This is a genomic window from Streptococcus infantis (assembly GCF_047465525.1).
Lineage (GTDB): Bacteria > Bacillota > Bacilli > Lactobacillales > Streptococcaceae > Streptococcus > Streptococcus infantis_R.
The window spans coordinates 57,672-100,695 of sequence record NZ_JASGZS010000006.1 but is presented as its reverse complement, the minus strand read 5'-3'; the positions used below and the strand labels follow the sequence as shown (position 1 = coordinate 100,695).

The window sequence follows — 43,024 nt, the reverse complement described above, 5'->3', positions numbered from 1 at the left end:
CAATTTTCATGCCAAAAAGAAGGAAGGGATTCTCCAAGAAATCTTTGCCCGATTTACAAATTTTAACTTTTGTCGTTGGTTAACCTCGCAAGTTGCCATCGACAGTAGTCACAAAAAACAAAGATATAAAGTGTGTTTCTCAGATGCGACTTATGCCTGCCGTTTGTTTTTTAACGGTTCCCTTTCTTCTCTCCAGTTGAAAAACTACCTCAAGAAACAGTTATCTATTATTCGACCGAATCGAAAATATCCAAGAAAAATAAAGGCCCAATCGGTAGTTGATTTCATCTATAGAGTAACATAAATCTCAAAAAATAGGGTGAAAAAACCTTTATTTGTTATGCAAAAAAATAGAAGATAGGATAGAGAATCACTTTGATGATCTCAATCCTATCTCCTATTCAAATAGTTAGATTACTAACTTAATGACATTGACCCTCTACCTGATACTTTTTATCTTTAACTTGAATTTGTGTGATTTTCATCGGAATTGGAATTCTATTTAACTCCAACCAAAAATAGCCTAGAGGAGTTTTGATTGCATGGTAAATTTGTTTAGACTCTATTTTTACTTTTTTCGAGCAAGCATTTAGAATTCTTCCATGCTCAAGTATATTTTTACAAACTATTTTTGAAGTCTCGGGATCAAAAATAGAATACCTACGGATAACCCTTTTTAACTTTTCAGCGGGAAAAGTGATATCCTTTGGTAGGGCATGATACTTCTGGACAACTAAAGCAGTTTTTTCAGTATTTTCCTTCCCGGTTGGAACAATCACACCATGCCCGACATGAATAGTTGGGTCGTCACAGATATAAGTATAACCATTTCCACCTTCTTGAAACTCAACAACTACAATATTTAACTCCTGATCAGGATCGAAAAGTGGTTCTGCTTTTGCACTGGTCTGGCGCTCATAAAAAGTGAAACAATCTTTATTATCCTCTTCACCAAAGACCATAAAACTACCACAATTTGGGCACTTCCACATATAAAAGGAAGCCTCCGAAATGTCTTCATAGGAAATTGTATCATTACCATCTTTTTTATTCATGATTTCTACTAATAACTCATCCGAATAAACCGAATAAGCATTTGGATCAGGTGCTTGGTGGTTGTTCATTGCTTGACCATATCTACAAGTCCATTTTCCCATAATTAACCTCAGTCACGACTTAATTCTTCAAGGAAAAATTGATTGAGAGCTTTCCAGTCTTTCTTTTCCTCTGTAACACTTTGGACGTAGTCATCCAGCTCTTGGATATTTTTGATGATAAAGTCCTGAATTGGCTCTATCGGCTCAATTTCCATACCTTCAGGTCTCTTTACCTTTATATCAAGCAATCTAGACACATGCTCTTTCATTTCATCAGGGAGGAGTTCTTTGACCAAATCATCAAACAAAATCGGTGGAACAGAATGATATTTTTCAATCCAACGACAAGCTAAAATGGGACGAAGTGCATAGAAATACTTTTTAGGTTTGACCTTATCTCCTGAAAGATACTTATTCATTTGAGTTCTAGCAGTATTCAAGTAATGGTGGAGCATCTTTTTCTCGGAAAAATACTGACTGACAAGCGGACGGATACGGTTAATAAAATCTGCATCTTGCTGGTAAACGATTGGCGACTGTAACCACTCAAAGAGGGTTGGATTTGACTTATAAAGCAACTTTAAAGCCTTGTCCAAATCCCAGCCACTCACATCCCAAGTATCGTCAATTGGTAGTTCGATGACATCGCGATGATCGTTCAAGCTTAGATAAAAATCTTGCTTGTGCTTGTATACAAAACGCACATCAAAATCACTATCCGGTGACTCAAAGCCCCAAGCGCGACTACCAGACTCAATTGCCCACAAAACAGTAATATCATAATCACGTTCAATTTCTGCTAGTTTTTTAGGTACCAGAATATTCATTTCTTCTTGTGTTTGCATGGTGCTTCTCTTTCTTATTAATTTCTTATACCCCATTTTATCAGAATCCTAGGACATTATCAAAAATTACTATAGTATCTACAGAAAAAAGCCTACGATAGGCTTTTCTCATCTCACAATATCTTTATACATATCTGGTCTTCTATCTCTAAACAAGCCCCAGTTTAGGCGCTCATTTGCTCCTTTGTCGAGGTCATAGGTAGTCAACAAAATTGCTTCGCCTTGTCTATCTGCTTGAGTCAAGATAGCTCCTGTTTCATCGGTCATAAAGGATGAACCGTAGAAATTCAGACTGGAACTTTGTCCACCATTTTCCTCGCAAGGTTGGACTTCTTCCAAACCATAACGATTGGCTGCGATAACTGGGACAATATTTGCTGCTGCGTGTCCTTGCATGGTACGTTGCCAGTGACCACAACTATCTGTATCCAAAATCGGCTCCGAACCAATGGCTGTTGGATAAAAGAGTAATTCTGCGCCATTTAAGGCAAGGCAACGGGCTGTTTCTGGGAACCACTGGTCCCAACAGATCCCAATGCCAATCTTGGCATAGCGAGTATCCCAAACTTTGAAGCCTGTGTTTCCAGGAGTAAAGAAGAATTTCTCTTGATAATAATGGTCATCTGGTATGTGTGTTTTTCGATAAACTCCTAGCACTTCTCCATCAGCATCAATAACGGCGATAGAGTTGTACAAGACATTACCATCCTTTTCGTAGAAACTGATTGGTAAAACGACTTTTAGCTCCTTAGCAATCATCTTAAAATGCTGAATAGCAGTATTTTCTGTCACCGACTGGGCATACTGGTAGTAGTCATACTGACGTTCCTGACAGAAATAGGGACGTTCAAACAACTCAGGCAAGAGAATAATTTGCGCACCTTGCTTAGCAGCTTGACGGACTAAACGTTCAGCTGTTTGGATATTCGTTTCCACATCCTTAGCGCATTGCAACTGAATAGCTGCAACCGTTACATTTCTCATCTTTTTCTCCTATTCTGGAATTTGTTGGGTAATGCAGTGGATATTTCCACCACCTAAAAGAATATCTCTAGCTGGGATTCCTACGACTTCACGGTCTGGGAAACACTGGCTCAGAATATCCAAGGCCACTTGGTCATTAGCGTCCTGAAATTGCGGCACTAATACAGACTTATTAGCAATGTAAAAATTTACATAGGAAGCTGCTAGACGTTCACCAGCATAGCGTTCCTCTTCGCCTTCTTCATAAGTATAGCCCAGCAAATCCTCCTCTGTAACTACTTGATGAATAGCTGGGATTGGAAGTTTATGAATAGTGAAACTCCGGCCTTTTGCATCCGTTTCCGCCTCTAAAAGAGCTAAATCAGCTGCAGACATGGCATACTGAGGATCTTCTTGGTCGTCCGTCCAAGCTAAAACAAGCTCTGCAGGACCAACAAAAGCTGCAACATTGTCGACGTGTTCATTTGTCTCGTCTTGATAAATACCGTAAGGCGACCAAATGACTTTTTCGGCACCAAGGCTCTCTAGTAAAGTCTCTTCAATCTCCTCTTTAGTCAGGTGAGGATTACGACCAGGACTGAGCAAACAACTTTCAGTCACAAGTATCGTTCCTTGACCGTCACTGTGAATAGCTCCACCTTCTAGTACAAAAGGTTTGGCATCGTAAACAGGTATCTCTAAAACTTCTGCAAAGCGACTGGCCACTTGGTCATCTGCTTCATAGTCTTGATAAAGACCGTCATATGAGCCACCCCAAGCATTGAAAGACCAATCTACCGCCAACTTTTCCTTTTTATCGTTGACGAGAATAGTCGGACCCGTATCACGCGCCCAGGCATCATTGGTAGGAATATCTAGATAAACAACACTATTGCCTAGGTAGGATTGGGCTTCAGACAAATAATTCTGGTCTACTAAAAGGTAGACTGTTTCCCCTTGGGCAATGGTTTTGATAATCTGGCTAAATGCTTTTTTGGCAGCCTTACCTTGAAATGGCCAAGACCCTGGTCGAGTCGGCCATATCATGAGAGTTCCATGATGGGGTTCATACTCTGCAGGCATACGATAACCTAATTTCTTTGGACTGTCCATCATGATAATCTCCCTTTAAAGTCTTGATAGCCGAAAGCTTTGACTAAATTGCAGTCACCCTGCTCGTCCAAGAGATAGAGACTTGGCAAGCCAATACCGTTAAAGGTATTATTTTTGACAAAAGAGTAAATAGCCATATCTTCAAAATAAAGCCTATCACCTATTTGGACTGGATTTTCAAAGCTATAATCTCCAATCACATCACCCGTCAGGCAGGTATTAGAAGAAAGTCTATAAGTATAGGCTTTTTCTTGCGCTTCAAAACCATCTCTCAATGGAGGACGATAAGGCATCTCAAGGACATCCGGCATATGGCAGCTTGCTGAAGCGTCTAGCACTAAGGTCTCAATCCCATTTTCAACGATGTCTAAGACTTCAGTAGCTAAATAACCAGCATTAAGAGCAATCGCTTCTCCTGGTTCGATATAGACGTCAAGATTATAGGTTTCTCGAATTCGCTTAATCTCAGAAATCAGCAAGTCCACATCATAGTCGGCTCTCGTAATGTGATGTCCACCACCCATATTGAGCCATTTAACTTGATGCAAATAGAAACCAAACTGCGCTTCTACTGCTTTCAAAGTTGTCTGTAAATCATCTGCCCCTTGCTCACAAAGAGTATGAAAATGAAGACCATCCACCAAATCCAACAAATCACTAGGAATTTTATCTAGTGTCACGCCAAAGCGAGAACCTGGTGAACAAGGATCATAGAGCGCGTGATCACCCTGAGTTGAACATTGGGGATTGATACGGAGACCTATACTGATACCAGCCTCCCGACAACGAGCCCCATGCTTACGCAATTGTCTCTCTGAGTTAAAGACTATATGGTCCGTTATCTCAAGCAATTCCTCCAAGTCAGATTCCTTGAAAGCTGGCGCAAAGACATGGACTTCCCCTAGAAATTCTTCTCGCCCTAACTTAGCTTCGTATAATCCACTAGCCGTCGTACCAGAGAGATACTGGCTAATCAAGGGATAGGTTTTATAGAGGGAATAAGCCTTCTGAGCCAGTAAAATCTTACAGCCTGCCTTTTCTTGAACGTCTTGTAGGATGCGACAATTCTCTTCTAATTTTCCTAAGTCAATGATATAAGAAGGTGTTGGTACTTGTTCTAACTTCATTAGTCCACCATTTGTGGATTTTCAACCACAACCCATGGCAAACCGTATTTATTCAAGGCTTCCATGAATGGATCTGGATCCAATTCTTCCAGATTATAAACTCCTGGTTGTTTCCAAGTACCATCCATCACTAATTTTGTTCCAATCATGGCAGGAACACCTGTTGTGTAAGAAATTGCCTGTGAACCAACTTCTGCGTAGCATTCCTGGTGGTCGCAAACATTGTAGATGTAGATAGTCTTTTCAACACCATCTTTGACACCTGTAAAGATACAACCGATATTGGTTTTTCCAACTGTACGTGGGCCAAGGCTTGCAGGATCGGGAAGCAAGGCTTTCAAGAATTGGATAGGAACAATTTCTTGTCCGTTAAAGTTAATAGCATCTGTACGAAGAAGCCCAACGTTTTCCAAGCATTTCATATGCGTTAGATAAGATTGACCGAAAGTCATAAAGAAACGGATACGTTTAACTCCTGGGATGTTTTTAGCCAGTGATTCAATTTCTTCATGGTGAAGAAGATACATGTCTTTTTGTCCAACCTGAGGGAAATCATACTCACGTTTGATAGACATTGCTTCAACTTCTACCCATTTTCCATCTTCCCAGTAAGAACCTGGTGCAGAAACCTCACGGAGGTTGATTTCTGGATTAAAGTTGGTCGCAAATGGATAACCGTGGTCACCACCATTACAGTCTAAAATGTCGATATAATGGATTTCATCAAAGTAGTGTTTGAGAGCGTATGCTGAAAAGACGCTAGTTACACCTGGGTCAAAACCAGAACCAAGAAGAGCTGTCAATCCTGCTTCTTTGAATTTTTCTTGGTAAGCCCATTGCCATGAGTAGTCAAAGTAAGCAGTAAAACCAAGTTCCTTACAACGTTTCTCATAAATAGCACGCCATTCAGGGTCTTCTGTGTCTTCTGCTTCGTAGTTGGCTGTATCGATATAGTGAACACCTGTTGCCAAACAAGCGTCCATAATGGTTAAATCTTGATATGGTAGCGCTACGTTCAAAACAGCTTCTGGCTTGTAGCTTTCAATCAAGGCAATCACTTCTTCCACCTTGTCAGCATCAAGAGCAGCTGTTTCAATCTTGGTATTTGTTTTACCTTCTAATTTAGCCTTCAAGTCATCACATTTTGACTTGGTACGGCTGGCAATCATAATTTCTTTAAAAGTTTCGCTATCTTGGCAAATCTTTGAAATAGCAACTTGGGCAACTCCCCCACATCCGATAACTAATAAACGACTCATTTTTTTCCTTCCTCTTCTTCTAAAATGTCTTCCACATACTTAGGCAACATAAAGGCACCAATATGTAGGTTTGCAGTGTAGTATTCTGTGAAAAGCTGGCGTTTTTTCCAGCCTTCCTTGTCAAAATCTTTGATAGGATGATATTTTTTTGATGCAAAACCAAATAACCAATAGCCAGCAGGACTGGTTGGAATATGCGCCTGATAAACTCGGCTGATTGGAAAGGCTTGATTGACCTTGCGGTGCATGCTTCGGCAAGCTGACTCATCTTCGTCAAAGAAAGGACTACCATGCTGGTAAATCATGATACCGTCCTCTTTCAAGGCTCTGTAACTATTGCCATAAAATTCCTTGGTAAAAAGACCTTCTGTATGTCCAAATGGATCTGTCGCATCATTGATGATAATGTCGTAGTCATCTTCACAGTTTCTCAAAAAACGCAGACCATTTTGATAATAAATGGTGACGCGAGGGTCATCAAGTCCTGCAGCAAAGTCTGGGAAATACTCACGACAAACCTCAACCAACATCTCATCAGGTTCTACGATATCGATTTGTTCCAATTCTGGATAGAGAGTTAATACCTGGGCAACACCACCGTCACCACCCCCTATAACCAATACTTTCTTTGGATTGGGATGGACAGCCATAGGAACGTGAACAGTCATTTCGTTGTAGACAAAATCATCTGCATCTGAGAATAAGACATGCCCATTTAAAATCAATATCTTTCCAAAAGCTGGAGTATCTAATACTTCAATATCCTGCCACTCACTTTTTCCAGCATAGAGTTGTTTAGCAGTTCTAAGCGACAATTTCACATCTGGAGTATGAACTTCAGAAAACCATAAATCCATTTAGTTCTCCTTTCTCTCAATAACATTGATGTGATTGACCTCTGGATCTTCCGTTCCTTGGAGGGAACAACCACGTTCTTTGGCAAATTGGATATAATCAACAATTTCTCGTGTAATCCGTTCACCTGGCGCTAGGATTGGAATACCTGGAGGGTAGCACATGACGAATTCCCCGCAGACTTGCCCCACAGACTCGTCCAAGGTTAAACTTCTTCTCTCTGAATAGAAGGCTTCCTGAGGAGACAACACCAACTCAGGCTGAATATATTCTCCAGCTATCAAGTCCTTCCCATCTCGTGAATAGAGTCTCTTGATATCAGCTAGCGCACCGACCAAGCGCTCGATATCTTGGATGCGATCCCCAATGGAAATGTAGGCCAAGATATTCCCAATATCGCCAAATTCAATCTGAATGTCATATTCATCCCGTAAGAGGTCATAAACTTCAATCCCTGTTAGACCAATCCCCTGAGTGTAGACTGACAACTTAGTAACGTCAAAATCACAGACAGACACACCGTCTACTAGCTCTTTTGAGTAGGCATAGTAGCCACCGATGGCATTGATTTCTCGTCTAGCATATTCGGACAACTCAATGACCTTCTCAAAGGACTCTTTACCACGAAGGGCCAGATTGCGGCGTGAAATATCCAAACTAGACATTAGTAAGTAAGATGCTGATGTTGATTGGGTCAGGTTAATGATTTGACGCACGTACTCAGGATTCATCTGATCCCCAACTAAAAGAAGTGAACTTTGTGTCAAGCTACCACCAGACTTATGCATGGATACAGCTGACATATCTGCTCCTGTATCCATAGCAGATAGAGGAAGTTTATCTGTAAAATGCAGATGGGCACCGTGCGCTTCATCTACCAACACTTTCATTCCTGCAGCGTGAGCCATCTCTGTCAGCCCCTTAAGGTCTGAACAAATTCCATAGTAGGTAGGATTGTTGATTAGGATAGCCTTAGCATCTGGATGATCCTTTATAGCTTGTGCTACACGCTCATTTTCAAGCCCCAAAGCAATACCGATTTTTGGATCCACACTCATCTCAATATAGATGGGAATAGCGCCACATAAAACGAGAGCATTGATGGCTGATTTATGGACATTTCGAGGAAGGATAATTTTATCTCCCGCTTTACAGGTGGAGAGAATCATAGTTTGAACAGATGAGGTTGTGCCTCCAATCATTAAAAATGCATGAGCAGCACCAAAAGACTCTGCTGCCAACTCCTCTGCTTCTCGGATAATCGAGATAGGATGCCCTAGGTTGTCCAAGGGCTTCATAGAATTGACATCTATGCCTACACATTTTTCCCCTAAAAGTTCAACTAACTCTGGATTTCCACGGCCACGCTTGTGACCAGGTACGTCAAACGGTACAATTCTTTTCTTTCGTAATTTGACCAACCCCTCATAGATGGGAGCTTGGTTTTGATTTAACATTATAAAGACATACTCCTTTATCATAGTTTTTTCACCTTGACAATGCAAGGCTCTAAAGGATACTTATGAAAAAAGAGCAGGTTGGCACCTGCTCTACAATCTACTGACGTGTTTATGTTTGTTTCTTTTGAGTATGTCTGTTCCTGATGTTTCCTAACTCTCTAGTAGCAAATATTACGTACTTTATTGATCGTTTCACAAGATGACGTGTGCTTTCACCACACTAACAAATCTATACGAATTAGGACAAATGTCCTAACATCAACTTATAAAAGTAGGCTTTTAACCCTATCAATAATGTGGCTTTTCAACCACGCTTCGGCATTCAACCCTGCCTGTCCGTAGGCATTTTTTACTCGGGTTTATATTTACTAGAAAACATCATCTCATTTTCTAAGCTTCATTACTATATCATGTTTTCAGATACTTGTAAAGTATTTTTAGAAACTTTTTTTAAATAATTTAATATTTTGTTCGTGAAATTGCTTTAGTTGCAAAACAGAAATCGTTTTAAATTTAAATCAAAAAACAAAAAAAGGAACTAAATCGATTAATTCCTTTAATGAATCGTAAGCATAATCAACTATTCAAAATCCTATTTACTCATCTTTCGCTATTTGGCAAGCTAGCTCAAAATCAGTCATCAAGTAATTTTCATCCAGGCGGATGAGACTATAATACTCATTCCAAAATAGAGAGTCACTGTTGCTGGACCACTTTAATCCATACCACAATTGGGTAACATCGTTTGTACTTGATGGGGGGATTGACCATAGATGCTTTTTAAAAGTTTCTTGAACAAGAGAAACATCCAGTCGAGTAGTCAAGTCGAGTTCATCCAATTTCAAAGTGATAGAATGTTCCTTAGCTACCTCAATACTTTCCTTGTTAAATCGAACCTGAATAATCTTAGAATCTTCTAAAGCCACATTCTGGTCCTCAGCACCGTAAAAGGAAATACTGCCCAGTACTATGCCATCTTTTGCCAGGAGATAGGGAGCGTAAGGAACAGCATTGCTATCAAGTCTGAAGCCTTTTTCGATAGTAACTGATTTATCGCCTGGATACTTTTGGAAACTTCCCTCTGTCAAGAGCTCTTCGTAGTCGCTAGCACCATCGCCCTGTCTTATATAGATGTCAAATCCAGCATTCATCAGCTCACTGGCTTTAGTTTCTGCTAAAATGATTTTACTTTCATTAATTTGCAAAATTGGTGCTTGAGGTGGCAAACCAATCGTGAGATTAAACATGACTCCTACCAGAAAGACCATAAAGGTTATAAGGAGGGCAAGTAAAGACTTTCCAGTCCTTTTTCTTGCATTGAAAAGGGCCATTAGAGCAGGTAGAAGGATCATTTTGGCTAAAATAGAATTCCCAACACCACCTCTATTTAAGGTCTGAAAAGCAAAGATCCCGGCGATTGCAATCAGGGACAGGTAGACTAAAATCTCACCTAGACCCAGTTTTTCTGTTCGAGTTTGTTGGTTTACAGGCGTTTCGTACAATGACTGCCCATTCTCTTTCCTCTTTTTTAGAAAGAGATAAAACCCCAGACCAAGTAGCAGATTAAAGATTGCAAAAACTATTAAAGTACCTATTATCGCCGTTCTACCCATGGCTCTCTACTCCTTTATGTTCTCTCTCAAATCTTATCTTTCTCTTTAGCACCCAATTCCCAATCAATAAGACTAGCAAGAAGAAGGGGCAACCTTCTATGACCACAATGGGCAAAGCCAGTAGAGCAATCATCAAAAAACTAGCTTTCTTTTGACGCCAACTACCGCCCCATTCTCCGTTTATCAGTCCACCTAAATAGTCGACGTAATCAGTAAACCAAGTCAATAAGGGATTTTGAAAATCACTAGCCCTAAGGTAAATGAACAAAGCCGAATTTAGCAAAACATAAAGAATTCCAAGGACTAGAATAATCTTTTGACTAGTTCGAGTAGCCTCTAGAAGGATTTTTTCTCTCTTCTCTGACTCTATTTCCTTGAGACTTGGGTCCTTACAAGAGAGTTTTTCAAATCTATAGACCAGAAATCGGTAGAGATAATACTTTTTTATATTACGCTTCATAAAAACCTCAATCTAGGAAGGACACTCAAATATAAATCATGGTCTAAACCTCTAATTTCAAGGAATTGCCTTCCAAATAGACAGCTTTTGACTCAGTGATTTTGATTTTTTGATCTTCTGAAAAGCCAATGGTTTCACCGTCCTTTAAGGTGACATCACTGCCTAAAACATACTGAAGAATAGACAAGAGGAAATAATATAAGTCATCGCTATCCATGACAGAATCAATGATTTCGATCTCAGTTTTTCCAAACTCTTTCAAACCATAAGTGTAAATACTAGTTTTATCTCCCTGGTTGATAATTCCCATATAAATCCAGAGTTGAAGAGGAAGCAGTTCTTCTTTCAAAAGATCAGCTAAGTCCAGATAAAGATCTTTGGGCAAGAGCAAGGTGGTAGAACCCTGATAAATACCAATAGCTGATTGACTAGTTTTTAGGATAGAGGCATTGACTTTAGTTAATAAGGAATAAGTTTCTACTGGCGAAAGATTGTCAGACAAAATAGAAACAATGGCGTGTTGTGTGTGCTCCTGTGTTTCCTTCTCAACATCCTGCCAGAGGTAAGAATAGGCATACAATTCTTCAAATTCTTGACTTGGGATAGGAAGATCCATCAATGCCAAAGCAACGAGAGCACCATCAATCACAAAGGTTGCACTAGAATCATCCCCAGAAACTTCAGAAATTTCAAGCCCCCAATGAGATTTCAATTCCTGAACAACTTGGTCTAAAGAATAGGCTTGATTGCCTTTGAAGAGGGGCATGGACAAGATCAGTTGTTTTTTCTTCTCTGATTTTTCTTTCTTACTAGTAAATAGATTTTTAAAAAAATTCATAAAACTCCTCCTTTTTCTCATACCAGTTGGGAAGCAAAGCTATCTTGCTCAAAGTGAGTCGAGATACCAAGTTTCCTCGTCCTCAAAACCGTAAAATTTCTCATCAAGTAGCCAATTTCCATCCACCAATCTAAGAATAAACTGATGCTTCATTTCTAATGCTTCTTGAAAATGGGTGATAATTCTTGCTTCTTCAGCTTTTGTCATGATAAAATCTACAGAAAAATCATTCCTTTTAACATAGTTATACTCACTTGGGGAGCCATAAGTATTTCGAACTCCTCCTTCCAAGCATTTTTGAGTCACTCGTCCAGTTAGAAGTTGCATTTGCCTCTGAAAATAGTCATCCATAAGTTCATTCCACTTGGGATGAACTTGATTGGCTGGGATGCCAAGGGCTTCTTTTTCCTTATCCAGTGCTCTGTTACGCTCAAAAATTTCCTCTTCTAACAAGGTTAAACTTTTGAGTAAATCAAGCAATGGTGTGATAATTATTTCTGCTACAGTTTGATATTTTTCAGGGGTATTTTTATAGTTCACTCTCATGATTACTCTCTTAACTCTCCTGGATTAATTGCTTTAATTCTAAGTCTGAAAGTTGTCCTTCCATGTAGAGTTTCCTAAGTAAATCTTTATCAACTGTAATTTCATAATAGTCTGTCACAAACTCATGAAATCTCTCAAAGCTATCAAAGAGGTAAGAAAGCAACCATTCTCCACCATCCTGATCTTGGTAAGTCTGTTGATGCGCGTGACCATCATACCAGATAAAGAAGGTTGTTTCATCTTTTTGGTCTTCTGAATAAAGTGAGACATACTTTTCATCCAGTCCTTTATAAAAACTATCGATGATATCTTGATTCCACTCGTCAGCAGCAAACTGGCTTAAACTACTTTCATGATCAAAGCCTTTTATAAGAATCATTTTATCAGTCAAAATCACATCTAAAGAATCACCAGATCCATTATCAATAAGGTAGCGGAGTCCATAGACTTCCTCAGTCTTAATCACGAGTCTGAGCCAATCCTCACTCGGATCTGTCAAATATTCGTCAATGACTAGCAAGGCATCTAAGCGAGTCTTTATCTTGTCCCAATCAATCTTTCTCATCTCTAAAAACCTTCCATCTTATTCTTGCAATTTATCAAGATCACAAGCCCTATAACGAGCTGTTAGATAGCCTGAAAAGCTAATCTGAGGGATATTCCACTCATTAGGCAAATAAATCGAACAATCTACCTGATCACCTAGAGGGGAACTTGCTGAGAAGACATATCTTCCCAAATCCTCATTATTAGGATTTCTTTCAACTTGACCCAATCTGCTAGTATTGAACCAGTCTTTAAACAGTAACCAGATTTGCTCGGCATCTTCGTTTAATAGGGAGACTTTCAAGTTGTAGCTGATTCCGACCCTACATCTTTTTTTGAATCCTGACTCATCAGCCTTACAAACTTTTATCGATCCCTTATCATACTGCCAGTTATCACTATCTAATAGGGGAAATTGAACAGATAGATTGTCTTTAAATCCCTGCATAGTATCTAATAAATCTTTGGAGGCGGCTTCGAATAATTCTAGTTCCTCCATAGTCTTCTCTTTAATTTTCATAGCTAATCACATTTCGATTTAATCTGCATCAACCCAGATCTGGTATTTTTGACAATGTAGGCATCTAAACAAATAACCACAGATAGGCCCGTCTTTGACCAAGTAGTCTTCTACCTCTTGATATTCTTCACGCGCTTCATAGTCTGCCAAGACTTGCTCAGCGATTCCCATATCATTCAATTCTCGAGTTCCAACTGTACCCAAGTAAGCACAATAATCTTGGCAACAAGAAAGCCAATATTCTCCCTGCCAACTAGAGTAGCCTGGGGTCTGACAAAAAAGCAGCTGATTCTTTTCTGGATCCAATTCACCCTGCCACTCGGCATCTTGGATAAATTCCGCATCGAATTTCTGAGCTGCCATCCCATTTGCAATGCAAGTTGGGCAGAGATGTTCTATCTCTTCAATACTATAGGGCCTAAGAGCATAATAAACATTGCTTTCTTTCCCACAAGATGGACAAAGCTTGGCTTCTCCTTCAACAAATGAACCTGTAGCCAACGGATCTGGATGATAGATAAAATGTGGCAAAGACTGTAATAGCTTCTGTCTTTGCTTCTTCTCTTCTTTTCTTAGAGGACGAGGAAGGGCAAAACGATCGCCATGACTCTGACTCATTTCTTGTAAATGGCTCAGTTTCTTTATCTGTTTTCGATCAGGTTTGTCTAAGATTTCGGTAAATAAGCTATAGGCACTAGTGTAGAGACCCAATTGTTCATAGAGGTCAACTAAGACTTTTTTAGCTTCTAAATCCTCAGACTTAGCTAATTCATCAGCCAAATCATAGAGTGCCGCAACACTGGAAGAATTTCCATCTTGTTCCAGGTATTGCTTTTTTAAAGTAATATACTTTTCTAGAAATGGATTCATGGGACTACCTTTCTAATGGAATATAAAAACCTTAACAAATAGTCACTAAGACATTCCCCTTGTGATTTAAGATTTCCTTGTAAAAGTCTTTCATTTTGACAAAGCAGGTTAAAATATCATCCTTGATTTCTTCCTCTTCCTCAAGATAATCCCAAATATCAGGATACAAGTCGGCTTTCTTGCAGGCTTCCATACTAAAGTCTTCCAAGGCTCTGTGCATGTCAAAACTTTCTAGAGCTTCTACGATCTCGGCTATCTTGTTTTTTTCAGTATAGGCGATATATTCAGATACATCCTCTAGAGGAGTCACCCCTAAAACAGCTTCTCTCAAGGGATTGTCATCCAAAAATTCTGAACTACTAAATCCTGTCATGACAAAAACCAAGGCATCCCACATTTTGTCAATATCTAGTAAGATATCATGACTATCAGCGGAATCCTCTGCAAAATCTAACAAATCATCTTCTTGATTGGAAAGACTTTTTATTTGTTCTAATTCATCGTCTGGTAAATATTGATAATTGGCAATCATTCCCATGATTTTACTCCTTTGAATCTTGTAGGATAATACTGATGTTTCTAGCTCTATTTCTATAGAAAATGCTATAATGGAGCTAAGAAATTGTTTTATTGAATGTTAAATAGGGGGAAGTAGTAATGTTCACTAGTATTGTTTTGGGGTTTTATGCTCTTTTCTTTCTATCCTTGTCCTTTACTATCTATCTCTATATCAGACTTCTAGTTGCGGTCAGACAAGGGAAAGATGTCCCAAAATGGATTTATAAACTTGGCCATGCTGTTCAAGGAAGAATTCACGTTGACTATGAAGAAATCACTGATGCTAATGCCCTCAAAGAGATTCATTGGTTCTTGCTAATCTATTTAATCGTAAATCTACTCGTATTGGCTGTCTTCTACTATCATGATAATAGCTTTCCTCAAGCCATTTATGAATGTTTGAAAAAACAATTTTTTATCGTACTTGTTAGTATGGTTTTAAAAAGTATTGGCAAATTTATCGTATTAGCTATAAGAAAAAACTTTCAAAACAGTCATGTCTATGCATCAACCAACGCTTTTATAGGAACAGCTTTTTTAACGAGCTATGTTTTTATGTTTTGCATGATGATGAGTGGCCTTCCAGCTCAACCTGTTCCAGTAACCATTCAAGATACTACTGTCATTATCGGTGAGAGCAAGGCTTCCGAGCTTTTGGAACAAGGCTATGCCTTTGTAGATAAAGGCGCAGAGAGCTTCATCACCAATCTCAAAAACGACCACTTCTACTACGGTCAGCTTCTCGAAGTCAAGCGGGATGATCAGTCCTTTGGCTTTATGAGCCTCACTCCCACAGGTAAAGATACTGATCAGCTCAAAAACTGCTTCATCACCTATTACAGAACACCTAAGGATAGCAAGCAATTAGAAAAAATTTCCATCAATCATGTCAAGCTAGCAAATCTCAAACTCCAAGATTTTCAAACACGAAAGTTAATCGATATCTTTGAAGTCAATCCTGCTGATTATAATGTCTCTGATAAGGATAACAACTTTATCCTAACCATCCAAACAGCAGATTACGACCTCTGGAAAAGGTACAGGATTGAAGCCAAGTTCAATTCAGATGGTTCCCTAGATAGTTATGGTGTCAGAGCCCAGCACAGCATGTGGGAATAATTGACCATTTTCCCCTTTATCACATAAGCATTAAACTGGAAAAATATCGTCGACAAGTTTGTAGGTTTCGATGAATCGAAGGCCAGAAGAGCCTTTATCTCTAGTGATTTCTTCATAAATATCTTCTAAATTTTGGGCAGGTGCCAGCATCCAAAGACTAAAAGGTCTAAGTTTCACCTGTCCAATTTTTTCAATATTTTCTAATAATTGCCCTAAATCTTTGTGATTGAACCAGCAATCTGTAACCAGAGCAAACTTTGTATTGTCCATCTTACAGGAGATATGACTGGTCAAAAAATCATCGATAGTGGGCTTTTTTGTTTGTAAGAGGCGCGTGCAAGCCAGATGGTACTCAAGCTTTCTAGGACTCTGCTCAACCAGAGATACAAAGACAAGACCATACTCATCTTGGAACTTAACTGCAAGGATATCCCCTTCTTCAAAATAAGGTTTGCGTTTAGTTTTGGCTTTAGGGACCTTTAGAGGCCTAGGATTTTCAGTTAGCAACTGGATAGCAAGTTTATCCAAGACCTTTTGCCTTTGCTTCAAAGCCTTTGGATCTATTTCCAACCAAAATGGATCAGCCCCTTTTTTGATAAGCTCCAAGGTTTTGTCTCTGATGTCGTCTGTCAGATGGCCAATCTTCCACAGTGAGTAGGCAAGAGCTGTCCAATAAATTTCTGTAAAAAAGTCTGTTTGACAGTAATCTTTTTCCGCATCAAGGATATCCTTGATGATATTCGCTACATGTTCACCGTCTCTATAGCGACCAACTACCTCATTGTAAATGTCATAACCTTGATCACTGTCAATGATTTTAACGCCATCAATAGCCATTCTCAACTCCTAATGTTCAATCGACATCTTATTTCTAAATCTCAAAACTTATTTAATCTTATGCTTGTTCATTTTCTCTTGGAAAATATCTGTAAGAATTTGTCGCAATTCTTGAGCTTCCTTTTCAGGAAGTTGGCCTTCTTGTTCAGCTACAGCATACAACTCTGGATACTCGAGCGAGATTCTCTTAACAGTACGTGTAATGGCATGTTTTCTAACAAAAAATGGAATCCGTTTAATCATATCCTGAGGAATTAATGCGATAATCTTATCAGCAGTTTCCTTATCATTCAGCTTAGAGAAAGTTAGGCCCTTTTTAATCATCTCTTGTTCTTTTTCTGTAAAATCTTTGATATCCATTGTGTCTCCTTATAACTATTTTATTTACTACTATTATACTATTTTTTTAATTGGTCGAATGTAAAATCTCTATAAATCACTTCTTTACCAAGAACGGAATCGGTTGTAACAGGTAGTTTTTTCAGCAACTCTTGAATATCAATATCTTTGGGAAGAGGATTCAATTCTCCCAGACTATTTTCCTGAAGATGTGCTGCAAAGATAAACTCTCCCTTTTCCCAATCCATAGCACAATCATTGATAAGATCTACTGGCGACAGGTCCAGCAGTTCTTGCTCTTGCGCTATAAACGTTTCGTAAATCAATTCAAAAATAGCTTCCTTATCAATTTTTACAACTCTTAATATCTTTTCATCCATGCTTGCAGTCCTCTAATCATATCAATTTAGCTATCATTCGATTGGTAACTTCTTATCCCACTCTTTAAGCAAATCATCCTTTTAGAGTTGAACCCACTTATCATTATCCATAATAAAGGGGTTTGCTAGACCTTCACCTGTATAGTTTTCGTATTTTGTATCTAAATATTTGTAACAATCTTCCTTGGTCGCAAATTTAATGGCTTGATAAGGTTCCTCAAAGGTTAACTTTTCGACAAAGAGATAGCCATCCTCACTTGGTACAAGAATACCAACATGGCCGATAAAGAGGGATTGCCCATCCAGATCATCATGAACGACTACGGAGAGCATTCTTGCATTTTCATTAAACTTGAATTGAGAAAGGAACTGTTCCATCTTTGCAGCATGAACCTTGACATCAGTTGTTGCTTCAGTTTTAACTCTTGAAAATAGAATATCAAAGGCATCCTTGTCTTCTGCACCAAAGACTTTTCCCTTATCAATAGCATCATTATCGACAAACAAGAGGGAATCATCTTTCTCTAACTGAGGAATTTCGATGGAATTTTTCAATAAACAATAACTGTTAATACGACAGTTGGTACCTACAAAATCACCTTTTTTCGGTGTCCAAAGATTGCTAATCTTTTCTACGTCATATTCTGTCTTTGTAAATGAAGAAAAATCTCCAGTTAATCCAACTGAACCGACAGTATTGTTATAATCGTTGACAAGATTGAAAAATACCTCCACACTGTCCTTATCCAAATGCGCAGCCAAGGCTTTTCGAACTTCTTCTGCACTGGGTTTACTGTTCATATTGCTATAAGTAGCTTTCCAGGAAACTTGACCAGACTGTGTTTGAGTTACTGAAGTATCACTAGTTCCATCAGTTGTATTTTGAGTTTGACTGCAAGCTACTAAGGTCAAAAGAAGCGTTGAGCAAAGGACAATTTTTATCAGTCGATTGTTTTTTTTCATCAATTCATCTTTCTAAATATGTTTGGAGTTGCAAGCACTTTGGGCGAGCAACTATTTTAGCAGATTTTAGATAAAGTTAAGGTCATACAGGATCTTGTATCAATCTATTTTCACTCATTTCTATGGTCTTCCATATAGTTCTTTTTTGTGGGTTCTAGGTTCTAATACTGTAGCATTAGTTAACATTTCATCTCGCAGGATCTTAGAGTAAACTACCGGATTTTCTGTGATCTTGCGACAGTGAACATATCCTTGCCAAATATGAAATGTGGTATGAGGATACTTTTTAGGGAGAACTTTTTTAGCAGCTATCAAGTCGAATTCTTTTGATCCATAAAAGAAAACACAACTTTTTTGTTCCTCTGGCGTAAGGTTGGGCAAAGCTACAAAGGCACAATCATGGGAAATATGTTTGATGCTTTCTTCATCCATAGCAATGAAAGAATCCGCCATCATCACTCCTTTTTCTCCATAAAGTGATACCATCTTACGAACAGCTATATCTCTATTTCGCAAAGCTTTTCTATGCTTTGTTAACAATAAATACCTAGTAAATACATCTAGCAAAGGCGCATTTGTCCATAAACTAACCCCTTCAAAAACAAGTTTCCCAAACTTGATATCCTTATGATTCAATAATTGCAGTAACACAACTCCACCCAAGGACGCTCCAAAGGCTAAACTCAAGTCTTTTATCTGGTGTTCCTTTAGATAATCATAGATCATCTTACTTTCCTTAAGAGCTGACTCGTAAGTATCCGAAGCTGATCGCCCATGCGCGGACAAATCCGGAATAATATATCTAAACTCTTGCCCCATCTGATCTGCAATGAGGGACTTCATCCCTTGAGCCGATGATAACATCGGGTGGATTAACAATATCGTATCTTTCTGATTAGAATTAAGATCAAGAATGTTCATTATCTATCACCAGATTTCTTTCCTTTTTAGCCCTTATCCTTAAAGAACTTATACCATCCATTTATGATTTATTCAGATAAATGCTTCAATTATAATACCTTCACTTGAACCCCTTGCTTGTCGAATATTTCTTTGACATGTTCAAAATTACTGCTTATGATAGTCGCTTGCTTCAGATTTGGAAACTGTTGTAGTTCTTTAAGACTAACTTCATTTAGGTCAAAACAATCATCTTCTCCATCCCACTGAGGAATCAAATTCAGATAAATTTCATTTCCGCCATCCATATAGATTTCTTGGACTTGTTCGGCATATTTTTTGGGTATCGGAAGATCTATCATATATTCAAGTGCTGGCTGAATAATCTCCATACTTTCTGTATCGATTTCCAGTTCACTAAATTCATCCGCAAAATCATAGATGTCAAAGAAGGGTTTCAGTACTCGTAAATCGTACATCAAGACCTGGATAATAGCTAATTTAAAATTTATATTATCAAAGCGTAACACTTCTTCGTCAGTTTCTTTTAATTTGTAGCTTTCCTGCTCATGTTGGACTTCTGGGAAGTAGGAAATTGATAGTGTGTCTGTGATGGTCTCTGGAATTCCATTAAAATTTCTTCCATAAGGAGTCCATAAAATCAGGTTAAAATCCCCTACTCTCTGTCTATCAGAAATAAAATAAGGGCTTTTTCCATTACAAGTTATCAGGCATTTGCAAGGATTGAGAGGTAGTTCTCCCTCGTTCCACATGGGGCTAACCTTCTCTCCAAAATATAAATAAAGCGAAGTAATTAAATGTTCCTCATCAATATAGACCTCACAACTCTTTAAGTGTTGTTTAACTTCAAAGGAATACACAAATATGAAACCAAGTTCATCATAAATATATTTGATAAACTGCCCTTCTTTTTTGAAAAATCGGTCAGGTTTTCCAAAAACAGTTTCTATATCCTTTAATGATAAAGGGAAATGCAAGCGTGTTTCTAGAACATCGACAGAATTCCCGTGGAAATTCATAGAAAGGACCTTAGCTTTTTTCTTTCTAAAAAAATGAAACATTTAACTCACCTTCTTAAGTTTCCTCTAGATAAATTTTAACTGCTAAATATTCCTCTTCTTTAGCATAGGCAAATACTTCTGAATTTCTAATGTAGTCAAAAATATTTTCCTCTAAATCTTCATCCCAGGTTGATTCACTAAAGATTTGATTGTCTTGACTAGCTTCATAAAGAATATCCAGGTGAACTTGATAAAATTCTTCGTCTTCATTCGGGGCTTGCCTTACTAAGGATATTTGAAACAAGGGTTTATCAGATATACTGGTAAATGTCCCTGTTTCAAACAAAATCATCTCATCCTCAATAGGATCACGACACAAGTCTTCAAAGATAGCTACCATATCCTCCAAGGACATTCTATCAGTGATTCTTTCTTTTAAAAATTTAAGTGATTGTTTCATGCTTCTCCTCTTTCTAGATGGTTTTCGTTCTTAGAATAATCCTATTAAAAAATTGAATTCTTTCACCTTTTATTATACTACATAAACAGAAAAAAAGACTGAAGCAGATGGCATTCACGGATCTATACTATTGTAATCGGTCAATTCTCTAAAATGATTACCTAGTCCATTTTATTGTATACAGATGAGGTGTTATTTGAGCGTGTCCTTTTATAACTCAATTAGTATTAAAAATAAGATAGAAACTTCAGGATGTCTACTGTCTTGTAGCATTTTTTTAACCTTGATAAGTTTAACAAATCGTATAAAATAGTTAAAAAGTCTTTAAAATTAAAAAAATGTATAATATCAAGACTTCAATGAACTGATACGATACATTTTATAATGAAAAGATTTACTCAATTTTATCTTCAATTTTGGTTTTTCTCACTCGAATCCTTCTTCTGTCTTTGAATATAGACTATCGATACCAACGAAAGAAAAATAACTCCAAGACCGATAATTAAAAAGGAAGCTAAATGAACGCTCGGTAGAAAGGTCATTAACCCTTTCGCAATCGGCATAAAGAGAATTGCCAGTGTAAAAATGGTGCTCAATACCCTCCCCAGATATTCTCCGTCAACCTTGGTCTGTACCTGTGTAAAGAAGTGAATATTAAAAATTGTCATAAATAATTCACAAACTAGGTTTCCTGAAAAAGTGAGATAATTAGGCAGTGGTAAGCCCATCATGAAAACTCCTACTCCTGTGAGGATCAATAAGAACAAAAGTGTATTCATAGTTGATTTAAATTTATTTGCAATCAATGCTCCGATGATTGAGCCAATTGCACCCATGGTTAAGATAGTTGCATAGGCTCCGTCTACACCATAGAGTTTATTTGAGAAAGGGAGCAAAAACTCAAAAGCTGCAAAAAAGAAATTCACACTGGAAGCCACTAACAAGAGAAAGAAAATTTCTTTTTGATGCCAGATATAGTGCAAGCCATCTTTGATATCTGCAAAAATATCTTTCCCTGTAAAACTCTCCTGCTCTTGAACCTTTGGTTCTTCTTTGGGAAGTAAAGCCACTAGGGCAAAAGAGATGAAAAAGGTCAAAGCATCTAATAAGAGCGTCAGATGGAGACTAGCAAATTGTAAAACAAGGAAAGAAAGCACCGGAGAACTGACTCCTACAACCTGTAAAACTAACTCCAAGCGAGAGTTATAGGTCACTATCTCGTCCTTTGCTACGACTTCCGTTATAATAGCTTTATTGGCAGGCCGAGAAAAAGCAAAGGCAATGGCCTGGACAATATTAGCAAAGATCAAAGCTCCAATCATCCAGTTATCATTTCTGATAAAAGAAATGGCCAGACAGAGAATCCCACAAACCAAGTCTGTTGTCATCAAAATCTTGCGACGCGAAAAACGGTCTGAAATCACACCTCCAAAGGGATTAACTAGTATGGATGTAACGAGTTCAGAGATCTGATAAATCCCTAAAACGGTTTGCCCAATCGTTCCCATCGATGCCAACCAAACACTATTTCCATAATCATAGAGCATATTTCCTATCTTGTTTATAGCTCCACGACTAATTAACTGTACTGCGTATCGATTCATAAAAACTCCTCTCAAATTTTGAAACTATTGTATCAAAACTTGGAGGAGTTTCTCATTTTTCCCATATTTGGGAAAATTAATCTTTTACAAATTTATCATAATGTTCCTGATAGTAGGCTACCTGCTCTGGAAGACCTAGTAGGACAAAAATACGCATGGCCTCTTGCATTTGGCTACAGCCTTCTTCTTTTTGGCCCTTCTGATAAAGGGAAAAGCCTTTAAGAAAGTGGAAAACATTACGCTCATAGAGTTTGATGCTCTTACCTATGATCTTCACTATATACGCTTCAAAGTAGCTGGCATTTTCAAAAGCAAGATGTTCTAAACAATGCTGGTAACAATTAAGGGCTAAAATCAAGACCAGTTTTCGATGGCGTCCAATTTCTTTGTAGAAATCCTCCCTCTCCATCACTTCTCTACCAAGTCGAGCAACATAGTCCACATCATAAAAGCTATAGAGATTGCCAAAGAGGATCAACTCATACATGGTCCATTCATCTGTTTGGAAAAGATAATCTGCCACCTTATCCAGATCACCTTGCTTCATAGTGAAGCTAGCATCTCTTTGACAAATCAGACCTTGTAACAAAATCCAGTTCAGCTCAAAATAGAGGGGTTTTGTTGAACTCTTAGCCTTTTCAAGTTGTTCTTCTTGAAGTTTTTGAAAACCTTCAATATCATTTGAGTAGTAAAGTGGAATAATCTGAGCCATCAAGCCGACATGCTCATGATGTTGAAAATTTCTAGTCTTATCCATAAAATTCTCAATCGTCACGTGAATATTATCTAATATTTCAAAGAAACGAGATGCAGCCAGATCCGACTCCCCCAATTCAAAGCGGGATAATTGGGAGGTCGAACAGGCCTCTCCTGCAGCTTCTTTTAGAGAGTAATTTTTACTGATTCGAAATTCACGAAAAACTTTTCCAAGATTTTCCATCTTACACCTGCTCCGATAATTCTTCCCACTCTAGCATTGCTTCTTCTTGACGCTGGCTAATTTTATCCAGTTCTGCTTGTAATTGCATGAGTTCATCTGCATCATTGGTGGTATGCATTTGTTCAGAGATAGCTTGGGCTTGAGTTTCCAGTTCTTCGATTTCTGTCTCAAGACTTTCAATTTGTCTCATTAACTTACGAAGTTCTTTTTGACTTTCCTTTTGAGCTTGGTAGTCATTAACTGGAGAAACCTCATTTTCTTGGCTAACAGCTGCCGCTTCTTCCGCTTGGCTAGCTGCTAGCTCTGCTTTTTTATCAACATAATAGTCATAATCACCTAGATAAAGGGTTGACCCGTTCTCAGATAATTCCAACACATGAGTGGCCACACGATTGATAAAGTAACGGTCGTGGCTGACGAATAGAAGAGTTCCATCGAAGTCAATCAAGGCATTTTCTAGCACTTCCTTGCTATCAATATCCAAGTGGTTGGTCGGCTCGTCAAGGATCAGAAAGTTGTTGTTTTCCATAGACAATTTAGCCAAAAGCAAACGAGCTTTCTCTCCACCTGAAAGCATGCCAACTGATTTTTTAACATCATCACCTGAGAATAGGAAGGCACCTAGACGATTACGAATTTCTAGTTCAGGAGTCAGCTTGAAATCATTCCAGAGTTCGTCTAAGACTGTATTGCTCGGTGTCAGTTTACTCTGAGTCTGGTCATAGTAACCAACCTCAACATTAGCACCAAAGCGCTTCTCACCCTTGATAAAGGGAATCTGGTCCACAATGGATTTTATAAAGGTTGATTTTCCAATACCGTTAGGACCAACTATAGCAATGGCATTCATCTTACGAAGATCAAGGTTGATTGGCTCTGATAAGATTTCACCATCATAGCCAATAGCAGCATTTTCAACTGTCAAAACGACATTACCAGATACCCTATCAGAATGGAAGGTCATATTAGCTGACTTTTTCCCAGCTTCAGGCTTGTCCAAACGCTCCATTTTTTCTAATTGTTTGCGTCGAGATTGGGCTCGTTTGGTTGTCGATGCTCGAACAAGATTTCGGTTAACAAAGTCTTCTAAGGCAGCAATTTCCTTCTGCTGCTTTTCGTAGTTTTTGGCTTCAGTTGCGAGCTTCTGTTCCTTCTGCTCCACAAAACTTGAGTAGTTTCCTACATATCTATCTAAAGAATGTTTGGTTAAGTCGAGTGTTATGGTCGCAACCTTATCGAGGAAATAACGGTCATGGCTGACGATAATCAAGGCACCACTGTAGTTGACCAAATAGTTTTCTAACCAGGCAATAGTTTCAATATCTAGGTGGTTAGTCGGCTCGTCCAAGACCAAGAGATTAGGCTTTTCAAGAAGCATTTTGGCTAGCGCTAGACGGGTATTTTGACCACCGGAAAGCTCAGCGATTCGCATCTGCCACATAGATTCGTCAAACTTGAAACCATTTAAGATAGAGCGAATATCGGCTTCATAGGTAAATCCTCCAACCTGACGGAAATTTTCTGATAGGCGATCATAGTCAGACATAAGTTTGTCTAATTCTGCACCAGTCTTTTCCCCCATTTCCAACTCCATCTGTCGAAGTTGTCTTTCAGTACGACGCAAGTCATCAAATACATGTAGCATTTCATCGTAAATAGTGTTTTCAGACTCAAAGCGACTATCCTGTGCGAGATAAGAGAGGGAAATATCTTTTTTCTTATTGATTTCACCAGTGGTTGGCTCCTCTTCTCCAACCAATATCTTGAGTAATGTAGACTTTCCTGCACCATTTTTTCCAACGAGGGCAATTCGGTCTCTTTCATCCACTTGTAGGTTTATATTATCAAAAAGAACCTCTCCTGCAAAAGAACGTTCAATTTTATTAGCTTGTAAAATAATCATACAAGTAGTATAGCATGTTTCCCTAAGGCATTCAAGACTCGATAAACAGGCATATGTCACTACTTTTCTGAAAATTATGCTACCGTTTTACTAAAACGCTAAAAAGTGCTATAATGTGAACGGTTAGAACAATTTATAAAAAGGAGAATTTTAATGTCTTACCAAGAGAATTACCAGAAATGGGTTGATTTTGCGGAGCTTCCAGACTACCTTCGTCAAGATTTGGAAAATATGGACGAAAAAACTAAGGAAGATGCCTTCTATACAAATCTTGAATTTGGTACTGCAGGTATGCGTGGCTTGATTGGCGCTGGTACAAATCGCATCAACATCTATGTTGTTCGTCAAGCTACTGAGGGATTGGCTCGTTTGATTGAGTCAAAAGGTGGAAACGAAAAAGAACGCGGTGTAGCAATTGCCTACGATAGCCGTCACTTCTCACCTGAGTTTGCCTTTGAATCTGCGGCAGTTCTTGCTAAACACGGCATCAAATCTTACGTATTTGAAAGCCTTCGTCCAACTCCAGAACTTTCATTTGCCGTTCGTCACCTCAACTGTTTCGCAGGTATCATGATCACAGCTAGCCATAACCCTGCTCCATTTAACGGTTACAAGGTTTACGGTGAAGACGGTGGACAAATGCCTCCACACGACGCGGACGCTTTGACTACTTATATCCGTGCAATCGAAAATCCATTTGCAGTTGAGGTTGCTGATGTGGAAGCTGAAAAAGCTTCTGGCTTGATTGAAGTTATCGGCGAAGCTGTCGATGTAGAATACCTCAAAGAAGTCAAAGACGTAAACATCAACCCAGCCTTGATTGAAGAATTTGGTAAAGACATGAAGATTGTCTACACACCACTTCATGGTACTGGTGAAATGTTGGCTCGTCGTGCTCTTGCCCAAGCAGGATTTGACTCTGTTCAAGTCGTAGAAGCTCAAGCAACTCCAGACCCAGACTTCTCAACTGTTAAATCTCCAAACCCAGAAAGTCAAGCAGCCTTTGCTCTTGCAGAAGAACTTGGTCGCCAAGTTGGTGCAGATGTTCTTGTGGCAACTGACCCAGACGCTGACCGTGTTGGTGTTGAAGTTCTTCAAAAAGATGGTAGCTACCTTAACCTTTCAGGGAACCAAATCGGTGCCATCATGGCAAAATACATCTTGGAAGCCCACAAAAACGCTAGAACTCTTCCTGAAAATGCAGCCCTATGTAAATCTATCGTATCAACTGACTTGGTAACGAAGATTGCTGAAAGCTACGGCGCAACTATGTTCAACGTCTTGACTGGTTTCAAATTTATCGCTGAAAAAATCCAAGAATTCGAAGAAAAACACAATCACACATACATGATGGGATTTGAAGAAAGCTTCGGTTACTTGATTAAACCATTCGTACGTGATAAAGACGCTATCCAAGCCGTTCTTGTCGTTGCTGAACTTGCTGCCTACTACCGTTCACGTGGTTTGACACTTGCAGATGGTATCGAAGAAATCTACAAAGAGTACGGCTACTATGCTGAAAAGACAATCTCTGTTACCCTCTCTGGTGTTGACGGTGCTGAACAAATCAAAGCAATTATGGCTAAATTCCGCAACAATGCACCAAAAGAATGGAATGCAACAACTATCACTGTCGTTGAAGACTTTAAAGCACAAACATCTACTGCCGCTGATGGAACAGTTACAGCTTTAACTACTCCTCCAAGTGATGTATTGAAATACACACTTGCTGATGGATCATGGATTGCAGTTCGCCCTTCAGGTACTGAACCAAAAATCAAGTTCTACATTGCAGTTGTTGGTGAAAGCAACGAAGATTCACAAGCTAAGATTGCTAACATCGAAGCTGAAATCAATGCCTTTGTAAAATAAAAAACTATTTAAAGGTCGGGAAAAATCCTGACCTTTATTTTTGCTAGTAAAGATGAAATGATATCTGACTGAAATTTTTATCTCATTTAACTGGAACGCTCAATCCTTACAGCACAAGGATTAGTAAATCGACACTTGGTCTACTGGTTTCTGTCCAACAATCTAATTTCGTATCAAATCTAAGCAATTTTAGAAACTTTATGGCATACTAGACATATCAATGAAAGCGAGGTAATCTCATGGAACAATTTTTAGAAAACATCAAAGATCTTGAAGTTACAACTGTAGCGCGTGCTCAAGAAGCACTTGACAAGCAAGAAACTGCAACTTTCTTTATCGGACGCAAAACTTGTCCTTACTGCCGTAAATTTGCTGGTACATTGGCTGGTGTAGTAGCTGAAACCAAAGCGCACATCTACTTCATCAATAGCGAAGAACCAAGTCAACTTGAAGCTTTACAAGACTTCCGCTCACGCTATGAAATCCCTACTGTACCAGGATTCGTCCATGTTGCAAATGGACAAATCAATGTCCGTTGCGACTCTTCAATGTCAGCTCAAGAAATCAAAGAATTTGCTGGGTTGTAAGAAACTTAGTTTAAATTGAATTTTAGGAGATAATCCAATAATTTTTTTCATGTTAAAACGCATAATATCAAGGTTTATGAACACCTGATATTATGCGTTTTTTGATTTTATAGACTGTTGAAGAACTATTTGTTTGCTAACTTTTTTTCAGCAATTCTTTAACCATCTGATTCAGCTCCTCAAGCTTTTTATCTTGTGATTCTATTAATTGTCTTTGATTCTCAATTTCCTTATAAAGTTTATCAAGATTTATTTGAGTTTTAGATTCATCCTTAACAAAAAAATTAGTTAAAGAACTTGTTAGCATTCCTATTGTTCCAATTCCAACTAGCATCAATAATACAGCTAGCCATTTTCCAAATAGGCTACTCGGTACAATATCCCCATATCCAACAGTTGTAACTGTAACAAGTGACCACCATACACTATCAGAAAATGACTTCTCTTCAACAACTGATAAGATTGAACTACCAACTAGAACGATAAAAAAATTGACATACAGAATGTAAATTAATCCATTTGTTCTTAGAAAAATTTTTAGCTTTTTCTCTAATTTGCCAGTAAGACCTATAATTCTTAATAACCGACTTAGTTTTACTAACTTTGTTAAGCGTGCAAGACGGAAGATCCTCCCCAAACGAAAAACTGTAAAAATAGCATTCAAAGGCAGAATTGCAAGCAAGTCAAAAATGTTGTTTATAATAAATGACCATTTACTTTTGGAAATACTAAATCTCCAAATATAATCGACAAGAAAAACAAACCATATGACTAAGTCTATAATACTGTATGGAGGTTTCTCAAGATCAATTAAATCTGTAAAACCAAGTATTACTAAAACAACTGATATTAAAGCTAATATTATAATACTAGTATCGTAATAGGCTTTTATCTTCCACTTGTTCTGCAATCTGTAAACTCCTCTTGTTATAAAAAGTAAATAAAATAGTTTAATGGGAATTCTAATAAATATCTCTACGATGACCAACTTCCAGAGTAGAGACTATCAGTTCATCATCTACAATTTGCACAATAACTCGATAATTACCAATCCGGTACCTCCATTGACCACCTCTATTCCCCACCAAAGCTTTCCCATGACGTCTTGGATCCTCTAAAACGTTATTTTCTAGATACTTTGTAATTAATATTTGTGTATAACGATCTAATTTCCTTAGTTGTTTAATAAATCGTCTTGTTGGAACTAGCTTATACAAGTTAATCTTCCTCCAGACCTAGATCATGCATCATTTCTTCCCAAGTAATGGGTTTAAGCCCTTTTTCCAAATCTTCTAAATACTCTTGATAAGCTAAATCTGCTACACGAGCATCATATTCATCCTCTAAAGCTTCTAAAGTTTTTGTCCGTATCAACTCTGATAGAGAAACTCCTTCAAACTTAGCCATGGCTTTCATAAATGTTTTATCTGCTTCGGAAACTTTTAATGTAATAGTCGTCATGTTTCTTCTCCTATAACTATTGGTAACACTATTGTATTACTTTTTAAGAGCTCAGTCAAGATAAAAAGAACACCTCTCGGCGTTCCTTGCTATATCTCCGTCAATGGTGTTGCGGTATCTGGGGAAGTATCGTAAACTTGAAAGTCTACTCCAACTCCAAGATCTGCTTGAGCTAACTGATTGACCATGGTCATGTGGGCCAGTTCCTTGATATTATTCTCCCTAGACAAATGGCCTAGGTAAATCTTCTTGGTACGATTACCTAGTGTACGAATCATGGCGTCTGCTCCATCCTCGTTTGAGAGGTGACCAAGGTCAGACAGGATGCGTTGTTTGAGTCGCCATGCGTAAGATCCTGCTCGCAGGATTTCCACATCATGATTTGACTCGATCAGATAGCCATCTGCATTCTCGACAATGCCAGCCATACGGTCACTAACATAGCCCGTATCCGTCAGCATAACAAAGCTCTTATCATCCTTCATAAAACGATAAAACTGGGGCGCGACTGCATCATGACTCACACCGAAACTCTCGATATCGATGTCGCCAAAGGTTTTAGTTTTTCCCATCTCGAAAATATGCTTTTGCGACGAGTCAACCTTACCGAGATACTTACTATTTTCCATAGCCTGCCAGGTTTTCTCATTGGCATAAAGATCCATGCCGTACTTGCGAGCCAGAACGCCCACACCGTGGATATGATCTGAATGCTCATGCGTTATCAAGATAGCATCCAAATCCTCTGGTTTGCGGTTAATTTCACTCAATAGGCTTGTAATTTTTTTGCCAGATAGGCCCGCATCTACTAAAATTTTCTTTTTTGGTGTTTCCAAGTAAAATGAATTTCCACTGGAACCCGATGCTAAAATACTGTATTTAAAACCGATATCACTCATTCTAGTCTTCTAGTTCATCCTCCCAAATCTCTTCTTTCACGGCGTCCTTATCGTATGGAAGTACGATAGTAAAAGTAGAGCCCTTGCCATATTCACTCTTGGCCCAGATAAAGCCTTTATGTTGTTTGATGATTTCCTTGGCAATAGCCAATCCTAGTCCTGTTCCACCTTGGGCACGACTTCTTGCTCGGTCTACTCGATAGAAACGGTCAAAAATCTTCGGCAAATCTTGCTTTGGAATCCCTAGACCTTGGTCGGAGATGGACAAAATCATCTGATCATCTGTAGTCTTCATGCTTACAGTGATTTTTCCACCATCTGGTGAATACTTGATAGCGTTATTCAGGATATTGTCAATCACCTGGGTCATCTTATCCGTATCAATCTCAATCCAAACAGAGTTAATCGGATAATCTCTCACCAACTCGTACTTTTTCTCCTCATCCTGACTTTTCATTTTATCAAAACGATTGAGAATAAAGGTGATAAAGGCAGTAAAGTTAATCAACTCAACATCCAAGTGACTGGTCTCATTGTCAATCCGTGAGAGGTGCAAGAGGTCCGTCACCATCCGCATCATACGGTTGGTTTCATCCAGAGAAACCTTGATAAAATCTGGAGCAACTGGTTCTGTAAGAGCTCCTTCATCCAAGGCCTCAAGATAGGATTTTACACTGGTCAAGGGTGTACGCAACTCATGACTAACGTTCGAAACGAAAAGCCTTCTCTCACGTTCTTCCTTCTCTTGTTCAGTCGTATCATGTAGAACTGCTACTAAACCAGAGATAAAGCCAGACTCTCTACGAATCAAGGCAAAACGCACGCGCAAGCTGATATACTCGCCATTCACATTTTGGGAATAAATCATCAATTCCGGACTTTGGGTAATGAGATCTCTCAGCTCATACTCTTCTTCAATCTTGAGTAACTCTAAGATATTTTGATTAAGAGCATCATCCCTTTCGACTCCAAGTTGTCTCTTGGCCATATCATTGATCATGATGATTTGCCCACGACGGTTGGTTGCAAGCACTCCATCTGTCATGTAGGACAGGATACTATGCAACCTTTTACTCTCTTGTTCCAGATTTTCCTGAGTCAGACGAATGACTTCAGATAAGTCATTAAGATTGTTGGTGATATTGGTAATCTCTGAACTTCCCTGCATATCCAAAACCTGAGAATAATCACCAGCAATCAAATCCTTGACCTTCTGATTCAGCTGTCTCAGGCGAATATTATCGCGACGACTTTCCAGTAAGAGAAAAGTCACCAGCATAATAAAGCCTATTAGGATGAGGATAAAGATAAAGTCACTCGTCAAAATTGTTTGTTTAATTACTTCAATCATTATTTCTCATGTAATATCCCACTCCACGACGAGTTAGGATGTATTCAGGTCTACTTGGTGTATCTTCAATTTTCTCACGCAAGCGTCTAATGGTTACGTCTACTGTACGGACATCCCCAAAGTAGTCATAACCCCAAACAGTTTCAAGGAGGTGCTCACGGGTGATCACTTGACCAATATGTGACGCTAGGTGATACAAGAGCTCAAACTCACGGTGAGTCAACTCTAACTCCTCTCCGTATTTCTTAGCGACATAAGCATCTGGGAGGATCTCCAAGTCACCGATTTGCAGACTTTGCAGTTTCGTTTCAGGCTCTTGGTTATCGGCAGAAGCTAGCTCCGTACGGCGAAGTAAGGCCTTAACACGTGCTTGGAGTTCACGATTTGAAAAGGGCTTAGTCACGTAGTCATCCGCCCCAAGTTCAAGACCGATAACCTTATCAAACTCACTGTCTTTAGCTGAAAGCATGATAATAGGAACACTACTTGTCTTACGAATAGTTTTTGCGACCTCAAGTCCATCAATCTCTGGAAGCATCAAATCCAAGATAATAATATCTGGTTGCTCAGCTTCAAATTGTTCAAGTGCTTCACGGCCATTAAAAGCAGTCACAACTTCATAACCTTCCTTGGCCATATTAAATTTTATAATATCTGAGATGGGTTTTTCATCATCTACAATTAGTATTTTTTTCATTTAGTCACCTTTTTCTTATCTCATTATACCAAAAAAATGTAAAGAAGACACGAAAGACCGATGCTAGTGGCTTCTTTTCAAATAGGCTTGCCAGATCTTTTGCTGGGGTTTGGCTAGAGGATAATTGATAAATTCTTCTGGACTTAACCAAAGAACTTCTCTATCAACATATTCCTGTGTCTCAGTAACTTGTCCTGCAATTATCTGGATATGCCATTTACGATGGCTAAAAATATGCTTGACCTCTTCAAAACGTAAGTCTTGCCAATCAACTTCTAAATCATAGTCTTGTTCAAAACTCTCCTGTGGAGATGGTCCCAGTTCTAGAATTGGCTCCGCTACTTGACTAAAAAGGTCCAGGTCCTGAGTCTGGTCTGAGAATTCATCAACTTCAATCAAGGGAAAATGCCAAAATCCAGCCAAGAGTTTTTCACTCTCATTCTTCTCTAATAGAAACTGACCCTGACTATTTTGCACTACAAGAGCCTTTAGAAAAATAGGAACTGGCTTTTTCTTTGGAGCCTTAATGGGATAGCGATCCATGGTCCCATGTTGGTAAGCAGCACTGAACTCCTTAACAGGACTCTCCTCAGGTCTTGGATTAACAGGAGCCTCAATATCTGAACCTAAATCCATCAAAGCCTGATTGAAATCACCTGGACGATCAGGATCTATTAGAACTTCCATCATCGCTTGAAATATTTTTCGATTGCTAGGATTTCCAATATCATAATTGACTTCAAACAAACGTGCCAAAACACGCATGACATTGCCATCTACTGCAGGCTGTGGAAGGTTAAAGGCAATACTAGAAATTGCACCAGCTGTATAAGGACCAATCCCTTTTAAGCTTGAAATACCTGCATAAGTTGACGGAAACTTGCCTTCAAATTCACTCATAATCTGTTGAGCAGCTGTTTGCATATTGCGGACACGAGAATAATAGCCAAGTCCTTCCCAAGCTTTTAATAAGCGTTCCTCAGCTGCATTTGCTAAGCTTTCAACAGTCGGAAACCAGTCCAAAAAACGTTCATAATAGGGAATGACGGTATCAACTCGAGTCTGCTGCAACATAATTTCAGATACCCAGATATGATAAGGATTCTTGCTTCGTCTCCAGGGTAAATCACGCTTGTTTTCGTCATACCAGGCTAATAATTTTTGACGGAAAGAAAGAATCTTGTCCTCTTCCCACATGGTCACACCATATTTCTCCAAATCTAACATATTTCTAGTATAGCATAACCTTTTAGGATACTCAAAAAATCAAGATAGACATTGAAGAAAACACTTTTCTATCATAAAATACAACACTTATTAGTTAAGTAAAATGGAGAAAAGATATATTCTGTTCATAATACTCTAATTTTTATATAGCTACTTGTCAGTTTTAATTTTAAATGTTGACTTAAGTTAAATATAGTGGATTGAAATAAGATATAAACAAATTGATTAGGGGAGTCAAATCAATTTCTAGCAATGTTTTAGAAGTCGAAATGAACTATTCTTTATTTAGCCTACTATAATAGTTATGATGATTCCCCAAACTTAAGCTAAAATACAAATCATAACCACCCGTCAAACGGGTGGTTTGTACCAGGGCTATAAGCCCAAATTACCAGCCAGCGCCTAAAGACGCTGGCTTTCACGTTGTTCAAGCCTCATTGCTCTTGACTCGTCACTTGCCTCTTAAAGAGGAGTGAGTATTACTTACCACTATCCCTAAAGGGATCCTCATATTCTTTCACACTTAATTTATCTAGTGCTATATCATGCTTTTCCTGATCTTGTATGTATTTCCTTATCGTGGCTTCATTAAGCCCTACTGTACTCACATAATAACCTTCCGCCCAGAAATGTCGATTTCCAAACTTGTACTTGAGGTTGGCGTGTTTGTCAAACATCATGAGTGCACTTTTACCCTTTAAATAACCCATGAAACTAGAAACACTTATCCTTGGTGGAATACTGACTAACATATGTACATGATCGGGCATCAAGTGTCCTTCGATAATTTCAACTCCTTTATAGCTACACAAACGATGAAATATTTCACCTAAACTACTCCGATATTGATTATAGATGACTTTTCGTCTATACTTAGGGGTGAACACAATGTGATACTTACAGTGCCACTTTGTGTGTGATAAACTATGAGACTTTTGTGCCATGGTTTTCTCCTTTCGCTTTACAATTGGCTTGAACACCTTTATTGTATCGCGTTTGGAGTTTTTTTGGTATAACCTTTGACGCGCACCCGCATAGCGGGTGGTTTTTTTGTCTCGCACCTAACGGAGCGAGACGGACTGAAAGTCACATAATAAAAACACCCCAAAAGTTAGATTTTTATGTCTAACTTTTGGGGTGCAGTTCAATCCCAAACTCTACTATTTTTTGATTTTATTTTCTAGCTATCTTTTCATCTTCTTCTAGTTGCTTAACTAATTGATCAACGCTATCAAATTTTACCATATCACGGATACGGTCCAACCAGGAAACGATGACAGTTTCCCCATAGATATCGTCGGAAAAATCAAAGATATGAACTTCAAAACGCTCTTCTTCGCCATCAAAGGTTTCATTTTTACCTAGACTCGCCATACCACGATAGACTTTTCTTTGAATTTCAACGTCAACAGCATAAACACCATCAGCTGGCATATATGTCCTATCCAAGTTGACTAGATTAGCTGTCGGGAAGCCAATAGTTCGACCTCGAGCATTTCCGTGAACCACTACACCTCTCGTTGGTAAAGGGAATCCCAAAAGTTTGCCTGCTTCTTTTACATCTCCTTCTAGAATGGCTTGGCGAATGCGCGTTGAACTAATTTTCCCCTTTTCGTCCTCAACTGGTGGAACAATAACTACTTCACCATGGAAAAGTTCTTTTAAATCCTCAGCTGTTTTTCTATCTGAACCAAGAGTATAGTCAAAACCAACTACAATCGTATCTGCCTTTGCTTCCTTGACGTAGGTATCAATGAATTCTTTTGCAGTCATATTTGCTACTCGACTAGTGAAATCCATCAAATATAAGCTCTCAACTCCAGCTCTCTTCAATCTACGTTCACGTTCACTAGCATTCAAAATATGCAATAAGTGTTCAGGTGAGTATTGATTCAGAGTTAGTTTTGGTGATTCGTTAAAAGTTACTAGAGCTACTCCCTGGCGATTTTCAGCAGCAATATTAGAAGCTATTTCAAATAATTTTTGATGTCCAAGATGAACTCCATCAAAATAACCAAGTACAAGGACGTTTGGTCCTGGTGTTGCAATATCTTTTTCTGTTTTAATAGGTACTGTAATAATCATAGTATTTATTATACCAAAAAAATGGCGCTTTCAAAACAATTTAGACTGAATTCAGCATATAAAACTTAGATCAAACTTTCTTTGACTTCATTTCGCAACATTTCTAGACTTTCGATCCCGTACTTATCCATGACTTTTGGTAGATTTTCGATAATATCTGGACAAGCATATGGATTGGTAAAGTTTGCTGTACCGACTCCGATAGCTGATGCACCAGCCAGATACATTTCTAAAGCAGCTTCAGCAGAATCCACTCCTCCCATACCAATGATTGGAAGCTTAGATGTTTGAGCTACTTGACGGATTAGTTTTAGGGCTACAGGAAATACAGCAGGTCCAGACATGCCACCTGTCCCATTTGCGATAATCGGTTTTCTAGTTTTGAGATCAAAACGCATCCCTACAAGGGTATTGATCATTGTGAGACCACTAGCTCCAGCATCTTCTGCAGCCTTAGCAATGGTTACGATGTCAGTAACACTTGGAGTCAATTTGACGTAAACGGGCACTTCTGATGCTTCTACGGCAGCCTTCACCACATCATAGGCCAACTCAGGATCTTGTCCAATTAAAAGTCCATGATTCCCATGATCAACGTTAGGACAAGAGATATTGAGCTCTATAGCTTTCACGTTAGTTGCCTTAGAAATTCCATGAGATACGACCGCGTATTCTTGTTTTGAAAAGCCAGCAACATTGGCGATAATGGGAAGTTTTGGATATTCTCTTTGAAGCCAAGGTAATTTTTCAGAGAGAACGACTTCTAAACCAGGATTTTGTAGACCAATGGCATTCAACATACCAGCAGGTGTTTCTGCCACTCGTGGAGTTGGATTTCCAAACCTGGGTTCTAGGGTAGTCGCCTTGATCATGATAGAGCCTAAAAGGTCTAAATCATAGTATTTGGCATATTCTTGACCAAATCCAAAACAGCCTGAAGCAGGAATGATAGGATTCTTTAATTCTAAGCCTGGTATAGAAACTTGTAATCGATTTTCAGTCATGACACTCTCCTTATAAAACTACTGTGCCTGTTTTAAATACAGGGCCATCTTCACACACACGTTGACTAACTGTTTCACTATCAGGTACTTTCAAGACGCAAGCGTAGCAAGCCCCCATACCACAGGCCATGCGGGATTCTAGTGATAGATAAGCTCTTGGATGGTCGTAAAATGTTTGGTTGATGTATTTCATCATACCAGGTGCTCCGCATGAGTAGATTGCATCAAATTCTGTGTCAAATTCATTAATCACTACTGATACATTTCCTTGGATTCTATAAGATCCATCATCAGTCGTTACAAAGACTTTGCTGTATTGGGATAATTCATCTTCCAAAATAACTGCATCTTTAGTAGCAAATCCCAGAACTGTTGTGACATCTACACCACGTTCATCTAATTGTTTAGCTACTTCAAGCAAAGGAGGCACACCAATTCCTCCACCGACTAGGAGAACACGACTCTGCTTGTCTAAATCAGATAAGTTAAAGCCATTTCCTTGAGGTCCCATAACATCTAAGCTATCACCTGTTTTTAAGGTTGAAAAAATCGCCGTACCAGAACCTTCGATACGATAAATAAGATGGCATTGTTTATTAGCCTTATCTATAGACGAGATTGAAATCGGACGACGCAAAAGATGGGCATCATCAGGTACACGCAAATGTAGAAATTGTCCAGCTTTCATAGCTTCAACCATTTCTCCTTGAAGTACGAGTTCAAAGATTGCTGGTGCGATTTCCTTTTGAGACACTACTTTCATGTTTTCCAAGCGAATAGCACCCATGCGTTTTTTACAATTTGGATTCATACCGTTTCCTCCTTAAATTTTAAGGGGTTCAGAAAAAGAAAAACCTTGCAATCGCAAGGTTTCAGTAAGATACTTACAGAAAAGAATCAAATAAACTGTGTTTATTCGAAGTTTGTGTAATCTATTTTCTATCTGACACCTTGTGAGCCTCTCTGGACTTCCCTTAAAGGTTAAATTTTTACTAGTATACTGTATCAACCCTAAAAAGTCAAGCAAAAATAGGTAAGGTGTCTGACGTATTTTAGTTTACTTATTTTTGTGAAGAGAGAATCTTCTCCAATTTTTGATAATCTTTGACACTGTCAATTTCGTAGATAGAATTTTCTTCCAATTCCTCTACGTAAACATCTAGTTTTTTGATATTATCTTTAACCATGTTGTCCCAGTAGAGATCTACAAATTCACCACTTGCATAGGCATCATCGATAAATCCAACAATCTTCTCAGCTGTTGGGGCATCCCAGAATGACACACCACTCAAGATTCGTCCATTTTTGCTATCGACAATGATATCTTGAACTTTGTAATCATCTCCGTAAACTAGGAACCACTCATTATCACAATCTTCACGATAAACACTGAAATATGTTGAACGCTCGATATCATTACGGAACATATTTTTGAAAAGATAGTTATCCGCATCGATAACGTAGCTATTAGCCAACTCTTCTTTCACCAAGTAAAGTGAGTAAAAATTATTGTAATCAGCAAACTTATCATTAAAGACCAAACGAACGCCATACTTCTCTTTAAGGTAGTCGAATTGTTCTTTCAAATAACCTACAACGATGATAACATCATCAATTCCACGTTCTTTTAAAAATTCAATTTGATATTCAACCAAAGGTTTTTGGTTAACTTTAACCAAGGCTTTGGGAGTATTTTCTGTCATGGGTCTCAAACGAGTTCCCAAACCAGCTGCTAAGATGATCGCTTTCACGCGCTTTCTCCTTTATTCTTTAATAATAATGTAAACACCAGCCATTACGATGAGTGAAGTAATGATGGTTAATAAATTAAGGGGCGAGCCCAAGAAAATTGCTGCAAACAAAACAGTCCATACTACATAACTGACATTTAGACCAGTTGCCTTTGCTGGTTGCAATCGATTGATAGCAATGTAGTAGGCAAGGTAAGAAATCATATCAAACGCCGCAAAGACAATCAATAGACCAAACAATTGGCCATTTGCCACTTCTGCAAATGAATGATGTGTAAAGAGTACAATGACTAAATAAGACAAGAAGGATGTGACTTGTCGAATCAAGAGGGCTTCAATTTCACTGAGATCACTTTCCATAGCAAAAGAGCTAAGAACACTTTCGCTTCCCCAAGCAAGGGCACAAATCAAGGCACATAAAATTCCGATATAGAAAGAATTCACTTGCTCTGCTTTATAGGTCTGAGCAATAATCCCAGCAATGATTAGAAAGATACCAAAAATTGTATTTTTGGAAATCTTGTGCTTCAAAAAGAAGAAGGCAAGCAAGACTGAAACAGCAGGATAAATCGCCGAAACAGACGATGCTAGAGAACTTCCAATATACTTAACTGCATAGAGATTGGCCTGCATACCAATCGGACCGGCTAGTAAAGCTCCGATGATAACACTGACATTTCGAATGTTCAAGAAGATTGAAAAGCGAACTTTTCCTTCTTTAACCAGAAGATACCCTAACAAGATAAAAATACTAAGGAAGTCATGTGCAGCTGCTACTACAAAAGGCGAAAGCTCTGTAAAGATTGAAAAGATATAAGCACTAATCGTTAATCCTAATCCCCAGAACACACCTGATAGTAGCCCAAAAGAAACTCCATTTTTAGTTTTCATTTAAATCTCCTTCAGACTCTAATTCTTTTACTGCTCTATTGTAACGAGAGATTCCATAATCTCCAAAATCTGCACCATTTTCTTCCTTGTAAATAGTCCAAAGACTCCAAATGATATCTTGCAAGATTTTGTAAATACGAATTTTCTCTCTTGAAACTGGAGTCTTGTCACTCTCGTAATGACTTAAAAAGTCTTCTTCTTCTGCACTTGTAAATTCAGATTCTAGGAAGAGGGCTGCCAAATCCCACATAGGATCATTTATGGATGAATATTCCCAATCAATGAGATAAAGGTGGCCATCTGGTCCTTCTATAAAGTTTTCTGGAACCAAATCAATGTGACATGATTTTTTATCAATTCCAATTTGTTCAAGTTGGTCTTTCAGAGAAAATACTAACTTTCTGACAATTTCATAGTTCGGATAGGAAATCTCCCCTTGAATCAAGGATTCATATTTTTTTATTTCCTCAAAAGGAGCAAACTCTCCTTTTAGTTCTTTACCAGAAGCGTGAATCGTTTGTAGAATTGGTGCAATCTTTTCAAATTTGGTTTTAATGGTAGTTGAATCAAGTGTCTCAGCATTTTCAATGTATTGATTAACCTTAATTCCTGCTTCAATATCGAAAAGATAATTTTCTACATCTAATTTCAAATCTTTCAACAATGCAAGATTGAACTTCTCATTCTGGCGATCGATTAATTTATCTGTACCTTTTCCGAAAAACTTAACAATATATTGGTTTGAGCTTGTCTTAACCAAATAGTTTTGATTGGTCATCCCCCCCAATTGTTCAACGCTCTGAATTTCTTCGTCAGCTGACAATAAGGAAGCAATCTTTGCTTTAACGATTTCCTTCACAATCATCCTCCATTATACTTCCCACTTAAAGACTGTCTTAAATGCGGTATTTAAGTCAGTTGCAAAAACTCGGTGAATATCTTTGATTTCTCTGACTGGTTCTTCTAAATAAATGATATTTTTCAAACGATTGGCAAATCTCTTAATCTCCATCATTTGAATCGCTTTTTCGAAGTCAATTCGCCCAGAACGTGAAGAACCTACTAACAATAAACCTTTTTCAAGTGAATCTCGAGTATTGATATTTACCTTGTACTCACTAACACCCATCATCAAAATGGTTCCCTGTGGTTTGATGTAACGAATGAGATCATTAATTGCAGGTCCGCAGCCATCACCACCACAACATTCGAAACCATGATCAAAACTAAGATCATCTGGGATGCTATCAGTAATGTAAAGCTCTTTTGCAAATGAGAAGAGTTCTAACTTCTCCCAGTGACGACCAATTACAATAATTTCAGCTTCAGGTAAGGTATAGTTGATAATATTAGCCATTACAAAAGCTAGACTACCATCTCCAATAACTGCAATACGCTGACGTCTGCTGTGAGAAACTGTCAAGAAACGATTCATAGCGTGCATACCCACACTGACAAATTCAGTAATGGCTGCAACTGTGTCTTCAATATCTTCGTAAGCTACCACACGATCCTTAGGCAGAGAAACAAATTCTCGCATAAACCCATCATAACCACTAGACAAGAAATAAGTTCCTGTCATATAGTTTTCATAAAATTCCTCATCACTCTGCATAGGTGGTTGATTAGGAATCATGACAACCTTCTGACCTACTTTAAAAATCCCTGTTGGATCAGAAATAACAGTTCCACAAGACTCATGAATCATAGCCATTGGAAGCTTTTTAGATAGTATTTTGGGATCACGTTTTCCTTGATAGTAACGTTGATCCGCATGACAAACCGCCATAAAATTTGGTCGAATAAGGATATGATTCTCTTGATCAATTTCTTCTTCCTGATATTTAATATTAATAAACTTTGGTTTTGTCAGTTGATAAATTTGATTAATCATATCTCTAGTCTTTCTCAATCATGCTTTTAGCAATCTTCAAGTCTGTAACTGTTGTAATTTTAAGGTTTGAGTATTCACCTTTTGCCAAGGCTACATCTTTACCCTTAATGACAAAGATTTTACATGCATCTGTCAAAATTTCTTTTTCTTCTGCTGATAAAGAACCATACAAGTCAATAAAGTCTTTACAGCGGAAGGTTTGTGGAGTCTGTCCTTGGTATAGATGAGCGCGATTTGGAATATCTGTTATGAACTGACCATTTGTACTTTCAACAATGGTATCCACCGCTTCAACTACAGTATCAACAGCATCATGATTTTGTGCAAGAGCAATGTTATCTTGAATCATTCGAAGTGTGATAAAAGGACGAACTGAGTCATGAGTGACTACGATATCATCTTCCGTAATTGGACGGTAAGCATCAATAGCTTCAATAATTTTTTCAATACTAGAATTACGATCCGCACCACCTTTTGTGATGATAATACGATCCTTGTGGAGTGGTAGGAATTTTTCAACTAAATCTTCTGCGTGTGTAACCCAGTCACCATGAACTCCAACTACAATCTTTTCAATACTTGGTTCCAAGACAAATTTTTCAATAGTATGAATCAAGATTGGGCGATCTCCCAACTCAAGAAATTGTTTGGGTAAATTACTAATCCCCATGCGCGTGCCAGTTCCACCTGCTAAAATTCCAGCGTAGATCATTTTAATACTCCTTTAGTTTGTTCTAAAAAACTCATTCTTTACCATTATATCACAACCTAGCCCTTTATCGAAATAAATACTAGAATTCTCTAGCCAGAAAGAGGGTTGTTACATACTTTTTGGGAAGGTATCTTGAATGATAAAAAGTAGGTTTTCAAATCCATCTTTCCATTAATATAGAGTTCTTCAGAATATTATAGAAACCTTAAAGAAACCTTAAACTAAATAAAAAAATTGAGATTGTAGCCAGAGATAATTCCAAGCTAACAATTCTCAACTCTATTCAATCATTTTTCGTTTATTTTTCTTCTTGCTCACCGATGCCCTTAACGGCTTTCTTAAACTCGGCAAGCATTTTTCCTACTGACTCGCCTAACTCTGGTAAGCGTTTTGGCCCAAAAATCAACAGTGCTCCAAGAACAATGACTATCAAGCCTGGTGCACCAATATCACGTAAAATTCCCATTTTTTTCTCCTTTCCTTTTTCTCTTAATTATCCATTTACTAATAGCGATACTAACCTCATACAAAAGGATTAGGGGAACAGTCATCGCTAAATCGCTAATAAAATCGGCCGGCGTCAATATAACTGCCAATACCAATAAAATGAAGTAAGCATAACGTCTATAAGCAATGAGTAGGCCAGGCCCAATCAAACCAATTGAGGTTAAAAAAGCAATGATAACTGGCAATTCAAAGATAAACGCTAGTGGTACAGTTGTTTGAAAGACAAAAGCTAGATAATTTTGTGCCGTTAACTGCGTTTCAAATAAGTTTTCACCCAGTCCCAGTAAAACCTGAAGTATAGCTGGTGTGACAAAATAAAAGCCAAAGACTAATCCCAAGATAAAACAAAGGAAAGTTGCAGGGATATAAGCAAAAATCGCTCCTGCTTCTTCAGTTTTAAGGGCTGGTCGAACAAAACTCCAGACTTGATAGACCGTAAAAGGTAAGGTAAGGCTAAAGGCCATCAAACTTGCCAAACGAAGATAAATCCATAAAATATCATTTGGTCCCAAGACGATCAACTTCTGACTAAAGCCTTGTGTGATAAATTGATAAACCTGATTGGCAAATAATAGTGAAAGGCAGAAAACCAGAAAGAAGCAAACAACTACTGCTAGCAATCTCTTTCTAAATTCTATCAAATGTTCAATAATTGTCAATTCCTTTTGATCCATCACTTTTCACCCTGTCTAATGGTAATTAGAAAAACTACGAGGATAAAGATAGTCTGACCTGCTAACCCTTCCCAACTAGGGTAAATTCCCAATATATCAATACTTGGTATTCCTGAGATCAGATGGTTTGGAATCATATTTGTCAACTGTAAGGCATGGATACTGACTCCCGTCATCTTAAAGGCTAAGGCATAAATCATCCAAGTCAGGATAAAGAAAACCTTGTGAGGTAGGAAAAATTGACTAGCCTTGTTCATCACAAAGGCAATCATGAC

Annotated in this window: 47 protein-coding genes and 2 pseudogenes (1 of these 49 running past the window's edge); 4 read left to right on the top strand and 45 right to left on the bottom strand. The window is 38.3% G+C overall.

Annotated features, from left to right (window positions below):
- A pseudogene (locus QM374_RS03515) lies at positions 1-304 on the top strand (IS4 family transposase); the annotation flags it as partial.
- A gap of 133 nt (positions 305-437) precedes the next feature.
- Here the strand turns inward: QM374_RS03515 and QM374_RS03510 are convergent.
- The 16 genes and pseudogenes from QM374_RS03510 to QM374_RS03435 form a co-directional block, all read right to left on the bottom strand.
- Positions 438-1,157, bottom strand: a pseudogene (locus QM374_RS03510) (hypothetical protein); the annotation flags it as partial.
- Between the two features lie 8 nt (positions 1,158-1,165).
- A complete protein-coding gene (locus QM374_RS03505; protein ID WP_414310880.1) occupies positions 1,166-1,942 on the bottom strand; it encodes a DNA polymerase beta superfamily protein in 777 nt (258 codons plus the stop codon).
- A gap of 108 nt (positions 1,943-2,050) precedes the next feature.
- Positions 2,051-2,926 carry an N-carbamoylputrescine amidase gene (gene aguB / locus QM374_RS03500; RefSeq protein WP_414310879.1) on the bottom strand — a complete coding sequence of 292 codons (876 nt, stop codon included), beginning with the start codon at positions 2,924-2,926 and terminating at the stop codon, positions 2,051-2,053.
- 9 nt (positions 2,927-2,935) lie between these two features.
- Complete coding sequence (gene aguA / locus QM374_RS03495) at positions 2,936-4,021, bottom strand: agmatine deiminase (RefSeq protein WP_371558911.1); 1,086 nt, start codon at positions 4,019-4,021, stop codon at positions 2,936-2,938.
- Positions 4,018-5,145 carry a carboxynorspermidine decarboxylase gene (gene nspC, locus QM374_RS03490; RefSeq protein ID WP_414310878.1) on the bottom strand — a complete coding sequence of 376 codons (1,128 nt, stop codon included), beginning with the start codon at positions 5,143-5,145 and terminating at the stop codon, positions 4,018-4,020. The genes aguA and nspC overlap by 4 nt, the downstream gene beginning before the upstream one ends.
- Entirely contained in the window at positions 5,145-6,404 is a 1,260-nt protein-coding gene (locus QM374_RS03485; protein ID WP_074325005.1) for a saccharopine dehydrogenase family protein, read from the bottom strand. Before QM374_RS03485 ends, nspC begins: the two co-directional genes overlap by 1 nt.
- The gene (gene speE / locus QM374_RS03480; RefSeq protein WP_223140992.1) at positions 6,401-7,261 is read right to left on the bottom strand and encodes a polyamine aminopropyltransferase; all 861 of its coding nucleotides are present in this window, start codon (positions 7,259-7,261) and stop codon (positions 6,401-6,403) included. Before speE ends, QM374_RS03485 begins: the two co-directional genes overlap by 4 nt.
- Positions 7,262-8,716, bottom strand: a complete 1,455-nt coding sequence (locus tag QM374_RS03475; RefSeq protein WP_414310877.1) for an aminotransferase class I/II-fold pyridoxal phosphate-dependent enzyme — start codon at positions 8,714-8,716, stop codon at positions 7,262-7,264.
- A gap of 599 nt (positions 8,717-9,315) precedes the next feature.
- A complete protein-coding gene (locus QM374_RS03470; protein WP_153225576.1) occupies positions 9,316-10,332 on the bottom strand; it encodes a hypothetical protein in 1,017 nt (338 codons plus the stop codon).
- The gene (locus QM374_RS03465) at positions 10,325-10,792 is read right to left on the bottom strand and encodes a hypothetical protein (RefSeq protein ID WP_049504675.1); all 468 of its coding nucleotides are present in this window, start codon (positions 10,790-10,792) and stop codon (positions 10,325-10,327) included. Before QM374_RS03465 ends, QM374_RS03470 begins: the two co-directional genes overlap by 8 nt.
- A gap of 43 nt (positions 10,793-10,835) precedes the next feature.
- Positions 10,836-11,630 carry a DUF4261 domain-containing protein gene (locus tag QM374_RS03460; protein ID WP_153225577.1) on the bottom strand — a complete coding sequence of 265 codons (795 nt, stop codon included), beginning with the start codon at positions 11,628-11,630 and terminating at the stop codon, positions 10,836-10,838.
- Positions 11,631-11,678: 48 nt separating this feature from the next.
- On the bottom strand, positions 11,679-12,176 hold the full coding sequence (locus tag QM374_RS03455) for a hypothetical protein (protein WP_153225578.1): 498 nt from the start codon (positions 12,174-12,176) through the stop codon (positions 11,679-11,681).
- 10 nt (positions 12,177-12,186) lie between these two features.
- Entirely contained in the window at positions 12,187-12,741 is a 555-nt protein-coding gene (locus tag QM374_RS03450) for a hypothetical protein (RefSeq protein ID WP_414310876.1), read from the bottom strand.
- A gap of 18 nt (positions 12,742-12,759) precedes the next feature.
- A complete protein-coding gene (locus tag QM374_RS03445; RefSeq protein ID WP_194251846.1) occupies positions 12,760-13,242 on the bottom strand; it encodes a hypothetical protein in 483 nt (160 codons plus the stop codon).
- 18 nt (positions 13,243-13,260) lie between these two features.
- Positions 13,261-14,112, bottom strand: a complete 852-nt coding sequence (locus QM374_RS03440) for a CbrC family protein (RefSeq protein WP_414310875.1) — start codon at positions 14,110-14,112, stop codon at positions 13,261-13,263.
- Positions 14,113-14,143: 31 nt separating this feature from the next.
- Positions 14,144-14,650 (bottom strand): YfbM family protein, encoded by a 507-nt coding sequence (locus QM374_RS03435; RefSeq protein ID WP_414310874.1) that lies wholly within the window; start codon positions 14,648-14,650, stop codon positions 14,144-14,146.
- Positions 14,651-14,769: 119 nt separating this feature from the next.
- On the opposite strand from QM374_RS03435, the gene QM374_RS03430 reads away from it, so the two are divergent.
- Positions 14,770-15,789 carry a hypothetical protein gene (locus QM374_RS03430; RefSeq protein ID WP_414310873.1) on the top strand — a complete coding sequence of 340 codons (1,020 nt, stop codon included), beginning with the start codon at positions 14,770-14,772 and terminating at the stop codon, positions 15,787-15,789.
- A 30-nt stretch (positions 15,790-15,819) separates the two neighbouring features.
- Here the strand turns inward: QM374_RS03430 and QM374_RS03425 are convergent, their stop codons facing one another.
- From QM374_RS03425 to QM374_RS03380, 10 genes are all read right to left on the bottom strand, one after another.
- Entirely contained in the window at positions 15,820-16,626 is an 807-nt protein-coding gene (locus tag QM374_RS03425) for a hypothetical protein (RefSeq protein WP_414310872.1), read from the bottom strand.
- Positions 16,627-16,674: 48 nt separating this feature from the next.
- Complete coding sequence (locus tag QM374_RS03420; RefSeq protein ID WP_000351658.1) at positions 16,675-16,986, bottom strand: hypothetical protein; 312 nt, start codon at positions 16,984-16,986, stop codon at positions 16,675-16,677.
- 38 nt (positions 16,987-17,024) lie between these two features.
- Positions 17,025-17,345 (bottom strand): hypothetical protein, encoded by a 321-nt coding sequence (locus QM374_RS03415; RefSeq protein WP_414310871.1) that lies wholly within the window; start codon positions 17,343-17,345, stop codon positions 17,025-17,027.
- An 81-nt stretch (positions 17,346-17,426) separates the two neighbouring features.
- Positions 17,427-18,308, bottom strand: coding sequence for a DUF4300 family protein (locus QM374_RS03410; RefSeq protein ID WP_414310870.1), 882 nt, complete (start codon positions 18,306-18,308; stop codon positions 17,427-17,429).
- Positions 18,309-18,428: 120 nt separating this feature from the next.
- A complete protein-coding gene (locus QM374_RS03405) occupies positions 18,429-19,229 on the bottom strand; it encodes an alpha/beta hydrolase (RefSeq protein ID WP_414310869.1) in 801 nt (266 codons plus the stop codon).
- 89 nt (positions 19,230-19,318) lie between these two features.
- A complete protein-coding gene (locus QM374_RS03400; RefSeq protein ID WP_414310868.1) occupies positions 19,319-20,290 on the bottom strand; it encodes a DUF6892 domain-containing protein in 972 nt (323 codons plus the stop codon).
- A gap of 13 nt (positions 20,291-20,303) precedes the next feature.
- Positions 20,304-20,690, bottom strand: coding sequence for a hypothetical protein (locus tag QM374_RS03395; protein ID WP_414310867.1), 387 nt, complete (start codon positions 20,688-20,690; stop codon positions 20,304-20,306).
- 410 nt (positions 20,691-21,100) lie between these two features.
- On the bottom strand, positions 21,101-22,294 hold the full coding sequence (locus QM374_RS03390) for an MFS transporter (protein WP_414310866.1): 1,194 nt from the start codon (positions 22,292-22,294) through the stop codon (positions 21,101-21,103).
- Positions 22,295-22,370: 76 nt separating this feature from the next.
- The gene (locus QM374_RS03385; protein ID WP_049548314.1) at positions 22,371-23,234 is read right to left on the bottom strand and encodes an XRE/MutR family transcriptional regulator; all 864 of its coding nucleotides are present in this window, start codon (positions 23,232-23,234) and stop codon (positions 22,371-22,373) included.
- Position 23,235: 1 nt separating this feature from the next.
- Positions 23,236-25,137 carry an ABC-F family ATP-binding cassette domain-containing protein gene (locus QM374_RS03380; protein WP_414310865.1) on the bottom strand — a complete coding sequence of 634 codons (1,902 nt, stop codon included), beginning with the start codon at positions 25,135-25,137 and terminating at the stop codon, positions 23,236-23,238.
- A gap of 153 nt (positions 25,138-25,290) precedes the next feature.
- Between QM374_RS03380 and QM374_RS03375 the strand changes: the two genes are divergently transcribed.
- Positions 25,291-27,009 carry a phospho-sugar mutase gene (locus tag QM374_RS03375; RefSeq protein WP_414310864.1) on the top strand — a complete coding sequence of 573 codons (1,719 nt, stop codon included), beginning with the start codon at positions 25,291-25,293 and terminating at the stop codon, positions 27,007-27,009.
- A gap of 239 nt (positions 27,010-27,248) precedes the next feature.
- A complete protein-coding gene (locus tag QM374_RS03370) occupies positions 27,249-27,596 on the top strand; it encodes a thiol reductase thioredoxin (protein WP_049508487.1) in 348 nt (115 codons plus the stop codon).
- 136 nt (positions 27,597-27,732) lie between these two features.
- On the opposite strand, the gene QM374_RS03365 is transcribed toward QM374_RS03370, so the two are convergent.
- From QM374_RS03365 to QM374_RS03275, 19 genes are all read right to left on the bottom strand, one after another.
- Positions 27,733-28,506: a potassium channel family protein gene (locus QM374_RS03365; protein ID WP_223140898.1), complete on the bottom strand. Its 774-nt coding sequence runs from the start codon at positions 28,504-28,506 to the stop codon at positions 27,733-27,735.
- Positions 28,507-28,558: 52 nt separating this feature from the next.
- Positions 28,559-28,813 (bottom strand): type II toxin-antitoxin system RelE family toxin, encoded by a 255-nt coding sequence (locus QM374_RS03360; RefSeq protein ID WP_045763285.1) that lies wholly within the window; start codon positions 28,811-28,813, stop codon positions 28,559-28,561.
- A 1-nt stretch (position 28,814) separates the two neighbouring features.
- Positions 28,815-29,057, bottom strand: coding sequence for a type II toxin-antitoxin system RelB family antitoxin (gene relB / locus QM374_RS03355; protein WP_223140897.1), 243 nt, complete (start codon positions 29,055-29,057; stop codon positions 28,815-28,817).
- Positions 29,058-29,146: 89 nt separating this feature from the next.
- Positions 29,147-29,956, bottom strand: a complete 810-nt coding sequence (locus QM374_RS03350) for an MBL fold metallo-hydrolase (protein ID WP_414310863.1) — start codon at positions 29,954-29,956, stop codon at positions 29,147-29,149.
- A gap of 1 nt (position 29,957) precedes the next feature.
- Positions 29,958-31,307, bottom strand: coding sequence for a cell wall metabolism sensor histidine kinase VicK (vicK, locus tag QM374_RS03345; protein ID WP_414310862.1), 1,350 nt, complete (start codon positions 31,305-31,307; stop codon positions 29,958-29,960).
- Positions 31,300-32,004: a response regulator YycF gene (gene yycF / locus QM374_RS03340; RefSeq protein WP_414310861.1), complete on the bottom strand. Its 705-nt coding sequence runs from the start codon at positions 32,002-32,004 to the stop codon at positions 31,300-31,302. Before yycF ends, vicK begins: the two co-directional genes overlap by 8 nt.
- Before the next feature lie 63 nt (positions 32,005-32,067).
- The gene (gene mutY / locus QM374_RS03335; protein WP_414310860.1) at positions 32,068-33,231 is read right to left on the bottom strand and encodes an A/G-specific adenine glycosylase; all 1,164 of its coding nucleotides are present in this window, start codon (positions 33,229-33,231) and stop codon (positions 32,068-32,070) included.
- 479 nt (positions 33,232-33,710) lie between these two features.
- Positions 33,711-34,175 (bottom strand): IS200/IS605 family transposase, encoded by a 465-nt coding sequence (gene tnpA / locus QM374_RS03330; RefSeq protein ID WP_414310859.1) that lies wholly within the window; start codon positions 34,173-34,175, stop codon positions 33,711-33,713.
- A 229-nt stretch (positions 34,176-34,404) separates the two neighbouring features.
- Complete coding sequence (locus QM374_RS03325) at positions 34,405-35,316, bottom strand: bifunctional riboflavin kinase/FAD synthetase (RefSeq protein WP_414310858.1); 912 nt, start codon at positions 35,314-35,316, stop codon at positions 34,405-34,407.
- Positions 35,317-35,381: 65 nt separating this feature from the next.
- Positions 35,382-36,320, bottom strand: coding sequence for a dihydroorotate dehydrogenase (locus QM374_RS03320; protein ID WP_414310857.1), 939 nt, complete (start codon positions 36,318-36,320; stop codon positions 35,382-35,384).
- Between the two features lie 10 nt (positions 36,321-36,330).
- A complete protein-coding gene (locus QM374_RS03315; RefSeq protein WP_414310856.1) occupies positions 36,331-37,131 on the bottom strand; it encodes a dihydroorotate dehydrogenase electron transfer subunit in 801 nt (266 codons plus the stop codon).
- 250 nt (positions 37,132-37,381) lie between these two features.
- Positions 37,382-38,071, bottom strand: a complete 690-nt coding sequence (locus tag QM374_RS03310; RefSeq protein WP_414310855.1) for a sugar phosphate nucleotidyltransferase — start codon at positions 38,069-38,071, stop codon at positions 37,382-37,384.
- A 12-nt stretch (positions 38,072-38,083) separates the two neighbouring features.
- Positions 38,084-38,962, bottom strand: a complete 879-nt coding sequence (locus tag QM374_RS03305) for a DMT family transporter (RefSeq protein ID WP_414310854.1) — start codon at positions 38,960-38,962, stop codon at positions 38,084-38,086.
- The gene (locus tag QM374_RS03300) at positions 38,952-39,827 is read right to left on the bottom strand and encodes a choline/ethanolamine kinase family protein (RefSeq protein WP_414310853.1); all 876 of its coding nucleotides are present in this window, start codon (positions 39,825-39,827) and stop codon (positions 38,952-38,954) included. The genes QM374_RS03305 and QM374_RS03300 overlap by 11 nt, the downstream gene beginning before the upstream one ends.
- A 6-nt stretch (positions 39,828-39,833) precedes the next feature.
- Complete coding sequence (locus tag QM374_RS03295; protein ID WP_414310852.1) at positions 39,834-40,856, bottom strand: ribitol-5-phosphate dehydrogenase; 1,023 nt, start codon at positions 40,854-40,856, stop codon at positions 39,834-39,836.
- Positions 40,857-40,860: 4 nt separating this feature from the next.
- Positions 40,861-41,568 carry a 2-C-methyl-D-erythritol 4-phosphate cytidylyltransferase gene (locus tag QM374_RS03290; protein WP_006151754.1) on the bottom strand — a complete coding sequence of 236 codons (708 nt, stop codon included), beginning with the start codon at positions 41,566-41,568 and terminating at the stop codon, positions 40,861-40,863.
- A 298-nt stretch (positions 41,569-41,866) separates the two neighbouring features.
- Positions 41,867-42,034: a twin-arginine translocase TatA/TatE family subunit gene (locus QM374_RS03285; protein ID WP_000512114.1), complete on the bottom strand. Its 168-nt coding sequence runs from the start codon at positions 42,032-42,034 to the stop codon at positions 41,867-41,869.
- The gene (tatC, locus tag QM374_RS03280; protein WP_414310851.1) at positions 42,018-42,749 is read right to left on the bottom strand and encodes a twin-arginine translocase subunit TatC; all 732 of its coding nucleotides are present in this window, start codon (positions 42,747-42,749) and stop codon (positions 42,018-42,020) included. Before tatC ends, QM374_RS03285 begins: the two co-directional genes overlap by 17 nt.
- Positions 42,749-43,024, bottom strand: the 3' end of a protein-coding gene (locus QM374_RS03275; protein ID WP_414310850.1) for an FTR1 family iron permease. It continues 1,413 nt past the right edge of the window; 276 of the gene's 1,689 nt are visible here — the last part of the coding sequence; its start codon lies beyond the right edge, outside the window; the stop codon is at positions 42,749-42,751. Before QM374_RS03275 ends, tatC begins: the two co-directional genes overlap by 1 nt.

Bases quoted from the DNA above. Each gene is read 5' to 3' on its own strand.
- QM374_RS03505 (WP_414310880.1), bottom strand. From the start codon at position 1,942: ATGCAAACACAAGAAGAAATGAATATTCTGGTACCTAAAAAACTAGCA.
- aguB (WP_414310879.1), bottom strand. From the start codon at position 2,926: ATGAGAAATGTAACGGTTGCAGCTATTCAGTTGCAATGCGCTAAGGAT.
- aguA (WP_371558911.1), bottom strand. From the start codon at position 4,021: ATGATGGACAGTCCAAAGAAATTAGGTTATCGTATGCCTGCAGAGTAT.
- nspC (WP_414310878.1), bottom strand. From the start codon at position 5,145: ATGAAGTTAGAACAAGTACCAACACCTTCTTATATCATTGACTTAGGA.
- QM374_RS03485 (WP_074325005.1), bottom strand. From the start codon at position 6,404: ATGAGTCGTTTATTAGTTATCGGATGTGGGGGAGTTGCCCAAGTTGCT.
- speE (WP_223140992.1), bottom strand. From the start codon at position 7,261: ATGGATTTATGGTTTTCTGAAGTTCATACTCCAGATGTGAAATTGTCG.
- QM374_RS03475 (WP_414310877.1), bottom strand. From the start codon at position 8,716: ATGTTAAATCAAAACCAAGCTCCCATCTATGAGGGGTTGGTCAAATTA.
- QM374_RS03470 (WP_153225576.1), bottom strand. From the start codon at position 10,332: ATGGGTAGAACGGCGATAATAGGTACTTTAATAGTTTTTGCAATCTTT.
- QM374_RS03465 (WP_049504675.1), bottom strand. From the start codon at position 10,792: ATGAAGCGTAATATAAAAAAGTATTATCTCTACCGATTTCTGGTCTAT.
- QM374_RS03460 (WP_153225577.1), bottom strand. From the start codon at position 11,630: ATGAATTTTTTTAAAAATCTATTTACTAGTAAGAAAGAAAAATCAGAG.
- QM374_RS03455 (WP_153225578.1), bottom strand. From the start codon at position 12,176: ATGAGAGTGAACTATAAAAATACCCCTGAAAAATATCAAACTGTAGCA.
- QM374_RS03450 (WP_414310876.1), bottom strand. From the start codon at position 12,741: ATGAGAAAGATTGATTGGGACAAGATAAAGACTCGCTTAGATGCCTTG.
- QM374_RS03445 (WP_194251846.1), bottom strand. From the start codon at position 13,242: ATGAAAATTAAAGAGAAGACTATGGAGGAACTAGAATTATTCGAAGCC.
- QM374_RS03440 (WP_414310875.1), bottom strand. From the start codon at position 14,112: ATGAATCCATTTCTAGAAAAGTATATTACTTTAAAAAAGCAATACCTG.
- QM374_RS03435 (WP_414310874.1), bottom strand. From the start codon at position 14,650: ATGGGAATGATTGCCAATTATCAATATTTACCAGACGATGAATTAGAA.
- QM374_RS03430 (WP_414310873.1), top strand. From the start codon at position 14,770: ATGTTCACTAGTATTGTTTTGGGGTTTTATGCTCTTTTCTTTCTATCC.
- QM374_RS03425 (WP_414310872.1), bottom strand. From the start codon at position 16,626: ATGGCTATTGATGGCGTTAAAATCATTGACAGTGATCAAGGTTATGAC.
- QM374_RS03420 (WP_000351658.1), bottom strand. From the start codon at position 16,986: ATGGATATCAAAGATTTTACAGAAAAAGAACAAGAGATGATTAAAAAG.
- QM374_RS03415 (WP_414310871.1), bottom strand. From the start codon at position 17,345: ATGGATGAAAAGATATTAAGAGTTGTAAAAATTGATAAGGAAGCTATT.
- QM374_RS03410 (WP_414310870.1), bottom strand. From the start codon at position 18,308: ATGAAAAAAAACAATCGACTGATAAAAATTGTCCTTTGCTCAACGCTT.
- QM374_RS03405 (WP_414310869.1), bottom strand. From the start codon at position 19,229: ATGAACATTCTTGATCTTAATTCTAATCAGAAAGATACGATATTGTTA.
- QM374_RS03400 (WP_414310868.1), bottom strand. From the start codon at position 20,290: ATGTTTCATTTTTTTAGAAAGAAAAAAGCTAAGGTCCTTTCTATGAAT.
- QM374_RS03395 (WP_414310867.1), bottom strand. From the start codon at position 20,690: ATGAAACAATCACTTAAATTTTTAAAAGAAAGAATCACTGATAGAATG.
- QM374_RS03390 (WP_414310866.1), bottom strand. From the start codon at position 22,294: ATGAATCGATACGCAGTACAGTTAATTAGTCGTGGAGCTATAAACAAG.
- QM374_RS03385 (WP_049548314.1), bottom strand. From the start codon at position 23,234: ATGGAAAATCTTGGAAAAGTTTTTCGTGAATTTCGAATCAGTAAAAAT.
- QM374_RS03380 (WP_414310865.1), bottom strand. From the start codon at position 25,137: ATGATTATTTTACAAGCTAATAAAATTGAACGTTCTTTTGCAGGAGAG.
- QM374_RS03375 (WP_414310864.1), top strand. From the start codon at position 25,291: ATGTCTTACCAAGAGAATTACCAGAAATGGGTTGATTTTGCGGAGCTT.
- QM374_RS03370 (WP_049508487.1), top strand. From the start codon at position 27,249: ATGGAACAATTTTTAGAAAACATCAAAGATCTTGAAGTTACAACTGTA.
- relB (WP_223140897.1), bottom strand. From the start codon at position 29,057: ATGACGACTATTACATTAAAAGTTTCCGAAGCAGATAAAACATTTATG.
- QM374_RS03350 (WP_414310863.1), bottom strand. From the start codon at position 29,956: ATGAGTGATATCGGTTTTAAATACAGTATTTTAGCATCGGGTTCCAGT.
- vicK (WP_414310862.1), bottom strand. From the start codon at position 31,307: ATGATTGAAGTAATTAAACAAACAATTTTGACGAGTGACTTTATCTTT.
- yycF (WP_414310861.1), bottom strand. From the start codon at position 32,004: ATGAAAAAAATACTAATTGTAGATGATGAAAAACCCATCTCAGATATT.
- mutY (WP_414310860.1), bottom strand. From the start codon at position 33,231: ATGTTAGATTTGGAGAAATATGGTGTGACCATGTGGGAAGAGGACAAG.
- tnpA (WP_414310859.1), bottom strand. From the start codon at position 34,175: ATGGCACAAAAGTCTCATAGTTTATCACACACAAAGTGGCACTGTAAG.
- QM374_RS03325 (WP_414310858.1), bottom strand. From the start codon at position 35,316: ATGATTATTACAGTACCTATTAAAACAGAAAAAGATATTGCAACACCA.
- QM374_RS03320 (WP_414310857.1), bottom strand. From the start codon at position 36,320: ATGACTGAAAATCGATTACAAGTTTCTATACCAGGCTTAGAATTAAAG.
- QM374_RS03315 (WP_414310856.1), bottom strand. From the start codon at position 37,131: ATGAATCCAAATTGTAAAAAACGCATGGGTGCTATTCGCTTGGAAAAC.
- QM374_RS03305 (WP_414310854.1), bottom strand. From the start codon at position 38,962: ATGAAAACTAAAAATGGAGTTTCTTTTGGGCTACTATCAGGTGTGTTC.
- QM374_RS03300 (WP_414310853.1), bottom strand. From the start codon at position 39,827: ATGATTGTGAAGGAAATCGTTAAAGCAAAGATTGCTTCCTTATTGTCA.
- QM374_RS03295 (WP_414310852.1), bottom strand. From the start codon at position 40,856: ATGATTAATCAAATTTATCAACTGACAAAACCAAAGTTTATTAATATT.
- QM374_RS03290 (WP_006151754.1), bottom strand. From the start codon at position 41,568: ATGATCTACGCTGGAATTTTAGCAGGTGGAACTGGCACGCGCATGGGG.
- QM374_RS03285 (WP_000512114.1), bottom strand. From the start codon at position 42,034: ATGGGAATTTTACGTGATATTGGTGCACCAGGCTTGATAGTCATTGTT.
- tatC (WP_414310851.1), bottom strand. From the start codon at position 42,749: ATGGATCAAAAGGAATTGACAATTATTGAACATTTGATAGAATTTAGA.